Annotated in this window: 53 protein-coding genes and 1 pseudogene (1 of these 54 cut by a window edge); 27 read left to right on the top strand and 27 right to left on the bottom strand. The window is 72.9% G+C overall.

The features are described 5' to 3' along the window. From ACPCK6_RS16460 to ACPCK6_RS16410, 11 genes are all read left to right on the top strand, one after another. On the top strand, positions 1 to 254 hold the 3' end of the coding sequence (locus ACPCK6_RS16460) for a cyclase family protein (RefSeq protein ID WP_423481540.1). Its footprint begins 580 nt before the window's first position; the window shows 254 of its 834 coding nt (coding positions 581–834); its start codon lies beyond the left edge, outside the window; the stop codon is at positions 252 to 254. Next, positions 251 to 889, top strand: coding sequence for a TetR-type transcription factor C-terminal domain-containing protein (locus ACPCK6_RS16455; RefSeq protein ID WP_396883743.1), 639 nt, complete (start codon positions 251 to 253; stop codon positions 887 to 889). Before ACPCK6_RS16460 ends, ACPCK6_RS16455 begins: the two co-directional genes overlap by 4 nt. Then, positions 886 to 2220 carry a phenylacetate--CoA ligase family protein gene (locus ACPCK6_RS16450; protein WP_423481539.1) on the top strand — a complete coding sequence of 445 codons (1335 nt, stop codon included), beginning with the start codon at positions 886 to 888 and terminating at the stop codon, positions 2218 to 2220. The genes ACPCK6_RS16455 and ACPCK6_RS16450 overlap by 4 nt, the downstream gene beginning before the upstream one ends. Then, on the top strand, positions 2220 to 3386 hold the full coding sequence (locus tag ACPCK6_RS16445) for a thiolase family protein (RefSeq protein WP_423481538.1): 1167 nt from the start codon (positions 2220 to 2222) through the stop codon (positions 3384 to 3386). The genes ACPCK6_RS16450 and ACPCK6_RS16445 overlap by 1 nt, the downstream gene beginning before the upstream one ends. Then, the gene (locus ACPCK6_RS16440; protein WP_396883740.1) at positions 3383 to 4786 is read left to right on the top strand and encodes a 3-hydroxyacyl-CoA dehydrogenase NAD-binding domain-containing protein; all 1404 of its coding nucleotides are present in this window, start codon (positions 3383 to 3385) and stop codon (positions 4784 to 4786) included. The genes ACPCK6_RS16445 and ACPCK6_RS16440 overlap by 4 nt, the downstream gene beginning before the upstream one ends. After that, positions 4783 to 5613, top strand: coding sequence for an SDR family oxidoreductase (locus ACPCK6_RS16435; RefSeq protein WP_423481537.1), 831 nt, complete (start codon positions 4783 to 4785; stop codon positions 5611 to 5613). The genes ACPCK6_RS16440 and ACPCK6_RS16435 overlap by 4 nt, the downstream gene beginning before the upstream one ends. Further along, positions 5610 to 6404, top strand: coding sequence for a CoA transferase subunit A (locus ACPCK6_RS16430; protein ID WP_396883738.1), 795 nt, complete (start codon positions 5610 to 5612; stop codon positions 6402 to 6404). Before ACPCK6_RS16435 ends, ACPCK6_RS16430 begins: the two co-directional genes overlap by 4 nt. After that, entirely contained in the window at positions 6401 to 7129 is a 729-nt protein-coding gene (locus ACPCK6_RS16425) for a co-chaperone HscB (RefSeq protein ID WP_423481536.1), read from the top strand. The genes ACPCK6_RS16430 and ACPCK6_RS16425 overlap by 4 nt, the downstream gene beginning before the upstream one ends. Next, positions 7126 to 9237 (top strand): acyl-CoA dehydrogenase family protein, encoded by a 2112-nt coding sequence (locus ACPCK6_RS16420; protein WP_423481535.1) that lies wholly within the window; start codon positions 7126 to 7128, stop codon positions 9235 to 9237. Before ACPCK6_RS16425 ends, ACPCK6_RS16420 begins: the two co-directional genes overlap by 4 nt. Beyond that, the gene (locus ACPCK6_RS16415; protein ID WP_396883735.1) at positions 9234 to 9983 is read left to right on the top strand and encodes an enoyl-CoA hydratase; all 750 of its coding nucleotides are present in this window, start codon (positions 9234 to 9236) and stop codon (positions 9981 to 9983) included. Before ACPCK6_RS16420 ends, ACPCK6_RS16415 begins: the two co-directional genes overlap by 4 nt. Positions 9984 to 10228: 245 nt before the next feature. Then, positions 10229 to 11794, top strand: coding sequence for an FAD-binding oxidoreductase (locus tag ACPCK6_RS16410; protein WP_423481534.1), 1566 nt, complete (start codon positions 10229 to 10231; stop codon positions 11792 to 11794). Positions 11795 to 11858: 64 nt separating this feature from the next. On the opposite strand, the gene ACPCK6_RS16405 is transcribed toward ACPCK6_RS16410, so the two are convergent. The 3 genes from ACPCK6_RS16405 to ACPCK6_RS16395 all read right to left on the bottom strand — a co-directional run bounded on the left by ACPCK6_RS16405 (position 11859) and on the right by ACPCK6_RS16395 (position 14826). Then, positions 11859 to 12722 (bottom strand): ABC transporter permease, encoded by an 864-nt coding sequence (locus ACPCK6_RS16405; RefSeq protein WP_318334508.1) that lies wholly within the window; start codon positions 12720 to 12722, stop codon positions 11859 to 11861. Beyond that, on the bottom strand, positions 12719 to 13717 hold the full coding sequence (locus tag ACPCK6_RS16400; protein WP_396883733.1) for an efflux ABC transporter ATPase subunit, DrrA-related: 999 nt from the start codon (positions 13715 to 13717) through the stop codon (positions 12719 to 12721). The genes ACPCK6_RS16405 and ACPCK6_RS16400 overlap by 4 nt, the downstream gene beginning before the upstream one ends. Before the next feature lie 287 nt (positions 13718 to 14004). Continuing rightward, positions 14005 to 14826, bottom strand: coding sequence for an NAD(P)H-binding protein (locus tag ACPCK6_RS16395; RefSeq protein WP_135240680.1), 822 nt, complete (start codon positions 14824 to 14826; stop codon positions 14005 to 14007). Positions 14827 to 14980: 154 nt separating this feature from the next. Here ACPCK6_RS16395 and ACPCK6_RS16390 point away from each other — a divergent pair, with 154 nt between their 5' ends. From ACPCK6_RS16390 to rdmE, 4 genes are read left to right on the top strand one after another with little or no spacing between them, the layout of a single operon-like run. Continuing rightward, on the top strand, positions 14981 to 16126 hold the full coding sequence (locus ACPCK6_RS16390; protein WP_423481533.1) for a class I SAM-dependent methyltransferase: 1146 nt from the start codon (positions 14981 to 14983) through the stop codon (positions 16124 to 16126). Continuing rightward, entirely contained in the window at positions 16123 to 16959 is an 837-nt protein-coding gene (locus tag ACPCK6_RS16385) for an NAD(P)H-binding protein (protein ID WP_318334512.1), read from the top strand. Before ACPCK6_RS16390 ends, ACPCK6_RS16385 begins: the two co-directional genes overlap by 4 nt. 8 nt (positions 16960 to 16967) lie before the next feature. Then, on the top strand, positions 16968 to 17717 hold the full coding sequence (locus ACPCK6_RS16380) for a class I SAM-dependent methyltransferase (protein WP_396883730.1): 750 nt from the start codon (positions 16968 to 16970) through the stop codon (positions 17715 to 17717). Next, positions 17714 to 19279, top strand: a complete 1566-nt coding sequence (rdmE, locus tag ACPCK6_RS16375) for an aklavinone 12-hydroxylase RdmE (RefSeq protein ID WP_423481532.1) — start codon at positions 17714 to 17716, stop codon at positions 19277 to 19279. Before ACPCK6_RS16380 ends, rdmE begins: the two co-directional genes overlap by 4 nt. Positions 19280 to 19336: 57 nt before the next feature. Here the strand turns inward: rdmE and ACPCK6_RS16370 are convergent, their stop codons facing one another. Genes ACPCK6_RS16370 through ACPCK6_RS16355 form a run of 4 tightly spaced genes read right to left on the bottom strand, consistent with a single transcriptional unit; the run spans position 19337 to position 24328 of the window. Further along, positions 19337 to 20605 (bottom strand): activator-dependent family glycosyltransferase, encoded by a 1269-nt coding sequence (locus tag ACPCK6_RS16370; RefSeq protein WP_423481531.1) that lies wholly within the window; start codon positions 20603 to 20605, stop codon positions 19337 to 19339. A gap of 10 nt (positions 20606 to 20615) precedes the next feature. Continuing rightward, positions 20616 to 22766 carry a P450-derived glycosyltransferase activator gene (locus ACPCK6_RS16365; RefSeq protein ID WP_423481530.1) on the bottom strand — a complete coding sequence of 717 codons (2151 nt, stop codon included), beginning with the start codon at positions 22764 to 22766 and terminating at the stop codon, positions 20616 to 20618. Further along, entirely contained in the window at positions 22766 to 23842 is a 1077-nt protein-coding gene (locus tag ACPCK6_RS16360; protein ID WP_318334516.1) for a methyltransferase, read from the bottom strand. The genes ACPCK6_RS16365 and ACPCK6_RS16360 overlap by 1 nt, the downstream gene beginning before the upstream one ends. A gap of 48 nt (positions 23843 to 23890) precedes the next feature. Next, positions 23891 to 24328: a SnoaL/DnrD family polyketide biosynthesis methyl ester cyclase gene (locus tag ACPCK6_RS16355; RefSeq protein WP_135240688.1), complete on the bottom strand. Its 438-nt coding sequence runs from the start codon at positions 24326 to 24328 to the stop codon at positions 23891 to 23893. 194 nt (positions 24329 to 24522) lie between these two features. On the opposite strand from ACPCK6_RS16355, the gene ACPCK6_RS16350 reads away from it, so the two are divergent. Continuing rightward, on the top strand, positions 24523 to 25377 hold the full coding sequence (locus ACPCK6_RS16350) for a class I SAM-dependent methyltransferase (RefSeq protein WP_396883726.1): 855 nt from the start codon (positions 24523 to 24525) through the stop codon (positions 25375 to 25377). Here the strand turns inward: ACPCK6_RS16350 and ACPCK6_RS16345 are convergent. Genes ACPCK6_RS16345 through ACPCK6_RS16325 form a run of 5 tightly spaced genes read right to left on the bottom strand, consistent with a single transcriptional unit; the run spans position 25356 to position 29375 of the window. After that, complete coding sequence (locus ACPCK6_RS16345; protein ID WP_423481529.1) at positions 25356 to 26324, bottom strand: acyltransferase domain-containing protein; 969 nt, start codon at positions 26322 to 26324, stop codon at positions 25356 to 25358. The two genes, ACPCK6_RS16350 and ACPCK6_RS16345, sit on opposite strands and share 22 nt — an antisense overlap. Beyond that, positions 26321 to 26575 (bottom strand): acyl carrier protein, encoded by a 255-nt coding sequence (locus ACPCK6_RS16340; RefSeq protein ID WP_396883724.1) that lies wholly within the window; start codon positions 26573 to 26575, stop codon positions 26321 to 26323. The genes ACPCK6_RS16345 and ACPCK6_RS16340 overlap by 4 nt, the downstream gene beginning before the upstream one ends. Positions 26576 to 26599: 24 nt before the next feature. Continuing rightward, entirely contained in the window at positions 26600 to 27808 is a 1209-nt protein-coding gene (locus ACPCK6_RS16335) for a ketosynthase chain-length factor (RefSeq protein WP_423481528.1), read from the bottom strand. Next, positions 27805 to 29073 carry a beta-ketoacyl-[acyl-carrier-protein] synthase family protein gene (locus tag ACPCK6_RS16330; protein WP_423481527.1) on the bottom strand — a complete coding sequence of 423 codons (1269 nt, stop codon included), beginning with the start codon at positions 29071 to 29073 and terminating at the stop codon, positions 27805 to 27807. Before ACPCK6_RS16330 ends, ACPCK6_RS16335 begins: the two co-directional genes overlap by 4 nt. Continuing rightward, complete coding sequence (locus ACPCK6_RS16325; protein WP_135240694.1) at positions 29070 to 29375, bottom strand: antibiotic biosynthesis monooxygenase family protein; 306 nt, start codon at positions 29373 to 29375, stop codon at positions 29070 to 29072. Before ACPCK6_RS16325 ends, ACPCK6_RS16330 begins: the two co-directional genes overlap by 4 nt. 169 nt (positions 29376 to 29544) lie before the next feature. Between ACPCK6_RS16325 and ACPCK6_RS16320 the strand changes: the two genes are divergently transcribed. Further along, the gene (locus ACPCK6_RS16320; RefSeq protein ID WP_423481526.1) at positions 29545 to 30330 is read left to right on the top strand and encodes an SDR family NAD(P)-dependent oxidoreductase; all 786 of its coding nucleotides are present in this window, start codon (positions 29545 to 29547) and stop codon (positions 30328 to 30330) included. Between the two features lie 10 nt (positions 30331 to 30340). Then, entirely contained in the window at positions 30341 to 31279 is a 939-nt protein-coding gene (locus ACPCK6_RS16315; protein ID WP_423481525.1) for an aromatase/cyclase, read from the top strand. Positions 31280 to 31338: 59 nt separating this feature from the next. On the opposite strand, the gene ACPCK6_RS16310 is transcribed toward ACPCK6_RS16315, so the two are convergent. Further along, entirely contained in the window at positions 31339 to 32088 is a 750-nt protein-coding gene (locus ACPCK6_RS16310) for an SDR family NAD(P)-dependent oxidoreductase (protein WP_396883720.1), read from the bottom strand. A gap of 35 nt (positions 32089 to 32123) precedes the next feature. Then, positions 32124 to 32555: a nuclear transport factor 2 family protein gene (locus ACPCK6_RS16305; RefSeq protein WP_318334522.1), complete on the bottom strand. Its 432-nt coding sequence runs from the start codon at positions 32553 to 32555 to the stop codon at positions 32124 to 32126. 113 nt (positions 32556 to 32668) lie between these two features. On the opposite strand from ACPCK6_RS16305, the pseudogene ACPCK6_RS16300 reads away from it, so the two are divergent. Further along, positions 32669 to 33019 (top strand): annotated as a pseudogene (locus tag ACPCK6_RS16300) (class I SAM-dependent methyltransferase); the annotation flags it as partial. Between the two features lie 339 nt (positions 33020 to 33358). Here ACPCK6_RS16300 and ACPCK6_RS16295 read toward each other — a convergent pair. The 8 genes from ACPCK6_RS16295 to ACPCK6_RS16260 all read right to left on the bottom strand — a co-directional run bounded on the left by ACPCK6_RS16295 (position 33359) and on the right by ACPCK6_RS16260 (position 42213). Beyond that, the gene (locus tag ACPCK6_RS16295) at positions 33359 to 34669 is read right to left on the bottom strand and encodes an activator-dependent family glycosyltransferase (protein ID WP_396883718.1); all 1311 of its coding nucleotides are present in this window, start codon (positions 34667 to 34669) and stop codon (positions 33359 to 33361) included. Beyond that, positions 34666 to 35967 (bottom strand): activator-dependent family glycosyltransferase, encoded by a 1302-nt coding sequence (locus tag ACPCK6_RS16290; protein ID WP_396883717.1) that lies wholly within the window; start codon positions 35965 to 35967, stop codon positions 34666 to 34668. The genes ACPCK6_RS16295 and ACPCK6_RS16290 overlap by 4 nt, the downstream gene beginning before the upstream one ends. After that, positions 35967 to 37265, bottom strand: a complete 1299-nt coding sequence (locus ACPCK6_RS16285) for an activator-dependent family glycosyltransferase (RefSeq protein ID WP_396883716.1) — start codon at positions 37263 to 37265, stop codon at positions 35967 to 35969. Before ACPCK6_RS16285 ends, ACPCK6_RS16290 begins: the two co-directional genes overlap by 1 nt. Beyond that, a complete protein-coding gene (locus ACPCK6_RS16280) occupies positions 37262 to 38554 on the bottom strand; it encodes an activator-dependent family glycosyltransferase (RefSeq protein ID WP_423481524.1) in 1293 nt (430 codons plus the stop codon). The genes ACPCK6_RS16285 and ACPCK6_RS16280 overlap by 4 nt, the downstream gene beginning before the upstream one ends. Continuing rightward, a complete protein-coding gene (locus tag ACPCK6_RS16275) occupies positions 38551 to 39534 on the bottom strand; it encodes a cytochrome P450 (RefSeq protein WP_396883714.1) in 984 nt (327 codons plus the stop codon). Before ACPCK6_RS16275 ends, ACPCK6_RS16280 begins: the two co-directional genes overlap by 4 nt. A gap of 200 nt (positions 39535 to 39734) precedes the next feature. Next, positions 39735 to 40598 (bottom strand): AfsR/SARP family transcriptional regulator, encoded by an 864-nt coding sequence (locus ACPCK6_RS16270; RefSeq protein ID WP_318334529.1) that lies wholly within the window; start codon positions 40596 to 40598, stop codon positions 39735 to 39737. A 191-nt stretch (positions 40599 to 40789) separates the two neighbouring features. Further along, positions 40790 to 41242, bottom strand: coding sequence for an FAS1-like dehydratase domain-containing protein (locus ACPCK6_RS16265; RefSeq protein ID WP_396883713.1), 453 nt, complete (start codon positions 41240 to 41242; stop codon positions 40790 to 40792). Continuing rightward, positions 41239 to 42213 (bottom strand): beta-ketoacyl-ACP synthase 3, encoded by a 975-nt coding sequence (locus ACPCK6_RS16260; RefSeq protein WP_396883712.1) that lies wholly within the window; start codon positions 42211 to 42213, stop codon positions 41239 to 41241. Before ACPCK6_RS16260 ends, ACPCK6_RS16265 begins: the two co-directional genes overlap by 4 nt. Positions 42214 to 42346: 133 nt before the next feature. On the opposite strand from ACPCK6_RS16260, the gene ACPCK6_RS16255 reads away from it, so the two are divergent. Together ACPCK6_RS16255 and ACPCK6_RS16250 are read left to right on the top strand one after the other, a co-directional pair. Then, entirely contained in the window at positions 42347 to 42601 is a 255-nt protein-coding gene (locus ACPCK6_RS16255; RefSeq protein ID WP_135240706.1) for a phosphopantetheine-binding protein, read from the top strand. Positions 42602 to 42620: 19 nt separating this feature from the next. After that, on the top strand, positions 42621 to 43730 hold the full coding sequence (locus ACPCK6_RS16250) for a DegT/DnrJ/EryC1/StrS family aminotransferase (protein ID WP_423481523.1): 1110 nt from the start codon (positions 42621 to 42623) through the stop codon (positions 43728 to 43730). A 52-nt stretch (positions 43731 to 43782) separates the two neighbouring features. Here the strand turns inward: ACPCK6_RS16250 and ACPCK6_RS16245 are convergent, their stop codons facing one another. From ACPCK6_RS16245 to ACPCK6_RS16230, 4 genes are read right to left on the bottom strand one after another with little or no spacing between them, the layout of a single operon-like run. Continuing rightward, positions 43783 to 45222 (bottom strand): NDP-hexose 2,3-dehydratase family protein, encoded by a 1440-nt coding sequence (locus tag ACPCK6_RS16245; RefSeq protein WP_396883710.1) that lies wholly within the window; start codon positions 45220 to 45222, stop codon positions 43783 to 43785. Then, complete coding sequence (locus ACPCK6_RS16240; protein ID WP_423481522.1) at positions 45219 to 46148, bottom strand: NAD-dependent epimerase/dehydratase family protein; 930 nt, start codon at positions 46146 to 46148, stop codon at positions 45219 to 45221. The genes ACPCK6_RS16245 and ACPCK6_RS16240 overlap by 4 nt, the downstream gene beginning before the upstream one ends. Continuing rightward, positions 46136 to 46741 (bottom strand): dTDP-4-dehydrorhamnose 3,5-epimerase family protein, encoded by a 606-nt coding sequence (locus ACPCK6_RS16235; RefSeq protein ID WP_318334535.1) that lies wholly within the window; start codon positions 46739 to 46741, stop codon positions 46136 to 46138. Before ACPCK6_RS16235 ends, ACPCK6_RS16240 begins: the two co-directional genes overlap by 13 nt. A gap of 15 nt (positions 46742 to 46756) precedes the next feature. Further along, on the bottom strand, positions 46757 to 47962 hold the full coding sequence (locus ACPCK6_RS16230) for an acyl-CoA dehydrogenase family protein (RefSeq protein WP_396883708.1): 1206 nt from the start codon (positions 47960 to 47962) through the stop codon (positions 46757 to 46759). A 162-nt stretch (positions 47963 to 48124) separates the two neighbouring features. Between ACPCK6_RS16230 and ACPCK6_RS16225 the strand changes: the two genes are divergently transcribed. Together ACPCK6_RS16225 and ACPCK6_RS16220 are read left to right on the top strand one after the other, a co-directional pair. Beyond that, complete coding sequence (locus ACPCK6_RS16225) at positions 48125 to 48904, top strand: cyclase family protein (protein ID WP_135240710.1); 780 nt, start codon at positions 48125 to 48127, stop codon at positions 48902 to 48904. 41 nt (positions 48905 to 48945) lie between these two features. Further along, entirely contained in the window at positions 48946 to 50157 is a 1212-nt protein-coding gene (locus ACPCK6_RS16220) for a methyltransferase domain-containing protein (RefSeq protein WP_423481521.1), read from the top strand. Between the two features lie 7 nt (positions 50158 to 50164). Here ACPCK6_RS16220 and ACPCK6_RS16215 read toward each other — a convergent pair whose 3' ends face one another. Continuing rightward, the gene (locus ACPCK6_RS16215) at positions 50165 to 51055 is read right to left on the bottom strand and encodes an NAD-dependent epimerase/dehydratase family protein (RefSeq protein ID WP_423481520.1); all 891 of its coding nucleotides are present in this window, start codon (positions 51053 to 51055) and stop codon (positions 50165 to 50167) included. A 165-nt stretch (positions 51056 to 51220) separates the two neighbouring features. Between ACPCK6_RS16215 and ACPCK6_RS16210 the strand changes: the two genes are divergently transcribed. The 4 genes from ACPCK6_RS16210 to uvrA all read left to right on the top strand — a co-directional run. Then, positions 51221 to 51850, top strand: coding sequence for a dTDP-4-dehydrorhamnose 3,5-epimerase family protein (locus ACPCK6_RS16210; RefSeq protein ID WP_396883705.1), 630 nt, complete (start codon positions 51221 to 51223; stop codon positions 51848 to 51850). After that, positions 51847 to 52956, top strand: a complete 1110-nt coding sequence (locus ACPCK6_RS16205) for a DegT/DnrJ/EryC1/StrS family aminotransferase (protein WP_423481519.1) — start codon at positions 51847 to 51849, stop codon at positions 52954 to 52956. The genes ACPCK6_RS16210 and ACPCK6_RS16205 overlap by 4 nt, the downstream gene beginning before the upstream one ends. Position 52957: 1 nt before the next feature. Continuing rightward, a complete protein-coding gene (gene rfbA, locus ACPCK6_RS16200; RefSeq protein WP_318334541.1) occupies positions 52958 to 53848 on the top strand; it encodes a glucose-1-phosphate thymidylyltransferase RfbA in 891 nt (296 codons plus the stop codon). Positions 53849 to 54033: 185 nt separating this feature from the next. Continuing rightward, a partial coding sequence (gene uvrA / locus ACPCK6_RS16195; RefSeq protein ID WP_423481544.1) for an excinuclease ABC subunit UvrA occupies positions 54034 to 56509 on the top strand: 2476 nt, incomplete at its 3' end.

Raw genomic sequence — 56509 nt, 5'->3', positions numbered from 1 at the left:
GTGTGGTGGCGGCAGGCGCGGACACCATCGCGTTCGAGCACATGCCCAGCCCCGCGCTGGCGGTGCACTGCCACCTGCTCGTCGACCACGGCGTACCGATCATGGAGGCGATGAACCTCGCGCCGCTGGCCGCCGAGGAGGTCTGGGACTTCTTCTTCATCGCCGCCCCGCTGTCCATCCGGGGCGGCACCGGGTCACCGATCCGCCCGCTCGCCGTCGTACCCGACACCACCGCACCGGAGACCACCGCATGACCGCCGACGACGACACCACCGCGCGCCCGGCCGCCCCCGGCCGGCGGGACATCCTGGAGGCCGCCGCCACCGCGTTCACCCGCAACGGGTACGCGGCCACCACCATCGACGACATCGCCCGCGAGATGGGCGCCACGAAGGGCCGCGTCTACCACTACTACCGGGCCAAGGCGGACGTCTTCCTGGACATCGTCACCACCGGCATGCAGGAGCTGATCGACGGGATCGAGCCGATCGCCGGCAACGGCGGCCTCGACCCGGCCACCCGGCTCTGGCGGATGGCGCACCACCACGCCGGGCTGATGATGACCCGCAACTCGTTCCAGCGGGTGGCGATGCGCGCGGTCGAGATGCGCCGTCTCGGCGAGGCCCCGGCCCAGCAGCAGGCGCTGGAGACGGTGGTCGCCATGCGCGACCGGTACGAGCAGATCTTCGCCGACGTCATCGACGAGGGCCGCAAGGCCGGGGTGTTCCGCGAGGTGGACAGCCGGCTGGCCACCAAGCCGCTGCTCGGCGCGCTGAACTGGATCAGCCTCTGGTACGACCCGCAGCGCGGCGACTACAACACCCGTCAGCGGCTCGCCGACGAGTACGCCGACTTCATCGTCGGCGGGCTGCGCCGGAGCCCGCGATGACCGGGCCGTTCTCCGAACGCCACTGGCACGAGGCCGAGACGTGGCCGCGTGAGCGGCTGGCCGCGTACCAGCTCACCCGCCTGAAGGCGCAACTGTCCTCCGTGTACGCCACCAGCGACTTCTACCGCACCCGGTGGGACGCGCTCGGCTTCCACCCGGGCGACGTCCGGGAACTGGCCGACCTGCGCCGCCTGCCGCTGGTCGGCAAGGCCGACTACGTGGCCGACCTGGCCGCACACCCGCCGTGGGGCAGCGCCGTCGCGGCGCCGGTCGCGGACCGCCGCCGCGTGCACTTCTCCTCCGGCACCACCTCGAACCCCACCCCCGTGCTGTGGACCGCGCACGACCTGGACCGCTGGGCCGACCTCTATGCGCGGGCCGCGTACAGCCAGGGCGTGCGGGACACCGACGTGTACCAGTGCCTGTTCAGCTACGCCTGGTTCGTCGGCGGGCTCGGCGCGACCGCCGGCTACCAGCGCATCGGCGTGACACTGCTGCCCGCCGGGTCCGGCGACACCCAGCGTCAGATCGACACGATCTTCCGGTACGGCACCACAGCCGTCGGCGGCACGCCGTCGTTCATGCTGCACCTGGCCGAGACCGCGGAACGGGCCGGCACGCCGCTGCGCGACTCGCCGGTGCGGCGGATCCAGGTCGGCGGCGAACCCGGCGCCGGGGTGCCGGCCACCCGCGCGCACATCGAGCAACGCTGGGGCGCGAAGTGCTTCGACGGGTACGGCAGCCTGGAGTTCCAGCCGATCGCCTGGGAGTGCGAGGAACAGGCCGGCGGCCACCTGGCCGAGGACTTCGCGTACGCCGAGGTACTCGACCCGTACACCCACGAGCCGGTACCCGACGGCACACCCGGCCTGCTGGTGCTCACCCACCTGGACAAGCGGGCGAGCCCGCTGGTGCGGTGGGCCACCGGCGACGTGGTGGTCCGCGACAGCACCGCCTGTCCGTGCGGGCGCACGCTCGCCCGGCTGCCCGGCGGCGTCGTCGGCCGGGCCGACGACATGCTCGTGGTACGCGGGGTGAACCTGTTCCCCTCCGCCGTCGAGCAGGTCGTCCGGGCCACGCCCGGCACCTGCGGCGAATACCTCATCGTCCTCGACGAGGACGTCACCGACCCGGCGACCGGCTACCTCACCGGCATCAAGCTGCGCGTCGAGGTGACCGGCGACGACAAGCGGGTGGCCCGCGAGCTGGCGCACGCCGTGCGCGCCGAACTGACGGTGCGCGCGGTGGTGGAGACCGTCCCCGAGGGCGCGCTGCCGCGCAGCACCCACAAGAGCAAGCGCGTCGTACGCGCCGACCGAGAGGCTCCGTGATGGACAGGCAAGCGTTCCTGGTCGGCGCCGTGCGTACCCCGCACGGCCGGTACGGCGGCGCGCTGCGCGACGTGCGGGTGGTACGCCTGGGCGGGCTCGCCGGGGCGGAGGCGCTGGCGCGGGCCGGCGTGCCCGCCGAGGCGGTGGACGAGACGGTGGTGGCGAACTGCCGCCAGGCGGGCAACGGCCCGAACCCGGGGCGGCAGATCTCGCTCGCGGCGGGCGTGCCGCTGCCGGCCCCGGCGCAGACGATCAACATGGCCTGCGCCTCCGGCCTCAAGGCGGTGCAACTCGCGCACCGGTCCGTACGGTCCGGCGAGGCCGACGTGGCGCTGGCGGTGGCCGCCGAGAGCATGAGCACGATGCCGTACCTGGCGCCGTACTCGCTGCGCTGGGACGGGGTGCGGCGCGGCGACGTCCTGCTCCAGGACGGCTGGCGCGACGGCGGCACCGACCCGATCTGCGGCATGAGCATGGGCGAGACGGCGGAGAAGGTGGCCCGCGAGTTCGGCGTGTCCCGGGCCGACCAGGACGCCTGGTCGGCGCGCAGCCATCAGCGGCTGGCCCGGGCCTGGGAGTCCGGCGCGATGGCGCAGGAGGTGCTGCCGCTCGACGAGCTGGACCGCGACGAGACGGTACGCCCCGACACCACACCGGACCGGCTCGCGCGGCTGCGTCCGTCCTTCACCGACGGCGGCACGGTCACCGCGGGCAACGCCAGCCAGATGGCCGACGGCGCCGCCGCGGTCGTGGTGGCGAGCGGCGAGGCGGTACGGCGGTACGGGCTGACCCCGCTGGGCCGGATCGTCGGGTTCGCGGCGGTCGGCGTGGACCCGACGATGATGGGCGTCGGACCGGCCGAGGCGATCCCGCTGGCTCTGCGCCGGGCCGGGCTGACCGCCGGCGACGTGGACCTGTTCGAGATCAACGAGGCGTTCGGCGCGCAGATCGTGCAGAACGTCCGCGCGCTGGGCCTGGACGAGGAGCGGGTGAACGTCAACGGCGGCGGGATCGCCCTCGGCCACCCGACCGGCCAGAGCGGCGGCCGGCTGGTCGTCTCGCTGCTGCACGAGCTGGCCCGCCGCGACGGCCGGTACGGCGTGGCGAGCCTGTGCGTCGGCGGCGGGCAGGGCATCGCCGCCGTGATCGAGCGGGTGACCCGGTGATCGCCGTCGTGGCCGGCCTGGGCCCGATGGGCCGGGGCATCGCGCAGGTCCTCGCCGGGGCGGGGCACACCGTCCGGGTCGTCGACGCCACCGCCGAGCTGGGCCGCGCCGGACTGGAGCGGATCCGCACCGACGGCGCGACCGGCGCCCTCGAGGCCGCCGCCGACGTCGAGACCGCGCTCGCCGGCGCGGACGTGCTGATCGAGGCGATCGTGGAGGACATGGCCGCCAAGCGCGACCTGCTCGCCCGGGTCGCCGCCGCCGGCGGGCCGGACCTGCTCGTCGCCTCGAACACCTCGTCGCTGAGCGTCAACGAGATGGGCCGTGCGTTCGGCGCCCCGGAGCGCCTGCTCGGACTGCACTTCTTCAATCCGCCCACCCGGATGCGTCTGGTGGAGGTGATCGTCGGCGCGGCCACCGGCGAGGCGACGGTGCGGCGGGCGCTGGCGCTCGTGGAGTCGCTCGGCAAGACCGCAGTGGTGTGCCGGGACTCGCCGAACTTCATCGTCAACCGGGTCTGCCGTCCGCTGTACTACGAGGCGCAGCTCCTCCTCGCGCAGGGCGTCGAGGCGGCGGTGGTGGACGCGGTCGCCCGGGGCGCGCTCGGGCACCCGATGGGTCCGCTGCAACTGCTCGACTTCACCGGGCTGCACACGCACCTGGCCTCCTCGGAGACCGCGCTGCGCGAGTTCGGCGACCCCCGCTACCGGCCCATCCCCCAGGTGCGTGGCCTGGTCCGGGCCGGTCTGACCGGCAAGGCCGCCGGTCGCGGCTTCTACGACTACGCCGTCGAGTCGCCGCGCGACGCCAACGCCCGGGTGGTCCGGCGGCCCGGGCCACCCAACGGTCCGGCGCCCCGCGTGGTGAGCCTCGGCGCGCCGACCCCGCAGCGGGTGACGGAGCTGGCCCGGCTGGCGGCCCGGCAGAACGTGGTACTGGACAGCTCCGACGCCGGCTGGGCCGGCGTGCTGCCCGCCGACGTCGGCTGGATCCGGCTGCACCGGCGCGCCGACGACGCCGTGTTCGCCGAGGTGGTCGAGGACCCGGTCGCCGGGATCGCCGTCCCCGGCTTCGTCGACCGCCTGCTGGATCACCTCGGCGCGCCCTCGGTGCGGGTGCCGGCGCTGCCCGGCCTGGTCGGCGACCGGCTCGCCCACTGCCTGGTGAACGAGGCGGCCACTGTGGTCGAGGAGGGCACCGCCACCGCCGGCGACGTGGACGTGGCGCTGCGCCTGGCGATGAACCACCCGCGCGGCCCGTTCGAGACGCTGCGGTCCGCCGGGGCGGCAACCGTGTACGAGGCGCTGCGGTCGATGGCCGACGCGTTCGGCGACCCCCGCTACCGGCCGGCGCAACTGCTGCGGCGGCGGGCGATCGGCGAGGCGAGGGCCGTCCGGTGACGCGGGACGACGACAGCGGCGTGCGCGTGCTGCGCGCGGGAACGCTCGCCGGGCGGCACGCGGTGGTCACCGGCGCCGGCAGCGGCATCGGCCGGGCGGTCGCGGTACGCCTGGTCGAGCTGGGCGCCCACGTCACCGGGCTGGGCCGGCACGCCGACACGCTCGCCGCCACCGGCAAGGCGATCACCGGTGAGGCGGCCACCGGGGACGGCCGCTACACGTACGCGGTCTGCGACGTCCGCGACCACGAGCGCGCCGCCGCCACCATCGCCGAGGTGGGCCGGGCCCACGGCATCGACCTGCTGGTGAACAACGCCGGCGGGCAGTTCTTCGCCCCCGCCACGCGGATCTCGGCGCGCGGCTGGGCCGCAGTCGTCGACCTGAACCTCACCAGCGTCTTCCACCTGACCACCGCCGCGTACCCGTACCTGCGGCGCAGCCGCGGCGCGGTGGTGAACATGTCCCTGTCCGGGGTGGAACGCGGCGGGCAGGGCATGGCGCACGCCGTCGCGGCCCGCGCCGGCGTGCTCGGGCTGACCCGCACGCTGGCCCTGGAGTGGGCCGGCGACGGCATCCGCCTCAACTGCCTCGGGCCGGGCACGGTGCTCACCGCAGCGCTCGACGCGGAGGCCGACCGGCACGTCCGGGACAACCTGGTGGACCGGGCCACGCCGCTGCGCCGCCCGACCCGCGCCGAGGAGGTCGCCGAGCTGGTGGCGTTCCTGGCCGGCCCGGCCGCCGCCATGATGACCGGCCAGCTCGTCCAGCTCGACGGCGGCGCGCACCTGGGCCCGGGGCTGCACATGCTGGCGGAGGCGTACCGGTGAGCCGCGCCCTCGCCGGCGTCGTGGCCGAGCACGTCCGTCCCGGCCGGCGGGTCTACCTGGGCAACTTCGGCGCGCAACTGTTCGCCGTGGGCCATGAGATGATCCGGCAGCGGATCCGCGACGTGGACGTGGTGATCGCCTCCGGCGGGCTGCTGATGGACCAGTTGCTCGGCGCGGGGGTGCTGCGCTCGGCCACGTACGGGCACTGCTGGAGCCCGGTCGGCCCGGCGCCGGCCTGGAACTTCCGGCGCGCCGCGCAGGACGGCGACACCCGCGTCACGCTGCACGAGCTGAGTCTCGGGCTGCTCACCGCCGCGCTCACCGCCGGCGCCTGGCGGGTGCCGTTCATGCCGGTGCCGGACCTGCCCGGCACCGGTTACCTGGACGAGGACTGGAGCCGGGGCCGGCTGTCCCGGGTGGACTCGGCGTTCGGGCCAGCCCGGGTGGTCCGCGCCGAGCGGCCGGACGTGGCGTTCGTGCACGTGGACCTGGCCGACGCCGACGGCAACGGGGTGATCCGGGGCCCGCTGGGCGAGGTGCTCGTCGCCGCCCAGGCGGCCCGCCGCACCGTGCTCGTCGCCGAGGAGGTCACCGACGCCGAGACGGTACGCGCCGCCGGGATCAGCATCCCCGGGCTGCTCGTCGACGCGGTGGTCGAACACCCCGGTGCGGTACGCCCCGACGGCGCGGTCGGCCGCTACCCGCGTGACGTGCAGGCGTACGAGCGGTACGCCCGCAGCGCGGCCACCGCCGACGGTTTCCGGCGCTGGCTGGCCGAGGAGGTCCGGTGACCACAGCGGACTTCCTGGTCCGGGCGGCGCGGGAGTTCCGGCGCGGCGGCTGGGTGTTCACCGGCTTCCACTGGCCGGTGCTCGCCGGCCAGTGCGCGTACGCGCTACCCGGCGCACCGTTCAGCCAGGTCTTCGAGGCGGGTGCCAGCGCGCACCGGCCCGGCGACGACGTGCCGACCAGCACCACCGACTACCCGGCGTACGCCGGCGGGTTCGGCTGGCTGGGTGGCACCGCCGACGTGCTGCTGGCGATGGGCCACCGGTTCGACCGGGTGGTGCTCGACGCCGGCAACGTGGACCTGCGCGGCCGGATCAACTCGTCGTACCTGGGCCCCCGGGAGCGGCCCACGGTGCGGCTACCAGGTGGCGGGGGTGCCGCCGACATCGCGGCGGCGGCACGGGAACTGGTGCTGCTGCACGGAGCCCGGGATCCGCGCCGGATCGTGCGCGCGGTCGAGCACGTGACCGCCGCGCCCACCCCGGACGCGCGGGTGCGGCTGCACACCCGATGGGGCGTGGTGCGGCTCGGCGCCGATCCGCGGCTGGAGGAGGTCACCGCGGACGGCGAGGTGCTGCGCGCCCACCTGACCGCGCTCGGCGTACCCGTCGACGGCGCGGCCCCCCGGCCGCCGGTCACCGCAGCCGAACGCGCCGCGGCCGTCGGCGTGCTGCGGCGGGCCGCCGTACGCGGCTACTCAGTGGCGAAGGGAACGGACAGAGGATGACTGACGACGATCTCGGTGAGCTGCGCCGGCAGGTACGGAAGCTGGTCGGCGAGTGGCGCGACGGCGACCGGTTCCGGCCGGTGTGCGACGCGTGGCTGCGCTCGTACGACACGGAGTTCAGCCGCGCGCTGGCGGACCGGGGCTGGATCGGCCTGACCTGGCCGCGCGAGTACGGCGGGCAGGCCCGCTCGAACCGGGCCCGGCTGGTGGTCACCGAGGAACTGCTGCGCGCCGGGGCGCCGGTGGCCGCGCACTGGATCGCGGACCGGCAGATCGGCCCGGCCGTCCTGCGATACGGCTCCCCCGCGCTGCGCGAGCGGTACCTGCCGGCGATCGCCACCGGGACGGTGACGTTCTGCCTCGGCATGAGCGAGACCGAGTCCGGCAGTGACCTCGCCTCGGTGCGCACCACAGCCCGCCCGGACGGCGACGGCTGGCGGCTCACCGGCGCCAAGATCTGGACCAGCCACGCACACCGGTCCACGCACGCGTACGTGCTGTGCCGCACCGGCACCGGCGGCCGGCACGAGGGCCTGACCGAGCTGATCGTGGACATGTCCGCGCCCGGCGTGACCGTCCGGCCGATCGTCGACCTGCGCGGCGAGCACCACTTCAACGAGGTCCTCTTCGACGACGTGCCGGTGCCCGGCGACCACGTGCTGGGCACCGCCGGCAACGGCTGGACGCAGGTCACCGAGCAGTTGTCCTTCGAGCGCGGCGGCATGGAGCGGGTGCTGAGCACGTACCCGCTGCTGGCCGCCACCGTCGACGCGTGCGCCGGACGGCGGGACGCGGACGCCGCGCTGGGTGAGGCGCTGGCCCGGCTCGCCGGGCTGCGCGGCCTGGCCTGGCGGATCGCCGGTGAGCTGGACGCCGGGCGGGCCCCGGTGCACGCGGCGGCGGTGCTGAAGGACCTGGGTACCGAGTTCGAGGCCGACGTCAACGAGATCGCCCGTACCGTGCTCGACGCCGAGCCCGACCCGGACGGCGACGGACCGGCCGGGCTGCTCGCCCAGGGGCTGCTGGCCGCGCCGGGCTTCTCGATCCGCGGCGGCACCACCGAGGTGCTGCGCACCATCATCGCGAAGGGCGCCGCCCGCGCGCCCCGGCACGACGGCGACGAGCTGCGGGAACTGGCCGACGACGTGCTCGGCGGGCACGGCGGCGACCCGGACGGCCTGCCCGCGCTCTGGTCGACCGTGCACGGGCTGGGCTGGACCGGCGTGTCGGTGCCGGAGGGCGCGGGCGGCTCGGGCGGCACGCTCACCGACCTGGCCGCGCTCGTACGCGGGCTGGGCCGCCACGGCGTCTCCCTGCCGCTGGCCGAGACCGTGCTGGCGGCCCGGCAGCTCGCCGCCGCCGGTCGCGCCCTGCCCGGCGGCGTCGCCACCGTGGTCGCCGGCGGCGGGCTCACGGTGGCCGGCGGGCGGCTGAGCGGCACCGCCGCCCGCGTGCCGTGGGCCGCCGCCGCGCGGACACTGCTGGTGTACGCGGGCGACGACGCGTTCGTGGTGCCCGCCGATCACCCCGGCGTCCGGGTCGAGCCCGGCCGCAACCTGGCCGCCGAGCCGCGCGACGACGTGACGCTCGACGTCCCGGTCACCGGCGACATGCGGCTGACCGGCGCCGCGCCCGCCGCGACGGTACGCGCCGAGGCGGCGGTGCTGACCGCCGCCGCGCTCACCGGCGCGCTGGAGACCGCTGTGGAGCACACCCGGCAGCACGTGACGACGCGGGAGCAGTTCGGCCGGCCGCTACTGGCGTTCCAGGCGGTCGGGCAGACGCTGGCCCGGATGACCGCGCACACGCTGCTGGCCCGCACCGCGCTCGACGCCGCGCTGGCCGGCCCGGACCCGCTGCGGGTCGCCGCCGCGCGGGTGCTCACCGGGCGGGCCGCGACGCTGGTGGCGCGCGGCGCGCACCAACTGCACGGGGCGATGGGCGTGACCCGCGAGCACCCGCTGCACCTGTCCACCCGCAGGCTCTGGTCCTGGCGGGACGAGAACGGCACCCAGCAGTTCTGGGCCGCCACGCTCGGCGCGGCGCTGGTGCCGCGCGGCAGCGCCGGCGTCTGGTCCTGGCTGACCGAGCAGGAGGATGAGTCATGAGCAGAGTGGACCTGCACAACGCGGACGGGCGCTGGACGCTCACGCTGAACGACCCGGACCGGCGCAACGCCATCGACGCGGAGATGCGCGACGCGCTCGGCGACGCGATCGCCGAGGTGGCCGCCGACCGGCACGCCCGCACGCTCGTGGTCACCGGCGCCGGTACGGCGTTCTGCGCCGGCGCCGACCTGCCCGCCCTGTTCGGCGAACCAGACCGCGGCGTCGCGGAGATCCGCGCCGACCTGCACCGCGTCTACGACAGCTTCCTGCGGGTACGGGCGCTGCCGATCCCGACGATCGCCGCCGTGCAGGGACCGGCGGTGGGCGCCGGGCTGAACCTGGCGCTGGCGTGCGACACCCGGATCGTCGGGCCGAAGGCGAAGCTGATCGCCTCGTTCACGAAGCTCGGCCTGCACCCCGGCGGGGGCTGCACCTGGTTCCTCACCCGGGCGCTCGGCCCGGAACGCGCCCTGCAACTGCTGCTCGACGGCGGGAGCGTGGACGGCCCCGAGGCGGTACGCGTCGGGCTCGCCGCGACGCTCGCCGACGACCCGCTGGCGGCCGCGCACGAGCGCGCCGAACGGTGGGCGGCGCTGGACCCGGCGCTGGCCCGCGACATCAAGACGTCGGTACGCACCGCGGAGACGGCCGGCTTCGCGGCCGCCCTGGAGTTCGAGTCGTGGGCGCAGGCGTCCTCGGCGACCGGGCCGGCGATCCAGGAGGCGGTGGCCGCCTTCCGCAGGTGACCTGTCGGGTACGCCCCGGGCCGGCGCGCCCGCCCGTGCCCCCGCCGCGGCTGTAGCCGTTCTCGAGCCGGCCCGCCTAGCGTCGGCTCGACCAGCCGCGCCGGTCGCGGCGGGCACAGGGACAGGGGGGCCGGCTGTGCGGATCCGACAAGCGGCGGAGGCGGCTGCCGGGCCACAGGCCCCGGTCGCGGTCGTCGACCGGCCCGGCACGGGCGGCGGACGGCACGTACCCGTCGAGGTCGTCGGTGCGTGAGCGGATGACCCGGCGAGGGCTGTTCGGCCTGACCGCGGCGGCCGGCGGCGCCGGCCTCGCCCGGTGGGACGCCCCGGGGGACGCCGTCCCGTTCGGCCCGGTCACGGTGCCGCCCGGTGACCCGCGGTACGAGGAGCTGACCACCCGGGCCTACAACGGCCGGTACACGGGCCGGCCGGCTCGGGTGCGACTGGTCGGCACACCCGAGCAGGTGGCCGACGCGGTCGGTGAGGCTGTTCGCGACGGGCTGCGGATCGGCGTCCGCAGCGGCGGGCACGGCTTCGCCGACGTGCCGGACCATCCGGACGTGCGGGTGCTGATCGACGTGTCGCAGATGAACGCGATCGGCTACGACCCCGAGCGGAAGGCGTTCGTGGTGGAGTCCGGCGCCACGCTCGGGCAGGTGTACCGGACGCTGTTCCTGGGCTGGGGCGTGACCCTGCCCGGTGGCACGTGCCCCGACGTGGGGATCGGCGGGCACGTCGCCGGTGGCGGCTACGGCGCGCTCTCCCACCGGTACGGCGCGATCGTCGACCACCTGGAGGCGGTCGAGGTGGTGGTGGTCGGTGCGTCCGGCCGCCCCCGCACCGTGATCGCGTCACGTGATCCCGGCGACCCGAACCACGACCTCTGGTGGGCGCACACCGGTGGCGGCGGCGGCACCTTCGGCGTGGTCACCCGCTACTGGTTCCGCTCGCCGGGGGCGAGGGGCGCGCCGGCCACGCTGCTGCCGAAGCCGCCGGCCTCGCTGCGCCAGGCGATGGTGGCGTGGCGGTGGGACGACGTCGACGAGGTGGGGTTCGCCCGGCTGCTGACCAACTACACCGACTGGCACGCGGCGCGGCCCGACGCCGACCTGCACGCCGGTCTCAGCCTCCTGCACCGCGCGACCGGCGAGATCCGGCTGGACGTGCAGACCTCCGGTGACGACCCGGGCGCCGTGGCGTTCGTGGACGACTACGTGGCGGCGATCGGCGCCGGGGTCGGTGCGGAACCGGCGGTGCAGGCGTTCACCTGGCCGTGGCTGCGCGCCACCACGTCGTCCTATCCGGGCCTGAGCCGCTACCGGATGAAGTCGAAGTCGGCGATGCTGCGGCGGCCGTGGACCGCGGGTCAGATCGCCACGATTCACCGCTTCCTGCAGCGCGGGGGCCCGGAGTTCTACGGCGCCGGGGCGTACCTGAGCAAGTTCGGCGGGCGGATCGGGCGGGTGCCGGCCGACGCGACCGCGATGCCGCACCGGGACGCGCGGCTGAGTTCGTTCTTCGAGACGGCGTGGCTCGACGAGGCCGAGGACGCGACGCAGCTGGCCTGGGTACGCGACCTCTACCGCGAGGTGCACGCCGACAGCGGCGGGGCGCCGGTTCCCGGCGAGGCGTACAGCGGGGCGTTCGCGAACTACCTCGACACCGATCTGGCCGACGAGGCGCTCAACACGTCCGGTACGCCGTGGCACGAGTTCTACTACCGGGACAACTACCCCCGCCTGCAGCGGGTGAAGGCGCGCTGGGATCCGCGGGACGTGTTCCGGCACCGGATGTCGGTCCGGCCGGCCTGACCGGCCGGGCGCCGCTCTCGCCGGGGTTGGGGGCCGACGGCGAGAGCGGCTGCTCCCGAGGGCCTCAGCGGCCCTTCCGCCGGTGGTACGCGGCCATCGTCAGCGGACCGAAGACCAGGACCAGGCCCACCGAGATGCCCACCACCCAGGCGATCTGCTCGACGGTGGCGTCGCCGTGCATGAGCCCGCGGGCGGCGGTGGCCGCGAAGCTCATCGGGTTGGCGTCGGCGATGATCTGCATCCACCGCGGCATGGTCTCGGTCGGCACGAAGATGTTGCTGGTGAAGACCAGCGGGAAGACCACGATCATGCTGGTCGAGGCGACCGTCTCGGGCGCCTTGGCCACCACGCCGAGGGTGGTGAAGATCCAGCTCACCCCGAACGCGAACAGGATCAGCACGAGCACCGCGAAGATCGTCCCGGTCAGGCTGCCCCGGAATCCGAGCAGCACGCCGAGCGTGATGGTCAGGGTGAGCGCGACCACGTAGCGGAACATGTCGGCGAGCAGGCTGCCGACGATGGTGGCCGGCTGCCAGAACGGCAGCGTGCGGAACCGGTCGAAGATGCCCTTGGTGATGTCCGTGTTCAGGGCCGTTCCGGTGTAGACGGACATCATGACCACGGTCTGCACCAGGATGCCGGGCAGGAACAGCTGGAGGTAGTCGCTCGTCGACCCGCCGATCGCCCCGCCGAAGAGGTGGGTGAAGACCAGCAGGAAGATGAACGGGAACAGGATCATGTCGACGAGCTGGGCCGGGTGGTGCCGGAAGGTGGCCAGCGCCCGCCAGAGGTGGGTCAGCGACGCGGCCAGCGGCCCCGGTCGCGGTGGCCGCGGGTACGCGGTCAACGACCGCCGCAGCACGTCCTCCAGGACCGCGGACGGCTGCTCGGCGGGAACGCCGGCGGGGGTCTCGGTGGTGACGCTCATGCGACGTTCTCCTTCTGCGGCGTCTCGGCGGCGGGCGTGTGGTCCGCGTCGACCTTGTGCCCGGTCAACGCCAGGAACACCTCGTCCAGGCTGGGCTGGCCGAGCGAGAACTCGCTGACCCGCAGGCCCGAACGGTTGAGGCGGATCAGGGCCTCGGCGGCGGCGTCCGGGTCGTCGACCCGGGCGGTGAACGCCGCCGGGTCGGCCGCGTACTCCACTGTGGTGCCGAGCACCGCGCCCAGCATCTCTCCGGCGCGGGGCCGGTCCTCCGGGCTGACCAGGCGAACGTGCACCGCCCCACTGCCGACCGACGCCTTCAGCTCGCCCGGCGTGCCCTCCGCGATGATCTTCCCGCGGTCGATCACGGCGATGCGCTGGGCCAGTTCGTCGGCCTCCTCCAGGTACTGGGTGGTGAGCAGCACCGTGGTGCCGACCGACACCAGCGCGCGTACCGCGTCCCAGACCTGGAGGCGACCCTGCGGGTCCAGCCCGGCGGTCGGCTCGTCGAGGAACAGCAGCTTGGGCGCCACCACGATGCTCGCGGCGATGTCCAGCCGCCGCCGCATGCCACCGGAGTAGCCCTTCACCAGGCGGTCCGCCGCATAGGCGATGCCGAACGCCTCCAGCAGTTCGCCGGCCCGGCGACGGGACTCGGACCAGGAGTGCCCGAGCAACCGGGCCACCAGGACCAGGTTCTCCTCCCCGGTGAGGCCCTCGTCGACCGAGGCGAACTGACCGGTGAGGCTCACCAGGCGGCGCACCGCCTCACCCTCGGTCGCCACGTCGTGTCCGAACACCCGGGCCGTGCCGCCGTCCGGCTTGAGCAGCGTGGCGAGCGTGCGGATCGTGGTCGTCTTGCCCGCGCCGTTGGGACCGAGGAAGCCATAGATCATGCCTTTCGGCACGTTCAGATGGACCCCGTCCAATGCGCGAACCGTCCCGAAGACCTTGACCAGGCCCTCGATCTCGATCGCGGAATCCGACTGTGCTTTCAATTCCCTCTCCCCTGGGCACGATGATGGTTGCCACGAATCCGGGCAGGATTGACCGCCAAGGCCAATGGCCGATTCGGTCGAGCTCACCGTACACCAGGGACAGAGGAGAACGCACATGGAAAATATTGCTATTCCAGGCTTGACAAGTCGCCGAATATGCTGTCAAGCCCTTGATGAAACCGCAGGTCAAGGGCGAGGCTACATTCGCCTTGACATCGCCGTCGACAGCTCGATCCGACCGGGAATCAATTGCGTCCCCATTGACGCGACGTCATGTCGTCCACGAATCAGCGGAAGTCGTCCACATGGTCACGAGCCCACTGCGCAAACGTGCGACCTGGCCTTCCGACGACCTCGGCGTAGTCACCGCTGACCGCCGGCGGCTCTTTCTCCCATTCCACGAAATAGCCCAGGATGTGATCGGCGATGATCTCCGGCCACCCCTCGCGCAGCATGTTCTCCCGCGCCTGCTCCGGGCTCAGCTCCTCGATGCGGATCGGCCGCCCCAGCGCCGCGCCGATCGCCTCGATCTGTGCGCGCTGCGTGACCTGCTCCGGTGCCGTCAGCTCATAGGTCTTACCGACGTGCCGGTCCTCGACCAGCGCCCGGACCACCACGTCGGCGATGTCCGCCTCGTGGATCGGCACCGCCGGCACGTCCAGGTACGCGCTGCGCACCACACTCTCCGCCCGGATCGACGGGCCCCACACATCGATCTTGGTGGTGGCGAACTCGCCCGGCCGGACGAAGGTGAACTCCAGTCCGGAGTCACGCACCGCGCCCTCGACCGTGTGGTAGGGCCGCCCGGACGAGGAGAGCACCACGATCCGCCGCACGCCTGCCTCACGCGCGATCGCCACCACCTCCTCCGGCCGGTCGAGCACCCCGTCGCCGTTGATCGAGATGAGGTACATCCGCTCGACGCCGGCGAACAGCGCCGGCAGCGTCTCCGGCCGGCCCAGGTCGCCGGCGACCACCTCGGCGCCGTCCGGCAGCCCGGCGGTCCGCGGGTTACGGCTGGAGGCCCGTACCTTGTGCCCCTCCGCCAGCAGTCCGGCCACCGCCCGGCGTCCCACACTGCCGGTCGCGCCGGTCACCAGAATCGTCATCGCGTCCTCCTCGGTCGGTGCTCCAGGGCCACGGCGATCCTGCGGCGCACCGGTCGAGTCCGGCTCGAAGCGCGCGCGACGGTCCACCGGTCCTCCACGGCTTCTCGAGCCGCGACGCACACGATCGGGACCAGTCGACGAAAGAGGGACGCCCGTGGAACACCTGTTGGCGCTCGCGGCCGGCAGCGAGCAGGAGAGCCGGGCCGTGCTGACCGAGGACGACGCCGCTCTGCTGCTCACCGAGATCGCCGGCCGGGCCACGCTGTTCGACGGGCCGCCCGAGCCGGTGACGGTCCAGATCGACCTCGGCACAGCCGGCAAGCAGCTCGGCTACCTGGTCACCGTCGGGCCCGGCGGGAGCACCGTGGAGCCGGGCTGGTCGGCGGACGCGCCCGCGCGGATCCGGCAGGATCTCGCCGAACTCCTGCACGCCGTGTACGGGCTCCCCGGTGGTGGTCACGCCACCCGGGAGATCGAGCTGATGCCCGCCCCGCCGCCGGAGGAGGTCGACCCGGCGGCGGTGTTCCGGCGCCGCCGCGCCGCCGCCCTGGCGGTGCACCAGCTGGTCAAGGCATCCTCGGCGGAACCCGCCGACCTGGACACCCTGGCCCTGCGGTTCGGCTCGGACAAGTGGGGCGACCACTGGTACACGCCGCACTACCAGCGCCACTTCGCGCCGTACCGGGAGGACCGGATCCGGCTGCTGGAGATCGGCGTGGGCGGGTACGACGCCCCGGACCAGGGCGGCGAGTCGCTGCGGATGTGGAAGCACTACTTCCGCCGCGGACTCGTGCACGGCCTGGACATCTTCGACAAGTCCCGGATCGACGAGCCGCGGCTGCGGACCCACGTCGGTTCGCAGGCCGACCCCGTCTTCCTGGCCGGGCTAGCCGCACGGATCGGGCCGCTGGACGTGGTGATCGACGACGGCAGCCACCTCAGCGCCGACGTGATCAGCTCGTTCCGCACCCTGTTCCCGCTGGTCCGCCCCGGCGGCCTGTACGTCATCGAGGATCTGCAGACGTCGTACTGGACCGGCTGGAACGGCGGCCACCCGGAGTCCGGGCACCCGGACACCTCGCTCGGTTTCCTGCGGACCCTGGTCGACGCCCTGCACCACCAGGAACGCCTCGACGTCCCGGCGGCCGAACTGGATCGCTGGGTCGGTGCGCTGCACGTCTACCACAACATCGCCTTCATCGAGAAGCGCCTCAACGCAGAGCAGGGGTCGCCGGCCTGGATCCCACGCGACCTCGACCCGTCGGTGTGGATGTACCCCCAGCCGGAGGAGGAGAAGTGACGATCCTGGTGACCGGAGCGACCGGAAGCGTCGGCCGACACGTCGTCGGCGAACTGCTGGACCGGGGCGAACGGGTGCGGGCGCTGACCCGCACCCCGGAGACCGCCGGCCTGCCCGAGAAGGCGGAGGTGGTACGCGGCGACCTGCTGCGCCCCGAGACGCTGGAGCCGGCGCTCGCCGGGGTGACCCGGCTGTATCTGTTTCCGGTGCCGGACACCGCCGAGCAGTGCGTGGACCTGGCCGTACAGGCCGGCGTCGAGCGCGTCGTGGTGCTCTCCTCCGACGCGGTCAACACCCGCTACGAGGTGGCCGGGGACAGCATCGACGACCACGAGAAGGTGGAGAGCGCAGTGGAGCGCTCCGGCCTGGCCTGGACCTTCCTGCGACCTGTCGCGTTCGCCGGCAACACGCTGTTCTGGTCGCACTCGATCCGCGCCGAGAGCGTGGTGCGGGCCGCGTACCCGCAGGCGGCGCAGGCGCTGGTGCACGAGGCCGACATCGCCGAGGTGGCGACGGCGGCGCTGCTCAGCGACGCCCACGACGGCAAGGGCTACACGCTCACCGGCCCCGAGGCGGTGACCCAGGTGGCGCAGGTCCGGGCGATCGCGGACGCGATCGGCCGGGAGGTCCGCTTCGAGGAGATGACCCCGGAGGCGAAACGGGCCGAGATGCTCCAGTACCTCCCCGCCGACTCGGTCGACATGATCCTCGGCTACTTCGCCATCGCCGAGCGGCATCCCGACCCGGTCACCGACGCGATCGAACGGGTCACCGGCCATCCGGCCCGCAGCTTCGCCGACTGGGCCGTCGACCACGCGGACGCGTTCCGCTAGGAGGACAGATGTACGGAGCCGACCTCGCCGAGGTCTTCGAGCTCATCCACCAGGGCCGGGGGAAGGACTACCTGGCCGAGGCCACTGACGTCGCCGAGCGGATCCGCGCGCGCACGCCGGGGGCGGACTCGCTGCTGGATGTCGCCTGCGGTACCGGATCCCACCTGCGGGCGTTCGCCACGCTCTTCGGTCACGTGGAGGGCCTGGAGATCTCCGAGCCGTTCGCGCGGCGGGCCGAGAAGGCGGTCCCGGGGGCGACCATCCACGTCGGTGACATGCGGGACTTCGACCTGGGCCGCCGGTTCGACGCCATCACCATCATGTTCGGCTCGATCGGCTATCTGCGATCGGCCGAGGAGCTGACCGCCACGCTGCGGGTGTTCCGGCGGCACCTGGTGCCGGGCGGCACGCTGGCCGTCGACCCCTGGTGGTTCCCCGAGACCTACCTGGACGGGTACGTGTCCGGCTCGCTGATCGAGGTCGACGGCCGGACCATCGCCCGGGTGTCGCACTCGTGCCTGGAGGGCGACGCCTCGCGGATGGACGTGCACTACGTCGTCGCCGGCCCGGAGGGCGCCCGGCACTTCGTGGAGAACCACCTGATCCGGCTGTTCAGCCGGGAGCGGTACCTCGCCGCGTTCGCCGAGGCCGGCTACCCGGACACCACGTACATCGAAGGGCTGAACTCCGGCCGAGGCCTGTTCGTCGCCACCCGCGACCGCGACCCCGGCGGAGCGGACGAGGGAGGACCATCGTGACGGACGAGACGACCGACGTACTCGTCGTGGGCGCCGGCCTGGCCGGCCTCTCGGCGACGACGTTCCTGGCCCGGCGCGGTGTCCGGGTGCGTCTGGTGGAGCGGCACCCGGGCACGTCCCTGCACCCGAAGGCGGCGGGTCAGAACCCGCGCACCATGGAGCTGCTCCGGATGGGGGGCGTGGCCGACGAGGTCGCGAGGGCCGGCGACATCCGGGGCGCCACCGGCGACTTCACCATCCGCATCGTCGAGACCGTGGGCGGCCCGGTGTTGCACTCGTTCGCCGAGAGCGTCGCCGACATGGTCGCCGCGACCGCACCGTGCACCGCCGAGGGCTGGGGCTTCGCCTCGCAGGACGCGGTCGAGCCGATCCTGCTGGAGGCGGCCCGCAAGTTCGGCGCCGTCGTGGAGTACGGCACCGAGATGGTCGACTTCCACCAGGACGGCCAGGGGGTGGAGGCGGTGCTGCGCCGGGCCGACGGCGCCACCGACCGGGTCCGCGCCCGCTATCTGGTCGCCGCGGACGGGCCGGAGAGCGCGGTACGGGAGCGGCTGGGCATCCCGCGCACCGGGTACGGCACACTGTCCCACTTCGTCGGGATGATCTTCGAGGCGGACCTGTCCGACGTGCTGCCGCCCGGCTCGACCGGCTGGTACTACATCCAGAACCCCGCGTTCACCGGCAACTTCGGGCCGACCGACAAGCCGAACCGGCACACGTTCTTCGTCGAGTACGCGCCCGACCGCGGCGAGTCGCCCGACGACTTCACGCCGCAGCGCTGCGTCGAGCTGATCCGGACGGCCGTGGACCGGCCGGGGCTGGAGCCGGCGCTGCTCGACGTCCAGCGCTGGGGCATGGCCGCCCTGGTGGCGGAGCGGTGGCGCGAGGGCCGGGTGTTCCTGGCCGGGGACGCCGCGAAGGTGACTCCCCCGACCGGCGGCCTCGGTGGCAACACCGCCGTCGGCGACGGGTACGACATCGCGTGGAAGCTCGCGGCGGTGCTCGACGGCACGGCCGGCGACGGGCTGCTCGACTCGTACGAGGCGGAGCGCCGGGCCGTGGCGCACCTGGTCGTCGACGAGTCGTACGCCGTCTACGTCCAGCGCATGGCGCCCCACCTGGCCGGCACCGCCCCGGCCGGGGTCGGCTACAACGAGGTGATCCTCGGATTCCGCTGCCTGTCCGGCGCGGTGCTCCCCGAGCCGGACGACGACGGCGCGCGGGTCGAGGATCCACTGCGGCCGAGCGGGCGGGCCGGCTTCCGCGCGCCCCACGTGTGGATCACCCGGTCCGGCGCGCGGGCCTCGAGCCTCGAACTGTTCGGTGACGGGTGGGTGCTGATCGCCGGGGACGAGGCGTGGCGGGGCACCGGCGAGCCGGTGACCGTGCACGTGGTCGGCGCTGATCTGCTCGACCCCGAGGGCGAGATGCGCGACCGCTACGGCATCGGTGCCGCCGGCGCGGCGCTGGTCCGCCCGGACGGCATCCTGGCCTGGCGCACCTCGGCGCCGTACGACCCGGCCACGCTCGGCGGCGTGCTGGACCGGCTGCTGTCCCGCTGACCCCCGCGACACGTGAGCCCCGACCCGGCCGGGTCGGGGCTCACACGTGCCGGGCGCCTATCGTGTCCGGTGCCTGGTGGTGAGGCGCTCCAGCTCCGGCACGACCTCGACCGGGCTCGGCGTCTCCGCCATGGTCCGGCTCAGCGCGCCAGCGCTCTCGGCGAACGACGGCTCGTCCAGGATCCGCACGAGATCCGCGCGCAGCCGGGCCGGGCTCAACTCGAACGACGGCAGGAACCGGCCGGCGCCGAACGCCTCCAGCCGCTGGGCCCGGTAGATCGCGTCCCACATCCAGCCCATCGCGACCTGCGGCACCCCGTACGCCGCGGCGGTCGCCCAGGTGCCGGCGCCGCCGTGGTGCACGATCGCCGCACAGCTGGGCAGCAACGCGTGCAGCGGCACCCGGTCGACCACCCGGGTGTTCGCCGGTACCGCCGGCACGTCCGCGAGTTCCTCCTCGCTGAGCAGCGCCACCGCCTCGATGTCCAGATCCTCGATGGCCGCGAACAGGTCGGCCACCCGGACGGCGTTCGGGAACGACGTCTGCCGGATCGTCTCGCCGAGGGTGAAGCAGACACGCGGCCGCTCCGGGTCGGCGCGCAGCCAGTCCGGAACCACGGCCGGCGTGGGACCGTTGTACGCGACGTAACGCATCGGCACGGTGGGCAGGCCCAGCTCCAGGCGTACGCCCGGCGGCATCTGGTCGATCGTCCAGTGCCCGGTGACGATCTCCTCGTCGAACCGGCAGCCGTGCCGGTCGAGCACCAGCGACAGCCACTCGGCCAGCGAGTCGTCCCGCTGCTCCTCCGGCAGCTCGGCCAGGCGGCCGAGCATCGCCGCGCGGACGCCGTAGAACGTGTCCGGGAAGGACAGGATGCGGGCGCTGGCCGCGCCGCTGGCCCGGGCGGCGACCGCGCCGGCGAAGGTGAACAGCTCCCAGATCACCAGGTCCGGCTGCCAGTGCCGGGCGTACGCGACCAGCTCGTCGACCATCGAGTCGTTGTTGATCTGGGCGTAGTACGTGGCGGTCAGCAGCGAGTTCGAGGCGATCATGAACTCGGCGTCGAGGTGTTCCGGCCGGTGCTCCAGGAAGTCCGGAGCCGAGTGGTGGGCGTACATCCCGGCGCCGACGTGCCGGGCCACCTGCTCCATCTTGTGGTCGTCACCGACCGGCACGGCGGTCAGCCCGGCCCGCACGATGCTCTCGGTGAGCGCCGGCTGGCTGGCCACCCGTACCTCGTGCCCGGCCGCGCGCAGCGCCCAGGCCAGTGGCACGGCGCCGTTGAAGTGCGCGTCCATCGCGAAGGACGTCAGGAGAATCCGCATCGCCGCCGCCTCAGGACCCGGTCACCGGGAACCGGAGCACACCGCGAACCACTGGCGAGCGCAGCCTGCGCACCACCCGTTCCCGGTACGTGATCCCGATTCCGGACTCGGCGAGCGACCGCACCGCGGCCTCCGCCTGTACCCGGGCCAGCGGCAGCACCAGACCCGCGTAGCCCCCCTCGGCCGGATCGAGGACCGGGCCGGGCTCGCGGGACAGGTCGAACCGGTCCGGCTCGGTGAAGACGCCCGGATCCCGGTTGGCCGCGCCGATGGCCACCACCACCTGGCCGTCCGCCGGTACGGCGGTCCCGGCGTACTCGACCTCCTCCTCCGCGATGCGGTTCTCCAGCCGTATCGGCGGCGAGTAGCGCATCGTCTCGGCGACCGCCGCGGCGGCCAGCTCCGGCTCGGCGCAGACCCGCTGCCACTGCTCGGGGTGGTCGAGCAACGCCTCCACCGTGTTCGCGGTGAGGGTGGTCGCCACCTCGACGCCGGCCACCGCCAGGAGCACCGCCACGGCGAACACGTCCGCGTCCGGCGCGTCCGGCCGCAGCGGGCCGAACGTGTCCGGCCCGGCGAGCAGGTCACGCAGCTCGCGGACCGCGGCGAGCACGGCGCGCGCGTCCGGGTACCGCGGCGGGCACAGACCGGCGTCGAGCGCGACACCGGCGTCGCGCACGAGCGCCGCGAACCGCTCCCGCTGTTGCGCCGGCACGGCCAGCAGGTCCGCCACCAGGTCCGTGACCGCCGGCCGGACCACGTCGTCGACCAGGTCGAACTCGGCCGGCAGGCCGGCCCGGCGGCCGGCGACCAGATCCGCCGCCGCCTTGCGGTGCTCCTCCACGCCCGGCGCGCCGAGCACCGGCGCGAACAGCCGTCCCCAGCGGTCGTAGTCGGCACGGCCGGCGTTGAGGAACGCGTCGTCCAGCGGCAGGACGTGGCACAGCTTCGGGTTGTCCCAGACGTCCTGGAACAGGTGTTCCTGCGCGGCCGGGCCGCCGCGGTGCCGCGGCTGCAACCGCGCGTCGGCGAGGATCCGCCGGGCCGTCTCGTGCTGCCCCGTGACCAGCGCGCCGGCCTCGCTGCGGTGCAGTGCGCCCTGCTCCCGCAACCGGGCGTCGACGGACACCGGATCCTGCGCCTCGGCGCGCAGCAGCAGGGCGTACGGGTCGCCCCGGGTGCCGTAGATGAACTGGAAGCCCCGGATGGTGAGCAGGTGCCGGCCCAGGTCGCCGGCGCTGACCTGCGCGGTGGGCGCCTCCGGCCGGGCCACCTCGGGCCGCAGGTGCGCCAGGACGGCGTCGGCCAGCGGCCGGTGCACGGCGCTCGGCAGCGCGTGCCCCATGCCCTTGATCTCCACGAGCCGGGCGCGCGGGATCAGGTCGGCCAGGTGCCGCCCGTGCGGCGGAGGCGCGGCCGGGTCGTTCGGCGCCTGGATCACCAGGGTCGGCACGTCGAGACCGCGCAGCTCGGCGCCGCGGCTGCGGGGCGGCAGGCCGACCAGGTAGTGGGCGATCGGCTCCTCCCACGTCCCGGCGTGCTCCATGGCACGCTCCTCCCAGGTGCGGTACTCGGCCTCGTCGAACGGCACGCCGTCGCCGTTGAGCAGCCGCCACTTGCCGACCTGTTTGGCCAGCATGCTCTCCCGATCGGTGGCGGGCTGCTGCACGTGGGCGAGCATGTCGAGGAAGCGCTGGGTGGGCACGGGCAGGCCGTCGACTGTCGACTCGCCCCGGAACGCGGCCTCGATCCCGGCGTCGAAGTCGACGTCGAGGGCGCCGCCCAGCATCAGCGTGAGGCTGCGCACCCGGTCCGGGTGGTTCAGCGCCATCACCTGGGCCAGCGAAGCGCCCATGGACAGGCCGAGGACGTGCGCCGCCTCGACGTCCCAGGCGTCGAGCACGGCGACCGCGTCCGCGGCCAGGTCGTCATAGGTGTACGGGTGCTCGCCGTAGTCGCGCCGCGTCGACCGCCCGGTGTCGCGGTGGTCGTACCGGATGACGTGCAGGCCGCCGGCCGCCAGCGTCTCGACGAACTCGTCCGGCCAGCCGTACGCGGACAGGTTGCCGCCCATGATCAGCAGAAGGGCCGGGTCGGCGGGGTCACCGAAGTCCTGGCTCCAGATCCGCACGTCACCGGCGGTTGCCACTCGTTCTGTCATCAGGTTGCTCCATCGGGGGCGAGAGTGAGCAGGGACAGGTCGAACGGGACGGACGGGGACGCCACCTTGCGCGCCGACTCGACCACCAGCCCGGCCGAGGCGGCGAAGGTGGACCACTCGTCCCGGGTACGCAGACGGCCGCCGAGAAACACCAGCATCCGCAGGTCGAGCAGGGTGAACTGCTCGTTGGAGGCGTCCTCGGGCAGGTCGTCCCGCTCCAGCACGAGGATCCGGCCGCCCGGCTCGAGCGCCTCGGTGCACCGCAGCAGGATCCGGCGGGCGTCCTCGTCGGACCAGTTGAGCAGCACGAAGGACAGCGCGATCACGTCCGCGCCGGTGGGTAGCGGCTGGAAGAAGTCACCGGCCACCGCGTCCAGCCGGCCGGCGAGACCGGCCGCCTCGAAGTTCGCCCGGGCCCGGGCCGCCGGCAGCGGCAGTTCGACGAGGGTGCCGGTGACGTGCGGCGCGGTCCGGGCGATCGCGGCGAGGAAGCCGCCGACTCCGCCGCCCACGTCCATCACGTGCTTCACGCCGCTCCAGTCGTACGCGGCGGCCGGCTCGTCGTAGACGACGTCCTGGTCACAGGCCATCAGCTCGTCGAACGACTCGGCCAGCTCCGGCTGGGCGGTCAGGTCGTCGTAGAACGACCGGCCGTACACCGTCTCGTAGCTGGGCCGGCCGGTGCGGACCGCGTCGAGCAGGCGGAAGAACGCCAGGTCGGCCCGGGAGACGGCGTTGGTGAGGTCGAACCAGGCCCGCTGCTGGGCCGGGTGGTCCTCGGCCAGCAGGCGGCCGACGGCGGTCGGTTCGATAGTGCCGTCCGGCGCCTCGGTGAACACGCCCACCGCGACGAGGTGCCGGATGATCCGCAGCAACGCGTTGGGATCGGCGCCGGCCGCCCGGGCGAGCGCCGCCGGGGTGCGTGCCCCGGCGGCGATGTGGTCGACGAGCCGAAGCGTGGCGGCCACCCGGACCGCCATCGGGGTGTGCAGGCCGCCCAGCCGCAGCAACGTGTCCAGCTCGTTCATGGACGGCCGGGCGGTGGCCGCGGGCACGGCCGTGTCAACGTCGGGCATGAGCCCAGCTCCTCCGGATCTCGGTGGGGGAAGGACGCGGGCCGCCGGTCACGGGCGCCATCCGTCGCCGGCCGGCCACGGCTCGGCGAGCTGCCGGTAGGTGCCGATGTAGTCCGGCCAGTCCCGGTGGTCCCGGATCTTGCCGTCGACGATCCGGATCAGGTGGATCTGCTCGCCGGAGAACCTGCGGCCGGTCGCCGGCATGCTGACCAGGTCGCCGATCTGCCGCCCGTACAACACCAGGCGGGCGCGGACCCAGTTGCGGTTCTCCTCGTAGCCGATCTCCTCCAGGTACGCCTCCTCGGAGAAGGTCATCTTCAGCCACTTGACGGCCAGCACGAACGCCTCCGGGCCGAGCAGGTCGTTGAAGTGCTCCATGGCGCCCGGGTTGAGGTACTCGGGGTGGATGAATTCCGCCGCGTCGTCGGTCTTTCCGGTGTTGTACGCGTTCACCATTCGCTTGACGACTTCGATCTGTGCGCTCACAGTTACTCCCAACGGGCCGCCGATGAATTGAGTAATCAAATTATCGAGCGTCCGGAGCGCAGCGGCAAGGCGCTTCCGGGCGGCTCGGGCAATTCCATAGCCAAATTGCAGCGCCGCTCGAACGGCCCTTTAGTGAGCCTCCAGACCGGCGCGGTTGGCTGCGCGGGGACAGGGCTGCACAACCAGGAGGATCAGTGGACGACACCGCATACAAGACGACAGTCGCCGCCGCGTTCGACCGGGCGGCGGCGAGCTACGACCGGCTCGGCGTCGAGTTCTTCACACCGATGGGCGCGCGGCTCGTCGAACGCGCGGATCCCCGACCTGGCCAGCGCGTTCTCGACGTCGGATGCGGCCGCGGCGCGAGCCTGTTCCCGGCCGCCGAGCGGGTCGGCGCCCAGGGCCGGGTGGTCGGCATCGACATCGCGCCGGCGATGGTCGGGCACACCCGCGCCGAGGCCGCCCGGGCCGGGCTGCGGCACGTCGAGGTACGCGAGATGGACGGCGAGCACCCGGATTTCCCGGATGCCTCCTTCGACCTGGTCCTGGGCAGCTACAGCGTCATTTTCATCCCGGACGCGCCGCAGGCCATGGCACGCTATTCCCGACTGCTGCCCCGCGGCGGGAAAATGGCATTCACGAGCCCGGTCTTCACCACCGACACATTTCCTTTCCTGCCGCCGATGTTCACTCCGCTCATCGACCGGGAATTGTTGCGCCGGCTGCCGGAGCAGTGGCAGCCGGACGCGCTGCGCCGCCGGTTCAACAGCTGGCTGCAGGATCCGGAGGACCTCCGCTCCACGATGCACGCCGCCGGTTTCCGCACCACCGAGGTGGTCGACGAGCCGGTACGCCTGGTCGCGGAGAGCGGCGCCGCGTGGGTCGACTGGTCGCACACCCAGGGCATGCGGCTGCTCTGGCAGCATCTTCCGCCGGCCGAGGCCGCCGCCCTGCGCGACCGGCTGATCCCCGCGCTGGACGCGCTGCGCGACGGCGACGGCCCGGTCCGGATGGACGTCCCGGTCCGCTACGTGATCGCGGAACGCTGACCCAGCGCCGTCCGGGCCGCCGCCACGGCACGCCGGTCCGCCTCCGCGCCCGCGGGGCGGGCCGGCAGCAGCGACACCACCCGGGCGCGACCGGCCCGGACCGCCGGATGGCGACGGGCGATCTGCGCGAGCGTCTGCCCCGGGCCGGTCTCCACCACGACCCGCGCGCCGTCGCCCAGCAGACGGTCCAGCGCCGGCCAGAACCGGACCGGCTCCACCGGGTGGCCCGCCCAGTAGGCGGGATCGGTGGCCGTCGTGCCGAGCGGCTCGCCCGTGTATCCGGAGTAGAGCGGCACACGGGGCGGCGCCACCGGCAGCCCGGCGACCATCTCCTCGGCGCCGGCGTTCGCGGCGGCCAGCGCCGGCGAGTGGAACGGCGTCCGCGACGGCACCGGGTGACACCTCAGACCGGCGGCGCGCAGTGCCGCCGCCACCTCGCCGAGAGCCGGCTGCGGGCCGGCCAGCACCACCTGGCGCGGCGCGTTGTACGCGCCGACCACCACGTCACCGATGAGGAACGGGTGTACCCGCTCGGGCGCGGCGGCCACCGCCAGCATGCCCCCGGCCGGGGCGTCCCGGGCCCGCCGTACCCGGTCCCGCACCAGCCGCACCGCGTCCGGTAGGCGGAAGACGCCGGCGAGCACGGCTCCCACCAGTTCGCCCAGACTGTGCCCGAGCAACGCGCCGGGCCGCACGCCCCAGCTCAGCACCAGCCGAGCCAGGGCGTAGTCGACCGCGAACAGCAGCGGCTGGGCCCGGGCGACGTCGTCGATCGGCGTACGCGGCACGGCGGTGAGCCAGTCGTGGCGCAGGCACGGCTCGGCGAAGAGTTCGAGCACCTCGTCCATCGCCGCGGCGAAGACCGGCTCGGCCGGATAGAGACCGGCGGCCATCCGTTCGTGCTGTGCTCCCTGGCCGGGGAGCAGGAAGGCGGTCCCGGGACTCATCCGGACGCCAGGCGCGCGTTGACGAAGCGCACCATCTCGTCCGGGGTCCGCAGCCCGGCCACCCCCTCCTCCGGCAGCGTCACCCCGTAGTCGTGCGACAGGCGGCTGGTCACCTCGAGTACGGCGAGCGAGTCGTATCCCAGGTCCGCGAAGTCCGCGCCGCCGACATCGTCGGCGAAGGTCACCGACTCGTCCTCACCGGCGCACTCCCGCATCACCCGCATCAGCTCCGGCACCGTCAACTCAGCCATGTCCCTGCCTCTCTCTCCCTGTCGTTAGCGCCGGACCACCATGGCGCTGTTGAAGCCGCCGGCGCCGCGCGCCAGCACGAGGGCCGCCCGCCCCCGCACCGGCCGGGGCGCGCCGGTCACCAGGTCCAGCGCGTAGTGGTCCGGAACGTCGATCGCCGGCGCGGTCGGGGGCACCTGCCCCTCCCGCAGCGCGATGAGGGCCGTGACCACGTCCAGCGGCGCGGCTCCGGCGGCGAGCCGGCCGGTCCGGGCCTTGGGCGCGGTGACCGGCACCCCGCGCGGGCCGAAGACCTCCTCGATCGCCCGGGCCTCGGCGGCGTCCTCGTCCGGCGTACCGGCGCCGTCGGCCATCACCATCGCCACCTCGTCCGGCCGGACCCCCGCGTCGGCCAGTGCCGTGTCCATCGCGCGGCGCAGGTTGGACGGGCGGCCGGTGCCGGGGGCGGGGTCGAACGAGGCGCCGTAGCCGGCGATCTCGCCGTACCGGGGCGCGCCGCGACCGGCCGCGTCCGTCGCGGACTCCAGCACCAGCAGCGCGCCGCCCTCGCCGGGTACATAGCCGCCGGCCGCCCGGTCGAACGGCAGGTAGGCCCGGTCCGGCCGGTTCCCGGTGGCGAGGCGGCCGGACGCCAGGTGTGCGGCCAGCCCGTACGGGCACAGCGACGAGTCCACCGCGCCGGTCAGCACCGCGCGGCTGCCCTTGCGGATCTTGCGACGGGCGTGCGCGATCGCGTCGAGCCCGCCCGCGTCGTCGGTGACGAACACACCGACCGGTCCGCGCATGTCGTGCCGGATCGCCAGCTGGCCGGTGTTGACCGCGTAGAACCAGGCGAACGACATGTAGGTGCTGACGAACCGGCGTCCCCGTCCCCACAGCTTCTCCAGCTCCCGCTGGCCGAACTCGAAGCCGCCGGCCGAGCCGGCCGTCACCACGCCGAGGTCGAGCGGGGACAGCGCCGTGGTGTCCAGGCCGGCGTCGTCGAGCGCCCACCGGGCCGCGGCGAGACTGTACCGGGTCATGACGTCGGTCTGCGGCAGCAGCCGTCCGGGCACGTGCGCGACGGGGTCGAACCCGGGAACCTCCCCGGCCAGCCGGCCGGGATAGCCGTCCGCCTCGAACCGGGTGATCTCGTCGATGCCGTTGTCCCCGGCCAGCGCCGACCGCCAGTGCGCGTCCCGTCCGAGGCCGTGCGGCGACAGCACGCCGACGCCGGTCACCACCACGGCTGTCATGCGGCCCCGCCCGGCACCCGGCGCAGCACCATCGCGCTCTGGAACCCGCCGAACCCGCTGCCCACCGTCAGCACCGTGCGGACCGGCTGCTGCCGGGCCACCAGCGGGACGTAGTCCAGGTCCAGCTCCGGGTCGGGGTCGTGCAGGTTCGCCGTCGGGGGCACGAACCCGTGCTCGATCGCCAGCGCGCTCGCCACCACCTCGATCGACCCGATCGCGCCGAGCGAGTGCCCGATCATCGACTTGATCGAGCTGATCGGCGTGGCGTACGCGTGGGGGCCCAGACTGTGCTTGAACGCCGCGGTCTCGTGGATGTCGTTCTGCCGCGTCGCCGTGCCGTGCGCGCTGACGTAGTCGACCTCCCGGGGTGCGGTGCGCCCCTCGTCGAGGGCGGCGGTGACGGCCGCCGCGAGTTCCCGGCCGTCCGGCCGCAGCCCCGTCATGTGGTAGGCGTTGCTGCGCGAGGCGAAACCCGTGATCTCGGCGTAGATGTGCGCCCGCCGGCGCATCGCCGACTCCATCTCCTCGACCACGAGCGTCGCCGCGCCCTCCCCCAGCACGAAACCGTTGCGGGTGCGGTCGAACGGACGGGAGGCGTGCTCCGGGTCGTCGTTGCGCGGGGAGGTGGCCCGGATCGCGTCGAAACAGGCGACGGTGATGGGAGTGATGGGCGCCTCGGTGCCGCCGGTGACCATCGCGTCGACGGTGCCCTCCCGAATCAGCTCGCAGGCGTACCCGATGGCGTCCAGGCCCGAGGTGCACCCGGCCGAGACGGTCGTGGCCGGGCCCTCCGCCCCGGCGACGCGGCACGTCTCGGCTGCGAGCGAGCTGGGCACGAAGTAGTCGTAGAGGTACGGGCTGGCACGGCGGTGGTCCACCAGCCACCTGCGGCCGGCGTCGCTCATCGCCACGTACTGCTGTTCGAGCTTCTCGGTACAGCCGACCGCGCTGCCCATGCTGACCCCGACGCGGTGGGCGTTGCTCTCGGTGATCTCCAGTCCGCTGTCGGCCAGCGCCTCACGGGTGGCCACCACGGCGAACTGCGCCGCCCGGTCCAGCCGGTGTGCGTCCGCCTGGCTCAGGCCCTCCTGGCGCGGGTCGAAGTCGCACTCGGCGGCGATCCGGGACCGGTAGCCGGCGGCGTCGAACAGCGAGATGGCGCGGGTCGCGGTGCGCCCGGCGAGCAGTTGCTCGCGGAACGCCTTGACGCCGGTCGACCCGGGTGCCACCACGCCCATGCCGGTGACCACGACACGCCGGGTCACGGCGTCACCGTGCGGCTCTGGCGGCACGTGTACAGGTTCGGCTCGCCGGTGCTCAGCGCGCGCAACGCGGCCTGGTGCGGCGTGAACTCCGGCCGGGACACGGCCCGCCGGAACGACACTGCGTCCCGCCAGTGCGCGACGTTGACGTAGCTGCCGGGGTCCTCGGTGTGACGCAGCAGCGTGTGGCCGAGAAAACCGGGCTGCTCGCCGAAGTACGCGCTGGTCTCGGCGAAGGTCTTCTCGAACTCCTCCGGTGTGCCGTGCACGGTGAACCTGTTGACGAAAACCACCGGACCGTCCATGTCAATCTCCTCGCGCAAACGCTTGACCATCACGGTCGAATCTGCTCTGAGGCTGTCGGACCGATCTCGCAACCCACTCAACAAACGGCTGACCCGCCGGCTGTCGAGCACGTCTCGAGCCGCCACTGACACCGTCGGAATCCCCACAGCGAGGAGAGGGGTTCGCGAAGTGACGGGAAACGACGATCGGATCGCCCTGGTCACGGGCGCCACCAGCGGCATCGGGCTGGCGATCACGGAGCTGCTCGCGCGGCAGGGCATGCGCGTGTTCGTCTGCGCCCGGGACGCCGCACGGGTGTCGCTGACGGTCAAGCGGCTGCGGGAGGAGTCCCTGGAGGTCGACGGACAGGCCGCGGACGTGACCGAGCCGGACCAGGTCCGGGCGTTCGTGGCCGCCGCGGTCGACCGGTTCGGGCCGGTGGACGTGCTGGTCAACAACGCCGGACGCAGCGGTGGCGGGGTCACCGCGCGCATCACCGACCAACTCTGGGCGGACGTGCTGGCGACGAACCTCACGAGCGTCTTCCGGATGACCCGGGAGGTGCTGACCGAGGGCGGCATGCTGGCGCGCGGCAGCGGCCGGGTGATCAACGTGGCGTCGACGGCCGGCAAGCAGGGCGTGGTGTACGGCGCACCGTACAGCGCGTCCAAGCACGGCGTGGTCGGCTTCACCAAGGCGCTCGGGCTGGAACTGGCCAAGACCGGGATCACCGTGAACGCGGTGTGCCCCGGGTACGTGGAGACCCCGATGGCCGAACGGATCCGCCAGGGATACGCCGACTTCTGGGAGACCACGACGGACGCGGTCCGGGAGCGCTTCGAGGCGAAGATCCCGCTCGGCCGGTACAGCACCCCGGCCGAGGTGGCCGGCCTGGTGGGTTACCTCGTGTCGCCGGCTGCGGCGCCGGTGACCGCGCAGGCGATAAACGTCTGCGGCGGCCTGGGCAACTTCTGAAGGGGGACCGATGGCACATCACATGGAGCACCGGATCACCGTGGCCGCGCCGCCGCACGCCGTCTTCGACCTGGTCGCCGACGTCCGGCGCTGGCCGCACGTCTTCCCGCCCACCGTGCACGCCGAGCAGGTCGAGCGCCTGGCCGACGGCGAGCGGATCCGCATCTGGGCCACCGCGAACGGGCAGCCCAAGACGTGGCTGTCCCGCCGGCGGGTCGACCGGGAGGGCCTGCGGATCGCGTTCCGGCAGGAGGTGTCGCAGGCGCCGGTGGCCGCGATGGGCGGCGAGTGGATCTTCACTCCGGCCGGCGCCGGCTCCACCGAGGTGCGGTTGCTGCACGACTTCGACGCCCTCGGTGACGATCCGGACGCCGTGGACTGGATCCGCCGCGCGGTGGACGGCAACAGCGACGCCGAACTGGCGGCGCTGCGGGCCGCCGCCGAGCGCGACGACACCGAGGATCTGTACTCGTTCGACGACACGGTGACGGTGCGGGGCGACCAGGCCGACGTCTACGGGTTCCTCAACGAGGCGGACCGGTGGCCGCAGCGCCTGCCGCACGTCGCGAGGGTCGGCCTCCGGGAGGAGACGCCCGGCCTGCAACTGCTCGACATGGACACCCGTACCGCGGACGGGAACACGCACCGGACCACGTCGGTCCGGGTCTGTGTCCCCGACGAGCTCATCGTCTACAAGCAGTTGCGCACCCCGCCGCTGCTGTCGCTGCACACCGGCCGGTGGTCGCTGCGCGAGGCGGGCGGGACACTCATGGTCACCTCCACCCACACCGTGGTGATCCGTCCCGAGGCGGTGCCGGAGCTGCTCGGCGCGGACGCCACGATGGCGCAGGCCCGGCAGCGGGTACGGCAGGCGCTCGGCGGCAACAGCCGTGCGACGCTGCAGCGCGCGAAGGAGTACGCCGAGGCACGGTTCGCCCGGGCACGCTGACCGGGCGGGCGGCCCCGGGCCGGGGCCGCCCGCCCGGATACGCGACGCGGCGTCGCGGATCAGGTGACCGAGAGGGCGCCGTCCACGGTGAGCACCGTGCCGTTGAGGTACGCGGCGTCCGGCTGGGCGAGCCGGTGGATCCAGTCCGCGACCTCCTCCGGCCGGCCCACCCGGCCCACCGGCACCCGGACCGCGATGTGCTGCAGGAAGCCCTCGTACTCGGCCGCGGACATGCCGGCGCGTACACCGACGCCGGTGTTCACCACGCCCGGAGCGATGCCCACCACCCGGATGGCCCGCGACGCCAGCTCCACCGCCCAGGAGCGGGTGAGCGAGTCCAGCGCCGCCTTGGTCGCGGCGTACACCGCGTTCTGCGGTGCCGCGCGCAGCCCGAGAGCCATCGCCGAACCGACGTTCACGATCGTCCCACCGGACTCGGTCAGGGCGGTGAGGGCGCACTGGGTCAGCAGGATGGGCGCCAGCACGTTCGTCTCGAACTGGACCCGGACCGCCTCCGGATCGAGGTCGGACAGCGCGCCGAAGACGCCCACCGCCGCGTTGTTGATCAGGACGTCCACCGCCCCGAACTCGAGCAGGGCCCGGTCCACCACGATCTTCCCGGCGTCCGGACCGGTGATGTCGGCCACGAGAGTGGTGATGTTCGGATACCCCGTCGCCGTCTCCGCCAGCGGCTCCGGCGACCGGCCCACCACGAGGACCCGGGCACCCCGGTCGGCGAAGGTCCGCGCGACCGCCCGGCCAATCCCGCTGCCACCTCCGGTGATGATCACCGCTTGTGATGTCGTCATGGCCTGAACGTAAGGTCGCCGACTCAAGGCAGGCTCTACGGACGGTCGTCCCGGGTGACCCGCCGTTCCCGGACCTTCAGCACGCCGTTCTCCCTGACCAGCACGTCCTCGCAGACGCACATCAGGTGCAGGCGCGGCTGCTCGTCCCGCCGCGTCGCGATGATCTGGGTGTAGCTGCGGACCGTGAGGGCGCCGTCGCTCCGGACCGTCACCGCCGGCATCAGCACACAGTGCCGGTGCACCTCACCCTTGCCGGCGAGTTCCGCCGCGGAGCGCCGGACCCCGGCGGTCAGTGCCGCCCGGCCACGGACCGGCTCGGGCAGCGACGGGGGCAGGAACGTCCCGTCCTCGGTGAACGTCTCCGCCCACCCGGCCGCGTCACCCGCGTCCAGCAACTGCATGTGGTGGGCGTAGAAGCTCTGCACCTCGGCGTAGAGGGTGGCGTCGATGCCGGCTGCGGTCGTCACGTCGTTCTCCTTCGTCCGGTCGGGCCTCCAGCCTCACCCGGGTGCTTCGACGGATCGTCCAGGCCCGCTCGAGCACGGGTGGCCAGGATCGGGTCGGGGAAGGGAGGCCCAGCATGTACGGAGCCGAGCTGGCCGACGTGTACGAGGCCGTCTATCGCAGCCGCGGCAAGGACTGGAACGCGGAGGCACTGTTCATCGCCGAGCTGATCCGGGACCGGTTCCCGGCGGCGGACTCGCTGCTCGACGTCGCCTGCGGCACCGGGGCCCATCTGGCCGGTTTCGCGAAGCTGTTCGGCCGGACCGAGGGCCTGGAGTACGCCGAGGCGATGCGGGCGGTCGCCGAGCGCCGGCTGCCCGGGGTGCCGCTGCACGCCGGCGACATGCGCGACTTCCGGCTGCCCGCCCGGTTCGATGCGGTGACCTGCATGTTCACCGCGATCTCGTACGCCGGCACGCTGGCGGGGATGCGCGCGACGGTCCGCTGCATGGCCGCGCACCTGGTGCCCGGCGGCGTGCTGGTGATCGAGCCCTGGTGGTTCCCCGAGAAGTTCATCGACGGCTACGTCTCCGGCGAGGTGGTGCGTGACGGTGACCGGACGATCGCGCGGGTCTCCCGGTCCACGAACGAGTCCGGCGTGACCCGGCTGGAGGTCCGCTACGTCGTCGCCTCGGCGGCCGGCATCACCCAGTTCACCGAGGTCGACCGGCTCGCGTTGTTCACGCTCGACGAGTACCTGGGCGCCATCGAGGACGCCGGCTGCGCCGCCGAGTTCCGGCCGCCGGACGGGGGCTGTTCGTCGGCGTCAAGAGGGCCTGACGGCCGGACGGTGGCGCCGGTGCTCGGCGGTGAGCCGTTCGAGCAGCGGCACCACCTCGACCGGGCTGGGCGTGGCGACCGCCTCGCGGCGCAGCCGGGCGGCGTTCTCGGCGTACGACGGCTGCTCCAGCAGCGCGACCACGCTCTCCCGGACCGCGCTCGCGGTGACCTCGGTGAGGCAGATGCCGGCCCCCTGCTCGGCGAGCCGGTGCGCCTTGTCCGCCGAGTCCCAGATCTTGGAGGGGACGACCAGCTGGGGTACCCCGCGTGCCAGCGCGGTCGACATGGTGCCCGAGCCCCCGTGACTGATCAGCGCGGAGCAGGTCGGCAACAGCGCGTTGAGCGGTACGAAGTCGACCGCCCGCACGTTCGCCGGCAGCGTGGGCATCGACGCCAGCTGCCGGGTGTCGAGCGTCGCGACCACCTCCACGTCCAGATCGGCGAGCGCCTCCAGCAGGTCGCGGATGGACACCTCGTCCCCACCCTGCACCTCGCGGTGCGACAGTCCCAGCGACAGGCACACCCGGCGACGCTTGGGCCGTTCCCGCAGCCACTCCGGAACCCGGGACGGCCCGTTGTAGGGGACGTAGCGCATCGGCACGTACGGCCGCCGGGACGGGAACCGCATCCAGGCCGGGGTCGGGTCGACGGTCCACTGACCCAGCACCATCTCCTCGGCGAAGCCGCCGGTGATCCCGTACCGGTCGAGCAGGCGGTCCAGCCACTCCCCCAGCGGGTCGTCGCGCCGCTCCCGCGGCAGCCGGCCGAGGTGCTCGGTGAACAGCTCCCGCATCCGTGCGACGTGATCCAGGCCGAACAGCAGCCGGCAGTGCGCCGCCCCGACGGCACGGGCGGCCACCGGCCCGGCGAACGTCATGGTGTCCCAGACCACGAGGTCGGGCCGCCAGTCCCGGGCGAACCGCACCAGGTCGTCGACCATCGGGTCGGGGCACTGGTTCTGGAACACCACGGCGGTCATCGCCGTGAACGTGCCGAGCAGGTAGTCCGGGGTGAGCAGCTCGGCGCGGGTCTCGGTGAGGTCCAGGCCGCCGCCGTCGTCCTCGGCCTCCGGCGGCTCCTCCGCGGCGAGGCCCTCCTCGGTCTGCCGCATCCCCTCCTCGAGGTTGAGCGCCGGCCCCACCGGCACCGCGGTGAGGCCGGTGTGGGTGATGTCGTCGGCGAGGTCGGGCTGGCTGGCGATCCGGACCTCGTGGCCGGCGGTGTGCAGCGCCCAGGCCAGTGGCACCTGGGAGTACATGTGCACCTTGGCGGCGAACGTGGTGAACAGGACTCTCATCGGGACGACCTCCGGTACTCGCCGGCGAGTTCCTCCAGCACGGGCACGATGTGGTTGGGGCTCGGCGTGCCGGCGATCTCCCGGCGCAGCCGGTCCGCCTCGGCAGCGAAGGACGGCTCGCCGAGCAGGCGGCTCAGGGCGGCCGGCAGTTCACCGCCGGAGAGCCGGTCGATGTCCCGGACGTACAGCCCCGCGCCGCGGGCCTCCAGGCGGCGCGCCGTGTTGATCGAGTCCCAGACCATGTGCGGGACGATGAGCTGCGGCACGCCGTGACGCATCGCCGTGGTCAGCGTGCCGGAGCCGCCGTGGTGCACGACCGCGTCGCAGGTCGGCAGCAGCACGTCCAGCGGCACGAAGTCGACGATCCGCACGTTGTCCGGCACCGCGGACAGCGCGCGGGTCTGCGCGGCGTTCAGCGTGGCGACCACCTCGACGTCGAGATCGGCGAGCGCGGCCAGCAGATCGCCGATGGCGGCCCGGTCGCCGCCGCGCTCGTCGCGGTGCGACAGACCCAGCGTGACGCAGACCCGCTTCGGCCGGCTCCGCTCGTGCAGCCAGTCCGGCGCCACCGCGCGGCCGTTGTACGGCACGTACCGCACCGGAACGGTGTGCAGGCCGAGCGGAAATCGCAGCGACGGCGGGAACTGGTCGATGGTGAAGTCCCCGACGACCATGTCCTCGGCGAAGCCGTCGCAGCCGTAGCGCTCCAGGCTGAAGCCCAGCCACTCGGCCATCGGATCGTCGCGCAGCGCCGGCGGCCGCCGGGCCAGGTGACCGGTGAACGCGGCCCGCATGTTGCCGACGATGTCCAGGCCGTACAGCAGCCGGGCGTGCGCGGCGCCGCTCGCCCGGGCCGCCACCGCGCCGGCGAAGGTCATGGTGTCCCACACCACCAGGTCCGGCTGCCAGTCGCGGGCCAGCGCGACCAGATCGTCCATCATCGACTCCGGGCACTCGTTCTGGAACACCATCGAGGTCATGGCGGTGAAGACCTTGAGCGTATGGTCCCAGGTCAGCTCGGCCGGATCCTCCTCGCTCATGTCGAGCCCCACCTCGGCCTCGTCCTGCGTGCGGTTGGCGTCGTCGCCGACGTTGTCGTTGACCACCTCGATCTGTTCCTCGAGGTGAAGCGGGGCGCCCACCGGCACGGCGGTCAGCCCGGTGGTGGTGATCAGGTCGCAGAGGTCCGGCTGGCTGGCCAGGTAGACCTCGTGGCCGGCGTTGTGCAGCGCCCACGCCAGCGGCACCTGGGCGAACATGTGGGTCTTGGCGGCGAACGTGGTGAACAGGACACGCATCATCGGCTCCCGCGGTGTTCCTCGGTCAGGTTCTCCAGGGCCCCGACGAGGGCGTTCGGGGTGGGCATGCCGCGCATCTCGGTACGCAGCCGGGCCGCGCCGGCGGCGAACGACGGCTCGCTGAGCAGGCGTTCGACGTGGTCACGCAGGTCTCCTGCCGTGACCCGGCCCGGGTCGCGGAGGTAGAGGCCGGCGCCGGCCGCCTCGACGGCGCGTGCCTTGGCCATGCTGTCCCACATCAGGTTCGGCACGATGAGCTGCGGCACGCCGTGCGCCAGCGCGGTCGCGTAGGTGCCGGATCCGCTGTGGTGCACCACCGCCGCGCAACTGGGCAGCAGGGCGTTCAACGGCACGAAGTCGACCACCCGGACGTTCGGGGGCAGCGGCGTCTCCGGATCGAGCTGGTGCTCGTCGAGCGTCGCCACCACCTCGGCGTCCAGTCCGGCGAGCGCGGTCAGCAGCTCCACCGGCGACGTCTGATCGCCGAGGGCGGTCTCCCGGAACGAGGCGCCGAGCGTCAGGCAGATCCGGGGCCGTTTCGGCGGTTCCCGCAGCCATTCCGGGATCACCGCCGGACCGTTGTAGGGCACGTAACGCATCGGCACGTAGTGGGCGTCGACGTCCAGGCGCAGCGAGGCCGGCAGCGGATCGACTGTCCAGTGGCCGAGCACCATGTCCTCGGTGAAGCCGCCGGCGCCGTACCGGCTGAGGGTCCAGCCCAGCCACTCGCCCAGCGGGTCGTCGCGCAGCTCGGGCGGCTGCTGCTCGCTGAGCCGGTTGAAGGTGGCCCGCATCCGGCCGACCAGGTCGGGGCCGAACAGGATCCGGGCGTGCGCGGCGCCGCAGGCCCGGGCCACGACCGGGCCGGCGAACGTCAGCGGATCCCAGAGCACCAGGTCCGGCCGCCAGTGCCGGCCGAACGAGACCAGGTCGTCGAGCATCGCCCGCTGCGCGTGCTCCTGGAACGTCACGGCGGTCATCGCGCTGAAGACGTGCAGCACGTACTCCCGCGTGAGCCGCTCCGGCCGGTCCTCCGACATGTCCAGCCCGACGTCGGCGGGCGTCATCCGGCCGGACATCACGTCACCGAGGATGCCGTCGAGCTCGCGCATCCCGCCCTCCAGATCGAACACCTCGCCCACCGGCGCCGCGGTGAGACCCGCCCCGACGATGTCGGCGGTGAGGTCCGGCTGGCTGGCGACGCACACCTCGTGGCCGGCGGTGTGCAGCGCCCAGGCCAGCGGAACCTGCGTGTAGAGGTGCGCCTTGGCGGCGAACGTGGTGAACAGGACTCTCATCGGTACCGCCCCCGGTTCTCCTCGGTGAGCCGTTCCAGCACGGGAACGAGGTCGTTCGGCGCGGGCTGGGTGAGCATCTCGTCGCGCAGCCGACCGGCGGCCGTCCGGAACGACGGCTCGGTCAGCAGCCGCGCCACGCGCTCGCGCAGCGCCGCCCCGGTCAGTTCGGCCATCGGCATGGTCAGCCCGGTGCCGAGCCGTTCCAGCCCGGCGCCCATCACCTCGGTGTCCATGCCGAAGCCGAGGATGACCTGCGGGATGCCGTGCAGCTCGGCGTTGGCCTTGGTGCCGATCCCACCGTGGTGCACCACCACGGCGCAGGTCGGGAGCAGGTCGTTGAGCGGCACGAAGTCGATCAGGCGGGCGTTGGCGGGCACGTCGGTCACGGTGGCGCGCTGCGCGTCGGTGACCGTGGCCACCACCTCGACGTCCAGGTCGGCGAGCGCGGCCAGCAGATCGGTGAGCACCTCGCCGCGGAGGAAGTCGGCGACCCACTCGGAGACGCCGAAGGTGAGGCAGACCCGGGGCCGGGCGGGCGGCTCACGCAGCCAGCCGGGCACGACCGCGGGTCCGTTGTGCGCCACGTACCGGACGCCGACGGTGCGGTGTCCCGGGTGCAGCCGGACGCTCGGCGCGGTGGAGTCGATCGTCCACTGGCCGGTCAGCAGGTCCTCGGTGAAGTCGCCGTCGGCGCCGAGCCGATCCAGGCTCCACGCCAGCCACTCCGCGGCCGGATCCTCCCGGTGTGCCGGGTGCTGCTCGTCGCGCAGCCGGCGGAACTCGCGGCGTACCCGCATGGTCACGTCGGGCCCGGCGACGAAGCGGGCGTGCGCGGCGCCGGCCGCCCGGGCCACGACGCCTCCGCCGATCGTGTACGTCTCCCAGACGACCAGGTCCGGACGCCAGTGCCGGGCGAAGGCGGTGAGCTGGTCCAGCATCCCGTCGTTGTTCATCACCGCGTCGTGCGACGGCACCATGACGTGCTGGAGGGCGAGCAGGTTCGGCCACGTCCACCGGGCCGGGTCGGCGCCGGCGAAGTCGAAGTCGCGGACGAAGACGAAGCCCTCCTCGTGGAACTCGCGGAGCAGGGCGAGGTCGCACGGGTCGGTGACGCTCCACTCCGGCGCCTCGATCGGTACGGCGGTCAGGCCGGTACGGGTGATGTCGTCGGTCAGAGCGGGCTCGCTGGCGATCCGGACCTCGTGCCCGGCGGCACGGAGCGCCCAGGCCAGCGGCACCAAGGGGTAGAAGTGCGTGCGGTGGGCCAGCGTGGTGAACAGGACCCTCACGCGACCTCCTCCCGGCTGACCAGGCGGGCGGGCAGGCTCAGCAGCCGCCGGGTCACCGGCGCCCGGTAGGCGCGCACCGCGTTCCCGGTCCGCTCCGCCCGGGCGAACCGGCCGGTCAGTGCGGTGAGCGCGGCCACGGCGACGGCGCGGGCCATCGGCAGCAGACGCGCGAACGGGGCTCCCGGCACGGGGGCGACAGCCCCGGAGTGCGGCCGGAACTCCTCCGGCCGCTCGTACCGGTCCGGATCCCGGCCGGCGCCGGCCAGCAGCAGGACGACCTGCTCCCCGGCCCGGACGGTCTGTCCGGCGAGTTCCAGGTCCGCGCCGGCGACCAGCGGATACGCGTCCACGGGCGGATCGAGGCGCAGCGTCTCGGCGACGACGTGCGCGGCGTGCCCGGGGCATTCGCCGAACCGGTCCCACTCGGCGGGGTGCTCCAGCACCCGGTTCAGGGCGTTGCCGAGCAGCGTCGACGAGAGGGTCACCCCGAGGGTGGCGACGAGCAGCCGGCCCGGATCGTCCAGCCGCCGGTCCAGCTCGGCGGCGGAGTCCAGCATCGCGGTGGTGGCGGCGAGCGTCTGCGCGCAGAGCACCGCGTCGGCGAGCGGGCCGGTGGCCTCGGCCGGGGGACGCAGTTCCGCTTCGGGCACCGCGAGCACGTCCGAGAGCAACGCGGCCGGCAGGCGTGCCGCGAGCGCGGGCACCAGGTCCACCTCGGCGGGCAGCTCGGCCACCACCGCCGCCGCGGCGGAGGCGGCGAGCTCCGCCGAGTCGACACCGGAGGGTGGCTCCGCGTGCAGCAGGGTCGCGGGCAGCGGCACGGGGCGCTGCGGCGCGTACGGTCCTCCGGCGTGGGGCGGCTCGAGCAGCGGATGGGTCAGCGCCGCGACGGCGACGTCGTGCCGCGCGGACACCCAGCCACCGCCACGAGCCGCGACGACGGCGCCCGAGCGCCGTATCCGGTCGACCGCCCCGGTCACGTCACCGAATCCCCGTAATGCCTCGGCGCACGGCGCGCCAGAGGTCGCGTACAACCATTGGACTCCGTGCACGATCTGTAGTCGGCGCCCGACCTCGGCCCTTTTCCGGACCGTTTCCACCGCTTCTCGGAAATGAGTCACGAAAAAACGCTAGCAATCTCCGGAATAATTCCCTTAGAGGATCACTGAAGTGCCCGAGATCAATAGGACCGGGCGTTGCCCAGACCCGAGGTCCGAATGATGTCACCGAGCGGACGACCTGCGGAAAGGTGGTCGTCACCCATGTCATCGGCATTGAGCACCGCCTGGTGCAGACGCTGGATCTGCGGCCCCGGCTCCAGGCCCAATTCGTTCACCAGGTCGCTGCGCAGCCGGTGGAAGACCTCCAGCGCCTGCGCCCGTCGTCCACTGAGGTAGAGCGCCCGCATGTACTGGGCGTGCATGCCCTCGTGCAGGGGGTTCTCCACAGTCAGCGCGGCCAGTTCGGTGAGCACCTCGCGGTACATGCCCAGCCGCAGCTCGGCGTCCACGAGGTACTCCAGCACCACCAGCCGGGACTCCTCGAACTGCCGCCGCTTGGACTCCAGCACCGGCCCGGCCGGCACGTCCACCAGGGCCGGGCCACGCCAGAGCCGCAGCGCGTCGGTCATCCGCCGGACACCTGACCTGTCGTCTCCCGCGCTCAGCGCCTCGCGCCCCTCCTTGACCAGGTCGTGATAGCGATGGACGTCGAGCTGACCGGCGTCGGCCTGCAGGAGGTAGCCACCCGCCTTGGTGACCAGGACGCTGCGGGAGACCTGCCCGGAGGGCATGCCGGTGGCCGCGGCGAAGAGCTTGCGCAGGTTCAGGATGTAGGTCTGCAGGGTGGTGAGCCCGCTCACCGGCGGCTGATGGTCCCACAACTCGCGAATCAGCGAGGAGACCGGCACCACCTGCCCGGAGTACACCAGCAACATGGCGAGGACCCGCCGCAATTTCGGTGCAGTCGGCGCGTGATTCAAGCCGCCATTAACACAGAATGACAGCGAACCGAGAACACCGAATTCGACGACATGCTTGACCACTTGCTGAACCCCCCACAGTCCAGTCGGGAAACATACATCGGTCCCGATCGACCCTACCAGTTGAACACAGACCGCGACAGGGTATTCACCGCTGCGCAACCAGTCCTGTCAATTGGACCCGCGAGACGCTGCGGAAACGCCCCGGACCCTGAGATATCGCTGTGTATTCACGACCTGCCGAACTCCGCGTGTTAATGTCGCAGTACATAGGTAGCCGTAGATGTGGTAACGACCTCGGAGGCGCTGTCGACGACCACCGCGCGGGTGGTGGCGACCCGGCTTCCCCGCACGCGCCGCACGCCGGTCAGCCGTACCACGACGCGCAGCAGGTCACCGGCCACGATCGGCCGGTGGTGACGGAAGTCCTGACCCGCGTGCACCACGTGGTCCGGCTCCACGGCGGGCGCCAGCCCGCCCAGCACCAACAGGTCCGCCGGCAGCGTGAGCACGGCGGCGAAGCTCGGCGGTGCCACGAGATCGGGGAACCCCCGCCGGCGTGCCGCCGTGAGATCGTGGCAGACCGGATCCCGCTCACCGAGGACCGCGGCGAACACGCGCACCTGCTCCCGGCCCACCAGGTACGGCCCGTCGACCGGGAAACGCCGATCCGTCCCGGTGCCGCCGTCGGTATCCGGACCGCTCATGGCAGCAGGACCACCTGGGCGGCGTAGGTCAGACCGGCACCGAAGCCGACGAGCAACGCCGGTTCGCCGGAGCGGGCCGCGCCGGCATCCCGCAGGCCGTGCAGGGCGAGCGGGATGGACGCCGCCGAGGTGTTGCCCGCGGTGACCAGGTCGCGCGCCACCGCCACGGAGTCCGGCAGCCCGAGCCGCTGCACCATGAGGTCGATGATCCGTGTGTTCGCCTGGTGCGGGACGAAGGCGGCCAGATCCTCCGGTCCGACGCCGGCCAGATCCAGTGCCCGCTGCGCCGCCGGTGCGACCTCGTCGACCGCCCAGCGGAAGATCCGCCGGCCGTCCATCCGCATGACGGGCGGGAGACCACTCGGATCGGCCCGGAAGTCCGCCCACGAACCGGTCATCCGCAGCGCCGCCGCCATGTCACCGTGCGCGCCACGCACCACCGGGCCCAGGCCCGGCCGGTCGGACGGCCCGACCACCACGGCCCCCGCCCCATCGGCGAAGAGGAACGCGATCGACCGGTCCGCCGGATCCACGATGTCGGTCATCCGCTCCACCGCGACCACCAGGACGTGCTCCGCACTCCCCGCACGGACCATGTCCCCGGCCACCGCGAGCGCGTGGCAGAACCCCGCGCACGCCCCCGACAGGTCGAACGCGCCCGCCGCCACGGCGCCCACCCGGTGCGCGACCGTCGCCGCCAGCGGCGGAGTCTGCACCAGGTTGGACATGCTGGCCAGCACCACCGCACCGATGCGCTCCGGCGCGACGCCCGCCTCGGTCAGCGCGGCGCCGGCGGCCGCCTCCGCCATCGCCGGCAGCGTCTCGTCCGGTGCCGCGAAGCGCCGGCTCCGGATACCGGATCGGCTCTCGATCCACTCCTCGGTGGAGTCGATGCGCGTGCAGATCTCCGCGTTCGACACCACCCGGCGCGGCCGGTATGCGCCGACCGCCGAAAGCCTGGCGTGTCGCATGCTCGGCGTCCGCAGTGGTGAGATCACTTGGACACGGTCACATAACAACCTCAAGGAGTAGTCGAGGAACCGTCCGAGTGTCGCCAGACCCGGCTTCGACCGTCGCTCGAGCCCACCCCACCAGCCTCGGAGCATGCGCCAATTCACCATCGAGGACCTGCGGGCGATCATCGAGGAGTGCCTCGGGGGCGAGGACACCGCCGCCGTCACCGAGGCGACGCTGCACGACCGTTTCGACGATCTCGGTTTCGACTCGCTGGCCCTCTACGAGATCGTCACGCGCATCCAGGACGGCCTGCACGTCACCATCCCGGACGAGGCGGTCGACCGGCTGCGGACCCCGGCGGAGGTCCTGGAGTACGTGAACGGCCGGCTGGCCGGCGTCTGAGAAGGGACACCACCACGACATGACCACCTACGTCTGGGACTACCTCGCGGAGTACGAGAAGGAGCGCGACGATCTCCTGGCCGCCGTCGACTCGGTGTTCCGGTCCGGCCAGCTGGTACTCGGGCAGAGCGTGCGCGGGTTCGAGGAGGAGTTCGCCGCGTACCACGGTGTCGCGCACTGCACGGGCGTCGACAACGGCACCAACGCGGTCAAGCTCGGCCTTCAGGCGCTCGGCGTCGGGCCCGGCGACGAGGTCATCACGGTGTCCAACACCGCGGCGCCGACAGTGGTGGCGATCGACGGCGCCGGCGCGACGCCGGTGTTCGTCGACATCGATCCCGTCACCTACCTGATGGACACCGAACAGGTGGCCGCGGCCGTCACCGAGCGGACCCGCTGCCTGCTTCCGGTCCACCTCTACGGCCAGTGCGTGGACATGGCGCCCCTGCGGCGGCTGGCGAGCCGGCACGGCCTGGCCGTACTGGAGGACTGCGCGCAGGCACACGGCGCCCGCTACCACGGCCGGCTGGCCGGCACCCTGGGCGACGCCGCCGCCTTCTCCTTCTACCCCACCAAGGTGCTCGGCGCGTACGGCGACGGGGGCGCGGTGGTCACCGACGACGACTCGGTACAGCGCGCACTGCGGCGGTTGCGCTACTACGGCATGGAGGAGCGGTACTACGTCGTCCAGACGCCGGGGCACAACTCGCGGCTCGACGAGGTGCAGGCCGAGATCCTGCGGCGCAAACTGCGGCGCCTGGACGACTACGTCGCCGGCCGGCGGGCCGTGGCGGACCGGTACGCCGAGGGCCTGGCCGACAGCGGCCTGGTGCTGCCGACCACCGCTCCCGGCAACGACCACGTCTACTACGTGTACGTGGTCCGGCATCCGGCGCGGGACACGATCCTGGCGGAGCTGCGCAAGCACGAGGTCCACCTCAACATCAGCTATCCGTGGCCGGTGCACACCATGACCGGCTTCGCGCATCTCGGCTGGCCCGAGGGCAGCCTGCCGCACACCGAGGCGGCGGCCCGGGAGATCTTCTCGCTGCCGATGTACCCCTCGCTCCCGGTCGACGTGCAGGACCGCGTCATGGAGCTGATCCGCAAGACGATCGCCCAGCTCTGACCCCCGTACCCCTGCGACCTCCGGCGCCCGACGGCGCCGGAGGTCGCATCCGTCAGGCCGAGGTCAGGCTGTGCAGGCAGGCCACCAGGCTGCGTGCCTGGACGTTGAGGTAGTGGCTGTGCCGCAGCAGGTCGACCAGTTGGTGCAGGGTCATCCAGCGGAAGTCCGGCAGGTCGCCGGCGGCGTCCACGTCGGTCTCGACCACCAGATACCGGTTGCGGGCGCGGTGGAACCGGCCGCCCTCCTCGGACAGTTCGGTGTCGAACCGGATCCGGTCGGGCCGCGCGGCCAGCACGTCGTCGAGGAAGCGGGGACGCTGGTCCGGCGGCAGCGGGTCGAAGTTCTGCGGGATGCACTGCACCGTCGGCGCGAGCTCGACGGCGTCCACGAAGCCGGGTTCGGCGCGGGCGTTGACGAGGACGTGCAGCACCCCGTCGAACACCCGGGCCAGGAATGCCACCACACCCACGCCGTGCGGCTCGATGGCGGGCTGGCGCCAGTGGGCGACCTCCCGGCCGGCGGCCACCACGTCCAGCCCGATCACATCGAAGTAGAGCCCGTTGACGTGCGAGATCCGCCCGTCCACGCGCTGCCAGGACCGCACCTGCCGCAACGGGATCCGCCGGGTCCAGACGTCCCGGCCGGTACGGCTCTCGGTGATCCAGCTGAGGATCTCACCCGTGGTGTGCAGGCTCCCCTTCTCGGGACGGCACGAACGCAGCAGCGCCGACCGGAAGTCGTCGCGCGGGCCGGTCTGCCGGTCCGCCAGCCCGGGGGCGGCGAACGGCAGGCAGGAGAGCACCGTCCGGGCGTCCATGGTCACCATGTTGTCCACCCGGAAGGACCGGTGGATCTCCCCCAGCGTCATCCAGCGGAAGCCGTCCAGCACCGGCACGTCGCCGGTCACCTCGACGACCATGTTGCGGTTGCGCTTGTGCTGGAACCACGATCCCTGCTCGGACTGCCGGACGTCGGCGATCACCCGGTGCCCGCCGCTGCGCTGGAAGTACTCCAGGTACGGCACCGCCTTGCCGCCGTGCACCCGGGTGTAGTTGCTGCGGGTCGCCTGGACCGTCGGCGCGAGCTGGAGCCCGTTGCAGTTGCCGGGCTCCGCCTTCGCCTGGATCAGGAAACGCAGCACCCCGTCGATCTCCTTCGCGAGGATGCCGAGGATGCCCACCTCCGGCTGATTGATGATCGGCTGGCTCCACCGGGTCACCGGCCCGTCCGGCATGTGCACGTCCAGGCCCTCGACCGTGAAGAACTTGCCGCTGTCGTGCCGCAGGTCGCCGGTCGCCGGGTCGGTGTGCCAGCCGGTCATCTCCTCCAGCGGGATGCGCCGCGCTCTGGTGAAGGACCGCTCGCCCAGCTCGGCCAGCCACTGCCGGAGCCGGGCGGCCTCCCCCGGATCCCCGGCGGGCGTCAGCGACGAGTCGGCGATCCGGGCCGGCATCAGTTCGTCGCGGTACGGCAGCAGGCGGTGCTCGGTCACGTGGACTCCGATCCCCACATAGCGCTCAACGATGCGGCCAGGCCGATGCGCGGCCGCCACTTGATCAGCTGTTCGGCCCGCCGGATGCCGGCCAGCGTCCAGTCGCCGCCCTTGCTGTCGACCGGCTGCGCGACCAGGCGGACCCGGGCCGGCGGGATGCCGGCCGCGGCGACCGCCATCCGCACCAGCTCGCGCATGGGCACCGCCTCACCCCGTCCGATGTTGACCACCTCACCGGTCACCGCCGCGTCGGTGGTCGCCGCGCGGCGGATCGCGTCCGCCGCGTCGCGCACGTCCAGATAGTCCCGGTGGGCGGAGGCGACGGTCAGTTCCAGCACGTCGTCACCGGCGGCAGCGGCCCGGAGCCGGCGCAGCAGGAAGCCCGGGAAGCTCGGCTCGGCCGGGTACGGACCGCACAGGTTCACCGCCCGCAGCACCACGCCGTCGATCTCGCCGCGCGCGGTCGCGTCGAGCACCGATCGCGAGCCGGCGAGCTTCGTGCGCGCGTACTCGGTCACCGGGGCCGGCGGGACCGACTCGTCGATCACCGCGCCGTCGGGCACCGGGCCGTACTCGTGGATCGTGCCGAGGTGCACCAGCCGCGGCCCGCGGGCCGCGGCCGCGACCGCGCGCAACAGCCGGCCGGTCAGGCCGATGTGGTCGTGCCGCATCGCCTCCGGCGTACTCCCCCAGCCCCCGGTCACGTTGACGACGACGTCGCACCGCTCCTCGTCGAGTACGCGGGCGAGCCGCTCCGGGGGCACGGACGCCAGGTCCAGGGACCGGAACCGGTACGCCGCCAGGTGCGACGCCGGCCGGCGGGAGACCGCGACGACCGGGTGGCCCGCATGGGCGAACGCCGCGCACACCTGCCGGCCCACGCAGCCGCTCGCGCCCATGACCGCGACCCGGCTCACGCTTCCCACACCGCCTTCTCCGCCCGCCGGCACGTCTCGTAGTCCGGCAGCAGGCCGGCGCGACGCGCCTGCTCCAACGTCATGGCGGCGCGGTCGCGCTCGGACTGCACCGGCTCGATGTCGGTGGGCACAGGCAGGCCGAGCGCCGGGTCGAGCGCCGCGATCGACTGCTCGTACTCCGGCACGTACGGGTTGGTGAGCAGGTAGGACATGACGGTCTCGTCCTCGAGGGCGACGAACGCGTGCCCCACCCCGACCGGCAGGTAGAGCGCCCGGAAGTCCTCCTGGTCCAGCAGGACCGCGTCCCACTGGCCGTACGTGGGCGAGCCGACCCGGATGTCGACCACGATGTCCATCGACCTTCCGCGCGGGCAGTAGACGTACTTGGCCGTACCGGGCGGTGTGGTGGTGAAGTGCACCCCGCGCACGACGCCACGCCGCGACCGGCTGTGGTTGGTCTGCGCCACCGGCAGCGCCGGATGCCCGGTCACGGAGCGGAAACCCTGCTGCTGGAAGGGCGACACGAACAAACCGCGATCGTCCGGGAACACGTCCGGGACGAACTCGTAGGCGCCGGATACCGACAACTCGCGTACCTGCATGTCGAAGTCTCCTCGTCAGTCCTCGAGCGCGGTGCGGCTCAGGAAGTCGACGCCGTCGGCGTACGTGAAGGGGTGCATGAAGGAGCCGGCGCGGGCGTCCCGGGCCAGCCGGGCCAGCGGGTGACCGGCCACGAACGACGCTCCTCCGACAAGCGTCATGCAGTCGCCGACGATCTCCGGGGCGAGCCGGTTGACCACGAGCTTCGCGCGCTGGAACGAGGTCATGAGCCGCCGGCCCCGCACGGCCGGCTCCCCGGCGGGCGGCGCGTCGGCCTCCGCCAGGGCCAGGGCCGTGGTCGCCCGCATCGCCTGCAGCTTCGCGTCGACCTCGACGATCAGGGTGCGGGCGCCGGCCTGCCCGGAGCCCCGCTGCCGGACCGTCGCCACGGCCAGGTCCCGGGCCGCGCCGGCGATACCGAGGTAGATGCCGAGCATGGTGATCGAGCTGACCGTCTGACCGGCCAGCGCGGCGTCGTCCGGGTCGCCGACCGGGCCGCGGAAGAAGACGTCGCGCTCCGGCACCACGCAGTCCTGCATCAGGATGTCCACGCTGCCCGAGGCGCGCATGCCGAGCCCGTCCCAGTCGTCGCACACGGACAGCCCCGGGGTGTTCCGGTCGAGGACCACCGCGACCTGCTCCGGCTGCGCCCCCGGCACCTTGGTGCGGGCCGAGATGACGAAGGTGGTCGCGATCGGCGCCATGGTCGCCAGCATCTTGCGGCCGTTGAGCACCCACTCGCCCGGCTCGCCCGGGGTCAGCCGGCTGACCACCCGGTGCGCCACCGCGTCCTTGACCGTGGTGCAGACCACCGCCTCACCGGAGCCCATCGCGCGCAGCATCCGCTCGGCCAGAGCGGCGGCCGCCGGGGCGCCGTGCTGCCATTCGTACGTCAGGGTCAGGGCCCGGCTGAGCTGCATGTGCAGCGCCAGCGCGGCGGAGCCGTCGGCCGCGCCGACCCGCCGCAGCGTCAGTGCCACGTCGTGCAGGCTGGTGACGCCGAGCCCGCCCAGCTCGCGCGGCACCGTCGCCCCGAGCACTCCGTCCTTGCGCAGGTTCTCGAACGCCTCCGCCGGGAACGTGCCGGCCCGGTCGTGCGCGGCCGCGCCGGCGCTGATCTGCGGCAGATGCGCGGAGATCAGTCGGAGCAGCTCGGTGCCCGGGGCGGTCACCGGCTGGTCGAGGTCCCCGGCCCAGGGCCGGCTTGCGGTCTCCATCACCATCGCGCACTCCGTCGTCGCAGGTTCGCCGATCTCCCTGCGATGGTCGGCGCTCGGAATCCAGCCCCACTCGAAATCCGCTACCGGGCGGCGACGAGTGAAGCTCCAATGCTTTTCGAGCCGGCACGCCGACCATCGTGGCGGTACGGGCAAACGGAGGTGATCGTGCGGCTCATCGATCTGTCGTCACCGGTGGACGCGTCGGGGTTCGAACCGGATCCGGTCCGGCACGAGGTGCTCGACCCGCGCGCCGGCGCACTGCACATGAGCGCGGAGATGCGGACCCACCTGGGCATCGACTTCGACCCGGACGAACTGCCCGACGGCGAGTTCCTCTCGCTGGACACGCTGACGCTGACCACACACACCGGCACGCACGTGGACGCGCCGTCGCACTACGGCTCGCGGGCCGGCTACGGCGACGGCACCCCCCGGCACATCGACCAGATGCCGCTGGACTGGTTCGTCCGGCCCGGTGTCGTGCTCGACCTGACGGGGCACGGCACCGGCACGGCGGGCGTCGACGACCTCCGGCGCGAGTTCGAGCGGATCGGACACACGCCGCAGCCGTACGACATCGTGCTGCTGCACACCGGTGCCGACCGCCGGGCCGGCACCCGTGAGTACTTCACCGAGTTCACCGGCCTGGACGGCCCGGCGGTGCACCTGCTGCTGGACCTCGGCGTCCGGGTGATCGGCACGGACGCGTTCAGCCTGGACGCGCCGTTCGGCGACATCATCACCCGGTACCGCCGCACCGGCGACCGGTCCGTCCTCTGGCCCGCCCACTTCGCCGGCCGGGACCGCGAGTACTGCCAGATCGAGCGGCTGGCGAATCTGGACGCGCTGCCGGGGCCGACCGGCTTCCAGGTGGTGTGCCTCCCCGTCAAGATCGCCCGTGCCGGCGCGGGGTGGGCCCGTGCGGTGGCCGTCGTCGGCGACTGACCGCGAGCAAGGAATCGACCCCCGAGCGAGGAGAGAGCAACATGTGTCGCATCTGCGGGAGCACCGTCGGCGAGTTCTTCGACTTCGGGCGGCAGCCACTGTCCGACACCTTCCCGGAACCCGACCGGGTGGACGACGAGTTCTTCTTCCGGCTCGCGGTGGGCATCTGCGAGAGCTGCGCGATGGTCCAGCTGCTGGAGGAGGTGCCCCGGGACCGAATGTTCCACGACGGCTACCCGTACCACTCCTCCGGCTCGGCCCGGATGCGCGAGCACTTCGCCGGCACCGCCCGGCGCTTCCTGCGCGAGGAGCTCACCGCCGACGACCCGTTCATCGTGGAGATCGGCAGCAACGACGGCGTCATGCTGCGCACGATCCGCGACGCGGGGGTACGGCACCTGGGCGTGGAACCGTCGGGCGGCGTGGCGGACCTGTCCCGGGCCGAGGGGATCCGGGTGGTCACCACGTTCTTCGAGGAGGAGTCGGCGCGAAGGATCCGCGCCGAGGACGGCCCGGCCGACGTGATCTTCGCGGCGAACACCATCTGCCACATCCCGTACCTCGACTCGATCTTCCGCGGGGTGGACGCGCTGCTGGCGCCCGGCGGCGTCTTCGTGTTCGAGGACCCCTACCTGGGTGACATCCTCGAGCTGAACACGTTCGACCAGATCTACGACGAGCACTTCTACCTGTTCTCGGTGAACTCGGTGCGGGCGGCCGCCCGCCGGTTCGGCTTCGATCTGGTGGACGTGCAGCGGCTCTCCGTGCACGGCGGCGAGGTCCGATACACCATCGCCCGGCCCGGCACCCGCCCGGTGACCGCCGCGGTGGAGGCCATGATCGCCGAGGAACGCGAACGCGGAATGCTGGATCACACCACCTTCGAGCAGTTCGGCGCCAACGTGAAGCGGATCTGCGGTGACCTGGTCGAACTCCTGCGGCGCCTGCGCGCGGAGGGCAAGCGGGTGGTCGGCTACGGCGCCACCGCGAAGAGCGCCACAGTGACCAACTACTGCGGTATCGGACCGGACCTGGTCGAGGTGGTCTACGACACCACTCCGGCCAAGCACGGACGGGTCATGCCGGGGTCGCACATCCCGGTACGTCCGGCGAGCGGCCTCACCGAGACCCAGCCGGACTACGCGATCCTCTTCGCCTGGAACCACGAGGAGGAGATCAAGCAGAAGGAGAAGGCGTTCCACGACGCCGGCGGACGGTGGATCACCTACGTGCCGGACGTCCGGATCTCCTGAGCCGGGTTCAGACCTGCGCCCACATGGCGCGAAGTGACTCGCGCGCGGTGTAGCGGGGCCGCCATCCGGTCAGCCGCTGCGCCGCGCGCGAGTCCACCCGGATCCATCCGCCACCGTGGCTCGGCACGTCCTGCTCGGTGATCCGGACACGGGACGCGGGGACGCCCGCCTCCGCGATCAGGCCGTCGACCAGTTCGCGCAGCGGGTGGGCGTGCCCGCTGCCGATGTTGAGCACCTGACCCTCGACCGGCGCGGACGCCGCGGCCAGCACGGCGCCGGCCACGTCTCTGACGTCGACGAAGTCACGGCGCGCGTCGGCCACTGTCAGCTCCACCACGCTCCGGTCCCGCGACGCGGCGCGCAGCCGCCGCAGGACCGCGGCGAAGAACGTCTCCTCCGGCGGGTGCGGACCGAACATGTTGGCGCAGCGCAGCACGACGCCGCCGGCCGCCAGCACCGCCATCGAGCAGGCCACCTTCACCATCGCGTACGGGGTGCCCGGGTCGACCGGCTGCCGCTCGTCGAGATCCACGCCGGCCGGGGCCGGTCCGTACTCGTGCACCGTGCCGAGGTGGATCAGCCGGGGCGGATCGTCCATCAGGGAGCGGGCCTCGGCCAGGCGCTGCGCCACGCCCAGGTGCGATCGCAGCATCTCCGCGCGTGTCGGCCCCCACCGGCCGGCCGCGTTGACCACCACCCGTACGTCGTGGGACCGCAGGAACCGGGCCAGCTCGGCGGCGTCGTCCGCGGCGACGTCGCGGGCGACGAACGGGTACGGCCCCACCCGGGCCGCGTGCCCGCGCGCCACCGCGAGAACCTCCTGGCCGTCCTCGGCGAACCGCGCGCAGATCTGCCGTCCCACCGACCCGGTCGCACCGATCACCGCGATACGCGACATGCCGACTCCTTCGCCGATTCCCCGGCGGCGTCCCGCCGCGGAACGACCGTAACGAGCCGGACGAACGCCGACAACCGCTGCCTAACGCTTCTCGACCGGGCTTGGATCAGGGCCCTAATCGCGCTCTATAGCGTTCGCCGCGTATCGACTACTGGAGGATTGCAGATGCGGATCGAGCCATTGGGCCTGGCGGGTGCGTACCTCGTTCGGCCCCGGATTTTCCCGGACCGCCGCGGCCTCTTTCTCGAAATCTTCAACCAACCCGACTTCGCCGACGCCGTCGGCCATCCGTTCGAGATGGCCCAGGTCAATTGTTCGTCGTCGCGGCGCGGCACGGTCCGGGGGCTGCACGGCGTGGCCATCCCGCCGGGCCAGGCCCGGTACGCCACATGCGTGCGTGGCGCGATCGTCGACATCGTGGTGGACACCCGGATCGGCTCACCCACGTTCGGCGAGCACGTGCCGGTACGCCTGGACGACGAGGAGCGGCAGGCGCTGTACCTGGCGGAGGGTCTGGTGCACGGCTTCGCCCCGCTCACCGACGAGGCGACGGTGGTCTATCTGTGCTCCAGCACCTACGACCCGGCGGCGTCCTTCCAGATCGACCCGTTCGATCCGGCCCTGGGCCTGCCCTGGCCGCGGCACGGCGAGCCGATCCTGTCCGAGCAGGACCGGTCCGCGCCGAGCCTGGCCCAGGCGGCCGAACAGGGGCTCCTCCCCACCTGGGCGGACTGCCAGGCGCTCGGCGCGCAGCGGCTGAGCCGGGCCGGCCGGGCGACGGAGGTGCTGCGATGATCCCGCTGTTCCGGGTGCCCATGTCGGCCCAGGCGCCGGATGCGGTCGCCGAGGTGGTGGCCAGCGGGCAGGTCGGCCAGGGTGCCCGGGTGGCCCGGTTCGAGGCCGAGCTGGCGGCCCGCATCGGCAACCCCCGGGTGGCGACCGTGAGCAGCGCGACCGCCGGGCTGCACCTGGCGCTGCGGCTGGCCACCGACGGCGAGCCGGGCGGTGAGGTGCTCTCCACCCCGATGACCATGGAGGCCACCAACTGGACGATCCTGGCCAACGGGCTGGACATCCGCTGGGTGGACGTGGACCCGGCCACGCTCAACGTGGACCTCGACGACCTGGCCGGCAAGATCACCCGAAACACCCGAGCGATCATGGTGGTGCACTTCGCCGGCTACCCGGTGGACCTGGACCGGTTGCGCGCCGTCCTGGACCGGGCCGAGGCCGAGCACGGCGTACGCCCGGTGGTGATCGAGGACTGCGCACACGCCTGGGGCGCGACCTACCGGGGTGTGCCGCTGGGCAACCAGGGCAACGTGTCGGTCTTCAGTTTCCAGGCGGTCAAGCACCTCACCTGCGGTGACGGCGGCCTGATCACGCTCGCCGACGACGAGTCGCACCGCCGGGCCACGTTGCTGCGCTGGTTCGGCATCGACCGCTCGGTGGACCGGCTGCGAACGCCGCCGGACGTGACCGAGTGGGGCTACAAGTTCCACATGACCGACATCAACGCCGCCATCGGCCTGGCCAACCTCGCCTACTCCGACGAGGTGGTGGCGCGGCACCGGGCCAACGCCGCGTACTACGACAGCCGGCTGGCCGGGGTCGCGGGCGTCGAGCTGACCGAACGGCGCGACGACCGGGAGAGCTCGTTCTGGATCTATCCGCTGAAGGTGGCGGACCGGGCCGGTTTCGTCAGGCGGATGACCGAGGCCGGGATCACCGTGAGTCAGGTGCACGCACGCAACGACGCGCACACGTGCGTCCGCAAGTACGCCGCGCCGCTGCCGGGCGTCGACGACGTCGACCGGCGGCTGGTCTGCGTTCCGGTCGGCTGGTGGGTCGGCGACGAGGACCGGGAGAAGATCGCCGACACGATCCGGGCGGGGTGGTGACGTGAAGGGCATCATCCTGGCCGGCGGCGCCGGCAGCCGGCTGCATCCGGCCACCCTCGCGGTGTCCAAGCAACTCCTGCCGGTCGGCGACAAGCCGATGATCTACTACCCGCTGTCGGTGCTCATGCTCGCCGGCATCCGGGACATCCTGATCATCTCCACGCCGGTGGACCTGCCGGCGTTCCGCCGTCTGCTCGGCGACGGCGGCCATCTGGGCCTGCGGATCGGCTATGCGGCCCAGCCCCAGCCGAACGGGCTCGCCGAGGCCTTCGTGATCGGCGCCGACCACGTCGGCGACGACGACGCCGCCCTGGTGCTGGGGGACAACATCTTCCACGGTCCGAACTTCACCGAACTGCTGCACCGGCAGACCGCGGACCTGCGCGGCTGCGTGCTGTTCGGCTACCGGGTCCACGACCCGCAGCGGTACGGCGTCGGCGAGGTCGACGCGGCCGGACGCCTGGTCTCGATCGAGGAGAAGCCGGCGAGGCCCCGGTCCAACCGCGCGATCACCGGCCTCTACTTCTACGACAACGCGGTCGTCGACATCGCGAAGAACCTCCGCCCGTCCGCCCGTGGCGAGCTGGAGATCACCGACGTGAACCGGGAGTACATCCGGCGCGGCGCGGCGCGGCTCGTCGATCTGGGCCGCGGGTTCGCCTGGCTCGACACCGGCACACCGGAGGCGTTGCTCTCGGCCGGGCAGTACGTGCACACGCTCGAGGAACGGCAGGGCATCCGGATCGCCTGCGTGGAGGAGGTGGCCCTGCGCATGGGCTACATCGACGCCGCGGCCTGCCGTGAGCTGGGTGCCCGGCTGGCCAGCTCCGGCTACGGCCGGTACGTCATGTCCATCGCGGACGAGGCACCGGCCACGCCCGTCCACATTTGACAAAATGCCATTCTTGCTGTCAAGGATTTCGCGACGGGAATCGTGCCCGAATTGCATTTCACGGTTGCCGGGTCCGAAGAATCCGGGTTAGAGTCGGGCACCTCCACCGACACCAAGCCGATAGGGGATCTTCCGCCGTGGTTTCGCACCCGGGCATCACTGTGCCCGAAAACAGGAGCACGACGCTGCCGAGCCGGCTCATCGTCCGCGGGGCACGGGTGCACAATCTGCGCGACGTGAACGTGGATCTGCCGCACCGGCAACTGGTCGTCTTCACCGGGGTATCGGGTTCCGGTAAATCGTCACTCGCGTTCGACACCATTTATGCGGAGGCGCAGCGCCGCCAGATGCAATCGATGTCGACATATGCAAGGCAGTTCCTCGACACGATGGACAAGCCCGACGTCGACCGTATCGAAGGACTGTGCAACGCGGTCGCGGTGGACCAGCGCACATCGGCGTCCCGCAGCCCTCGTTCCACGGTGGGCACGGTCACCGAGGTCTACGACCTGGTCCGGGTGGTGTACGCGCAGGCGGGCCGGCCGCACTGCACGGTCTGCGACGCGCCGCTGCGGCCGACCGGCGAGGGCTGGGCGTGCCCGGACCGGCACGACACCGAGATCCCCGAGATGGCCAGCCGGGCGTTCTCGTTCAACCTCCCCTTCGGGCAGTGTCCCGACTGCGGTGGTCTGGGCAGCCGGCTGGAGGTGCAGGACGACCTGGTCGTGCCGGACGAGGGCCGCTCGCTGGCCAACGGCGCCCTGGCGCCCTGGCGGGCACCGGCCAACCGGACCGCCGAGGCCAAACTCACCAAGCCGGTCCGCGCCGACGCCGAACGGCGGCTGCTGGCCGAGTATCTCGACCGGCGCGGCCACAGCATGGACGTGCCCTGGCGCACCCTGCCGGCGGAGCTGCGCGAGACGCTGCTCCGGGCCGAGCGCATCGAGGTGGGCGGCACCGTGCTGGTCGGCGTCGTGCCCTGGATCCATCAGCGTTACGAGCGCACCCGGATCGAGGGCGGCAGCCTCGTCCTGCAGGCGTTCATGCGCGACGTGACCTGCGGCGGCTGCGGCGGCGGCCGGCTGGTCCCCCGCCAGCTCGCGGTCCGGCTGAACGGCGTGACCATCGCCGAACTGACCGGCATGCCGATCACCGCGCTGCGGACCTTCTTCGACGGCCTCACCGTCGACGAACGGGACCGGCGGGTGATCGCGCAGGCCGTCGACGAGATCAAGGACCGGCTCCGCTCCCTCACCGAGGTGGGGCTGGGTTACCTGACGTTGAACCGGCCGGCCCGCACGCTCTCCGGTGGCGAGGCACAGCGCATCCGGCTCGCCAGCCAGTTCGGCAGCCGGCTGTTCGGACTGCTGTACGTCCTCGACGAGCCGACCGCCGGGCTGCACCCGAAGGACACCGCCGAGCTCATCACCACCCTGCGCGAGCTGCGCGACCAGGGCAACACGCTGATCGTGGTGGAGCACGACCACGACACGATCGCCGCCGCGGACCACGTGATCGAGATGGGTCCGGGCGCGGGCGAGACCGGCGGCGAGCTGATCTTCGCCGGATCGGTGGCCGAGATGTTCGCCGACCCGTCCTCGCTGACCGGCGGGTACGTCAGCGGGCGGCGCGGCATCCCGGTGCCCGGCCGCCGGCGTACCGCCCGGCCGGGCCACGAGGTCGTCGTCCGTAACGCCCGGGGCAACAACCTGACCGGTATCGACGTGACCTTCCCGCTCGGCTGCTTCGTGGCGGTCTGCGGGGTGTCCGGCTCGGGCAAGTCCACACTGGTCGACCAGACGCTGTACCGGGCCGCCGAGCGCGCGCTGGGCGGCTCGGCGCCGGAGCCGCTCCCCCACGACGGCGTGGACGGGCTGTCCCGCGTCGACCGGGTCATCCGGGTCGACCAGTCACCGATCGGACGGTCCGGCCGGTCCACCCCGGCCACGTACACCGGCATCTTCGACGCCATCCGCAAGGCGTTCGCGGCGACCGAGGAGGCGCGGCGACGCGACTTCAAGCCCGGCCGGTTCTCGTTCAACTCGGCCGGCGGACGCTGCGAGGCGTGCGGTGGCGACGGCACCGTCCAGATCGAGATGACGTTCCTGCCGGACGTGTTCCTGCCGTGCGCGGTGTGTGACGGCCGGCGGTACAACGAGGAGACCCTCCAGGTGCACTACCGCGGCCGCACCATCGCCGAGGTGCTGGAGATGCCGATCGACGAGGCGGCGGAGTTCTTCGTCGGCGAGCCGGCGATCACCGGACCATTGCGGGTGCTGCGCGACATCGGCCTGGGCTACGTCCGGATCGGGCAGCCGGCGAACACACTCTCCGGCGGCGAGGCGCAACGCATCAAGCTCGCCGCCGAGTTGCACCGGCGGCCCGGCCGGCACACGCTGTACCTGCTCGACGAGCCGACCGTCGGGCTGCACACCAGCGACATCGAGCGACTCATGGGCGTGCTGCACGACCTGGTGGCGAAGGGCCACACCGTGGTGACCGTGACCCACAACCTGGACGTGGCGAAGGTCGCCGACTGGGTCGTCGACCTCGGGCCGGAGGGCGGCGACGCGGGCGGGCGGTTCCTCGCCGCCGGCACCCCCGAGCAGATCGCCGCCACGGACTCGCACACCGGCTACTACCTGCGCCGCGTCCTGGCGG

The sequence above is a fragment of the Micromonospora sp. AB353 genome (assembly GCF_049538395.1).
Classification (GTDB): Bacteria; Actinomycetota; Actinomycetes; order Mycobacteriales; family Micromonosporaceae; genus Micromonospora; species Micromonospora aurantiaca.
This window is presented reverse-complemented; position numbering and strand designations above follow the sequence as displayed.

Excerpts from the sequence above, each read along its gene's own strand:
- ACPCK6_RS16445 (WP_423481538.1), top strand. The coding sequence starts at position 2,220 with ATGGACAGGCAAGCGTTCCTGGTCGGCGCCGTGCGTACCCCGCACGGC.
- ACPCK6_RS16325 (WP_135240694.1), bottom strand. The coding sequence starts at position 29,375 with ATGGACGGTCCGGTGGTTTTCGTCAACAGGTTCACCGTGCACGGCACA.
- ACPCK6_RS16315 (WP_423481525.1), top strand. The coding sequence starts at position 30,341 with ATGGCACATCACATGGAGCACCGGATCACCGTGGCCGCGCCGCCGCAC.
- ACPCK6_RS16220 (WP_423481521.1), top strand. The coding sequence starts at position 48,946 with ATGTGTCGCATCTGCGGGAGCACCGTCGGCGAGTTCTTCGACTTCGGG.
- ACPCK6_RS16455 (WP_396883743.1), top strand. The coding sequence starts at position 251 with ATGACCGCCGACGACGACACCACCGCGCGCCCGGCCGCCCCCGGCCGG.
- ACPCK6_RS16290 (WP_396883717.1), bottom strand. The coding sequence starts at position 35,967 with ATGCGTGTCCTGTTCACCACGTTCGCCGCCAAGACCCACATGTTCGCC.
- ACPCK6_RS16360 (WP_318334516.1), bottom strand. The coding sequence starts at position 23,842 with ATGCCCGACGTTGACACGGCCGTGCCCGCGGCCACCGCCCGGCCGTCC.
- ACPCK6_RS16235 (WP_318334535.1), bottom strand. The coding sequence starts at position 46,741 with ATGCAGGTACGCGAGTTGTCGGTATCCGGCGCCTACGAGTTCGTCCCG.
- ACPCK6_RS16405 (WP_318334508.1), bottom strand. The coding sequence starts at position 12,722 with ATGAGCGTCACCACCGAGACCCCCGCCGGCGTTCCCGCCGAGCAGCCG.
- ACPCK6_RS16215 (WP_423481520.1), bottom strand. The coding sequence starts at position 51,055 with ATGTCGCGTATCGCGGTGATCGGTGCGACCGGGTCGGTGGGACGGCAG.
- ACPCK6_RS16370 (WP_423481531.1), bottom strand. The coding sequence starts at position 20,605 with ATGCGGATTCTCCTGACGTCCTTCGCGATGGACGCGCACTTCAACGGC.
- ACPCK6_RS16310 (WP_396883720.1), bottom strand. The coding sequence starts at position 32,088 with ATGACGACATCACAAGCGGTGATCATCACCGGAGGTGGCAGCGGGATT.
- ACPCK6_RS16205 (WP_423481519.1), top strand. The coding sequence starts at position 51,847 with ATGATCCCGCTGTTCCGGGTGCCCATGTCGGCCCAGGCGCCGGATGCG.
- ACPCK6_RS16365 (WP_423481530.1), bottom strand. The coding sequence starts at position 22,766 with ATGACAGAACGAGTGGCAACCGCCGGTGACGTGCGGATCTGGAGCCAG.
- ACPCK6_RS16450 (WP_423481539.1), top strand. The coding sequence starts at position 886 with ATGACCGGGCCGTTCTCCGAACGCCACTGGCACGAGGCCGAGACGTGG.
- ACPCK6_RS16295 (WP_396883718.1), bottom strand. The coding sequence starts at position 34,669 with ATGAGAGTCCTGTTCACCACGTTCGCCGCCAAGGTGCACATGTACTCC.
- ACPCK6_RS16230 (WP_396883708.1), bottom strand. The coding sequence starts at position 47,962 with ATGGTGATGGAGACCGCAAGCCGGCCCTGGGCCGGGGACCTCGACCAG.
- ACPCK6_RS16345 (WP_423481529.1), bottom strand. The coding sequence starts at position 26,324 with ATGAGTCCCGGGACCGCCTTCCTGCTCCCCGGCCAGGGAGCACAGCAC.
- ACPCK6_RS16415 (WP_396883735.1), top strand. The coding sequence starts at position 9,234 with ATGAGCAGAGTGGACCTGCACAACGCGGACGGGCGCTGGACGCTCACG.
- ACPCK6_RS16395 (WP_135240680.1), bottom strand. The coding sequence starts at position 14,826 with ATGACGATTCTGGTGACCGGCGCGACCGGCAGTGTGGGACGCCGGGCG.
- ACPCK6_RS16210 (WP_396883705.1), top strand. The coding sequence starts at position 51,221 with ATGCGGATCGAGCCATTGGGCCTGGCGGGTGCGTACCTCGTTCGGCCC.
- ACPCK6_RS16420 (WP_423481535.1), top strand. The coding sequence starts at position 7,126 with ATGACTGACGACGATCTCGGTGAGCTGCGCCGGCAGGTACGGAAGCTG.
- ACPCK6_RS16380 (WP_396883730.1), top strand. The coding sequence starts at position 16,968 with ATGTACGGAGCCGACCTCGCCGAGGTCTTCGAGCTCATCCACCAGGGC.
- ACPCK6_RS16340 (WP_396883724.1), bottom strand. The coding sequence starts at position 26,575 with ATGGCTGAGTTGACGGTGCCGGAGCTGATGCGGGTGATGCGGGAGTGC.
- ACPCK6_RS16260 (WP_396883712.1), bottom strand. The coding sequence starts at position 42,213 with ATGCGACACGCCAGGCTTTCGGCGGTCGGCGCATACCGGCCGCGCCGG.
- ACPCK6_RS16250 (WP_423481523.1), top strand. The coding sequence starts at position 42,621 with ATGACCACCTACGTCTGGGACTACCTCGCGGAGTACGAGAAGGAGCGC.
- ACPCK6_RS16265 (WP_396883713.1), bottom strand. The coding sequence starts at position 41,242 with ATGAGCGGTCCGGATACCGACGGCGGCACCGGGACGGATCGGCGTTTC.
- ACPCK6_RS16335 (WP_423481528.1), bottom strand. The coding sequence starts at position 27,808 with ATGACAGCCGTGGTGGTGACCGGCGTCGGCGTGCTGTCGCCGCACGGC.
- ACPCK6_RS16255 (WP_135240706.1), top strand. The coding sequence starts at position 42,347 with ATGCGCCAATTCACCATCGAGGACCTGCGGGCGATCATCGAGGAGTGC.
- ACPCK6_RS16285 (WP_396883716.1), bottom strand. The coding sequence starts at position 37,265 with ATGAGAGTCCTGTTCACCACGTTCGCCGCCAAGGCGCACCTCTACACG.